The 57,671-nt window shown below is 65.2% G+C and carries 44 protein-coding genes and 2 tRNA genes (2 of these 46 only partly in view); 20 read left to right on the forward strand and 26 right to left on the reverse strand.

Annotation, left to right across the window (positions count from 1 at the left end; all coding sequences use genetic code 11):
* From F9K20_RS05500 to F9K20_RS05520, 5 genes are all read right to left on the reverse strand, one after another.
* On the reverse strand, nucleotides 1-123 hold the beginning of the coding sequence (locus F9K20_RS05500) for an HAD-IC family P-type ATPase (protein ID WP_290998301.1). It extends 2,592 nt beyond the left edge of the window; the window shows 123 of its 2,715 coding nt (coding positions 1-123); it begins with the start codon at nucleotides 121-123; its stop codon lies off the left edge, out of view.
* 51 nt (nucleotides 124-174) lie between these two features.
* Nucleotides 175-441, reverse strand: a complete 267-nt coding sequence (locus F9K20_RS05505; RefSeq protein WP_290998303.1) for a hypothetical protein — start codon at nucleotides 439-441, stop codon at nucleotides 175-177.
* 188 nt (nucleotides 442-629) lie between these two features.
* Nucleotides 630-3,362: a bifunctional acetate--CoA ligase family protein/GNAT family N-acetyltransferase gene (locus F9K20_RS05510; protein WP_290998305.1), complete on the reverse strand. Its 2,733-nt coding sequence runs from the start codon at nucleotides 3,360-3,362 to the stop codon at nucleotides 630-632.
* Between the two features lie 95 nt (nucleotides 3,363-3,457).
* Nucleotides 3,458-3,742, reverse strand: coding sequence for a PepSY domain-containing protein (locus F9K20_RS05515; RefSeq protein WP_290998308.1), 285 nt, complete (start codon nucleotides 3,740-3,742; stop codon nucleotides 3,458-3,460).
* Between the two features lie 69 nt (nucleotides 3,743-3,811).
* Nucleotides 3,812-4,267, reverse strand: a complete 456-nt coding sequence (locus F9K20_RS05520) for a hypothetical protein (RefSeq protein ID WP_290998310.1) — start codon at nucleotides 4,265-4,267, stop codon at nucleotides 3,812-3,814.
* A gap of 291 nt (nucleotides 4,268-4,558) precedes the next feature.
* Between F9K20_RS05520 and F9K20_RS05525 the strand changes: the two genes are divergently transcribed.
* Nucleotides 4,559-5,833, forward strand: coding sequence for an efflux RND transporter periplasmic adaptor subunit (locus tag F9K20_RS05525; RefSeq protein WP_290998313.1), 1,275 nt, complete (start codon nucleotides 4,559-4,561; stop codon nucleotides 5,831-5,833).
* Nucleotides 5,834-5,869: 36 nt separating this feature from the next.
* On the forward strand, nucleotides 5,870-9,082 hold the full coding sequence (locus tag F9K20_RS05530) for a CusA/CzcA family heavy metal efflux RND transporter (RefSeq protein WP_290998315.1): 3,213 nt from the start codon (nucleotides 5,870-5,872) through the stop codon (nucleotides 9,080-9,082).
* Nucleotides 9,083-9,120: 38 nt separating this feature from the next.
* Here the strand turns inward: F9K20_RS05530 and F9K20_RS05535 are convergent, their stop codons facing one another.
* The 7 genes from F9K20_RS05535 to F9K20_RS05565 form a co-directional block, all read right to left on the reverse strand.
* On the reverse strand, nucleotides 9,121-10,464 hold the full coding sequence (locus F9K20_RS05535) for an aspartate aminotransferase family protein (protein ID WP_290998318.1): 1,344 nt from the start codon (nucleotides 10,462-10,464) through the stop codon (nucleotides 9,121-9,123).
* Between the two features lie 93 nt (nucleotides 10,465-10,557).
* On the reverse strand, nucleotides 10,558-11,853 hold the full coding sequence (locus F9K20_RS05540) for an O-antigen polymerase (protein WP_290998321.1): 1,296 nt from the start codon (nucleotides 11,851-11,853) through the stop codon (nucleotides 10,558-10,560).
* A 25-nt stretch (nucleotides 11,854-11,878) separates the two neighbouring features.
* Entirely contained in the window at nucleotides 11,879-13,144 is a 1,266-nt protein-coding gene (locus F9K20_RS05545; protein ID WP_290998324.1) for a hypothetical protein, read from the reverse strand.
* 76 nt (nucleotides 13,145-13,220) lie between these two features.
* Nucleotides 13,221-14,471, reverse strand: coding sequence for a right-handed parallel beta-helix repeat-containing protein (locus F9K20_RS05550; RefSeq protein WP_290998326.1), 1,251 nt, complete (start codon nucleotides 14,469-14,471; stop codon nucleotides 13,221-13,223).
* A 41-nt stretch (nucleotides 14,472-14,512) separates the two neighbouring features.
* The gene (locus F9K20_RS05555) at nucleotides 14,513-15,604 is read right to left on the reverse strand and encodes a hypothetical protein (protein ID WP_290998329.1); all 1,092 of its coding nucleotides are present in this window, start codon (nucleotides 15,602-15,604) and stop codon (nucleotides 14,513-14,515) included.
* Nucleotides 15,605-15,681: 77 nt separating this feature from the next.
* Entirely contained in the window at nucleotides 15,682-16,695 is a 1,014-nt protein-coding gene (locus F9K20_RS05560) for a glycosyltransferase family 1 protein (RefSeq protein ID WP_290998331.1), read from the reverse strand.
* A gap of 143 nt (nucleotides 16,696-16,838) precedes the next feature.
* Nucleotides 16,839-18,209 (reverse strand): GumC family protein, encoded by a 1,371-nt coding sequence (locus F9K20_RS05565; RefSeq protein WP_290998335.1) that lies wholly within the window; start codon nucleotides 18,207-18,209, stop codon nucleotides 16,839-16,841.
* A 348-nt stretch (nucleotides 18,210-18,557) separates the two neighbouring features.
* Between F9K20_RS05565 and F9K20_RS05570 the strand changes: the two genes are divergently transcribed.
* Nucleotides 18,558-19,748 carry a glycosyltransferase gene (locus tag F9K20_RS05570; RefSeq protein ID WP_290998337.1) on the forward strand — a complete coding sequence of 397 codons (1,191 nt, stop codon included), beginning with the start codon at nucleotides 18,558-18,560 and terminating at the stop codon, nucleotides 19,746-19,748.
* Here F9K20_RS05570 and rffA read toward each other — a convergent pair.
* On the reverse strand, nucleotides 19,732-20,880 hold the full coding sequence (gene rffA / locus F9K20_RS05575) for a dTDP-4-amino-4,6-dideoxygalactose transaminase (RefSeq protein WP_290998340.1): 1,149 nt from the start codon (nucleotides 20,878-20,880) through the stop codon (nucleotides 19,732-19,734). The genes F9K20_RS05570 and rffA overlap by 17 nt on opposite strands.
* A gap of 174 nt (nucleotides 20,881-21,054) precedes the next feature.
* On the opposite strand from rffA, the gene F9K20_RS05580 reads away from it, so the two are divergent.
* From F9K20_RS05580 to F9K20_RS05590, 3 genes are all read left to right on the forward strand, one after another.
* Nucleotides 21,055-22,113 carry an NAD(P)-dependent oxidoreductase gene (locus tag F9K20_RS05580; protein WP_290998343.1) on the forward strand — a complete coding sequence of 353 codons (1,059 nt, stop codon included), beginning with the start codon at nucleotides 21,055-21,057 and terminating at the stop codon, nucleotides 22,111-22,113.
* Nucleotides 22,095-22,982, forward strand: a complete 888-nt coding sequence (locus F9K20_RS05585) for a sugar nucleotidyltransferase (RefSeq protein WP_290998346.1) — start codon at nucleotides 22,095-22,097, stop codon at nucleotides 22,980-22,982. The genes F9K20_RS05580 and F9K20_RS05585 overlap by 19 nt, the downstream gene beginning before the upstream one ends.
* 164 nt (nucleotides 22,983-23,146) lie before the next feature.
* A complete protein-coding gene (locus F9K20_RS05590) occupies nucleotides 23,147-23,836 on the forward strand; it encodes a ParA family protein (RefSeq protein WP_290998349.1) in 690 nt (229 codons plus the stop codon).
* A gap of 114 nt (nucleotides 23,837-23,950) precedes the next feature.
* On the opposite strand, the gene F9K20_RS05595 is transcribed toward F9K20_RS05590, so the two are convergent.
* A complete protein-coding gene (locus F9K20_RS05595; protein WP_290998353.1) occupies nucleotides 23,951-26,647 on the reverse strand; it encodes a TonB-dependent receptor in 2,697 nt (898 codons plus the stop codon).
* Nucleotides 26,648-26,913: 266 nt separating this feature from the next.
* Nucleotides 26,914-28,311, reverse strand: a complete 1,398-nt coding sequence (locus tag F9K20_RS05600) for a histidine kinase (RefSeq protein WP_290998356.1) — start codon at nucleotides 28,309-28,311, stop codon at nucleotides 26,914-26,916.
* Between the two features lie 124 nt (nucleotides 28,312-28,435).
* Between F9K20_RS05600 and F9K20_RS05605 the strand changes: the two genes are divergently transcribed.
* Both F9K20_RS05605 and F9K20_RS05610 read left to right on the forward strand, forming a co-directional pair.
* The gene (locus F9K20_RS05605) at nucleotides 28,436-29,047 is read left to right on the forward strand and encodes a response regulator transcription factor (RefSeq protein WP_290998359.1); all 612 of its coding nucleotides are present in this window, start codon (nucleotides 28,436-28,438) and stop codon (nucleotides 29,045-29,047) included.
* Between the two features lie 145 nt (nucleotides 29,048-29,192).
* A complete protein-coding gene (locus F9K20_RS05610; protein ID WP_290998362.1) occupies nucleotides 29,193-29,525 on the forward strand; it encodes a hypothetical protein in 333 nt (110 codons plus the stop codon).
* A 24-nt stretch (nucleotides 29,526-29,549) separates the two neighbouring features.
* Here F9K20_RS05610 and F9K20_RS05615 read toward each other — a convergent pair whose 3' ends face one another.
* Nucleotides 29,550-31,010, reverse strand: a complete 1,461-nt coding sequence (locus tag F9K20_RS05615; protein WP_290998364.1) for an undecaprenyl-phosphate glucose phosphotransferase — start codon at nucleotides 31,008-31,010, stop codon at nucleotides 29,550-29,552.
* A 36-nt stretch (nucleotides 31,011-31,046) separates the two neighbouring features.
* On the opposite strand from F9K20_RS05615, the gene F9K20_RS05620 reads away from it, so the two are divergent.
* The 3 genes from F9K20_RS05620 to eutC all read left to right on the forward strand — a co-directional run bounded on the left by F9K20_RS05620 (nucleotide 31,047) and on the right by eutC (nucleotide 33,618).
* Nucleotides 31,047-31,388: a hypothetical protein gene (locus F9K20_RS05620; protein ID WP_290998366.1), complete on the forward strand. Its 342-nt coding sequence runs from the start codon at nucleotides 31,047-31,049 to the stop codon at nucleotides 31,386-31,388.
* A 77-nt stretch (nucleotides 31,389-31,465) separates the two neighbouring features.
* Entirely contained in the window at nucleotides 31,466-32,848 is a 1,383-nt protein-coding gene (locus F9K20_RS05625) for an ethanolamine ammonia-lyase subunit EutB (RefSeq protein WP_290998368.1), read from the forward strand.
* Nucleotides 32,845-33,618: an ethanolamine ammonia-lyase subunit EutC gene (gene eutC, locus F9K20_RS05630; protein ID WP_290998370.1), complete on the forward strand. Its 774-nt coding sequence runs from the start codon at nucleotides 32,845-32,847 to the stop codon at nucleotides 33,616-33,618. The genes F9K20_RS05625 and eutC overlap by 4 nt, the downstream gene beginning before the upstream one ends.
* A 13-nt stretch (nucleotides 33,619-33,631) precedes the next feature.
* Here eutC and F9K20_RS05635 read toward each other — a convergent pair whose 3' ends face one another.
* From F9K20_RS05635 to F9K20_RS05645, 3 genes are read right to left on the reverse strand one after another with little or no spacing between them, the layout of a single operon-like run.
* The gene (locus F9K20_RS05635) at nucleotides 33,632-34,006 is read right to left on the reverse strand and encodes a response regulator (RefSeq protein WP_290998372.1); all 375 of its coding nucleotides are present in this window, start codon (nucleotides 34,004-34,006) and stop codon (nucleotides 33,632-33,634) included.
* Nucleotides 34,003-35,448 (reverse strand): HWE histidine kinase domain-containing protein, encoded by a 1,446-nt coding sequence (locus tag F9K20_RS05640; protein ID WP_290998374.1) that lies wholly within the window; start codon nucleotides 35,446-35,448, stop codon nucleotides 34,003-34,005. The genes F9K20_RS05635 and F9K20_RS05640 overlap by 4 nt, the downstream gene beginning before the upstream one ends.
* A gap of 10 nt (nucleotides 35,449-35,458) precedes the next feature.
* Nucleotides 35,459-41,635, reverse strand: coding sequence for a HAMP domain-containing protein (locus tag F9K20_RS05645; protein ID WP_290998479.1), 6,177 nt, complete (start codon nucleotides 41,633-41,635; stop codon nucleotides 35,459-35,461).
* A gap of 515 nt (nucleotides 41,636-42,150) precedes the next feature.
* Here F9K20_RS05645 and F9K20_RS05650 point away from each other — a divergent pair.
* Both F9K20_RS05650 and F9K20_RS05655 read left to right on the forward strand, forming a co-directional pair.
* Nucleotides 42,151-43,230: a hypothetical protein gene (locus F9K20_RS05650; RefSeq protein WP_290998376.1), complete on the forward strand. Its 1,080-nt coding sequence runs from the start codon at nucleotides 42,151-42,153 to the stop codon at nucleotides 43,228-43,230.
* Complete coding sequence (locus tag F9K20_RS05655) at nucleotides 43,230-46,424, forward strand: efflux RND transporter permease subunit (RefSeq protein ID WP_290998378.1); 3,195 nt, start codon at nucleotides 43,230-43,232, stop codon at nucleotides 46,422-46,424. Before F9K20_RS05650 ends, F9K20_RS05655 begins: the two co-directional genes overlap by 1 nt.
* A 6-nt stretch (nucleotides 46,425-46,430) precedes the next feature.
* Here F9K20_RS05655 and F9K20_RS05660 read toward each other — a convergent pair whose 3' ends face one another.
* Together F9K20_RS05660 and F9K20_RS05665 are read right to left on the reverse strand one after the other, a co-directional pair.
* Nucleotides 46,431-47,849, reverse strand: a complete 1,419-nt coding sequence (locus tag F9K20_RS05660; protein ID WP_290998381.1) for a TAXI family TRAP transporter solute-binding subunit — start codon at nucleotides 47,847-47,849, stop codon at nucleotides 46,431-46,433.
* Nucleotides 47,850-48,030: 181 nt separating this feature from the next.
* A tRNA-Tyr gene (locus F9K20_RS05665) sits at nucleotides 48,031-48,115 on the reverse strand.
* Between the two features lie 104 nt (nucleotides 48,116-48,219).
* Between F9K20_RS05665 and rlmB the strand changes: the two genes are divergently transcribed.
* Entirely contained in the window at nucleotides 48,220-49,086 is an 867-nt protein-coding gene (gene rlmB / locus F9K20_RS05670) for a 23S rRNA (guanosine(2251)-2'-O)-methyltransferase RlmB (RefSeq protein ID WP_290998384.1), read from the forward strand.
* Between the two features lie 73 nt (nucleotides 49,087-49,159).
* Here rlmB and F9K20_RS05675 read toward each other — a convergent pair whose 3' ends face one another.
* Together F9K20_RS05675 and F9K20_RS05680 are read right to left on the reverse strand one after the other, a co-directional pair.
* Nucleotides 49,160-49,480 carry a hypothetical protein gene (locus tag F9K20_RS05675; RefSeq protein ID WP_290998387.1) on the reverse strand — a complete coding sequence of 107 codons (321 nt, stop codon included), beginning with the start codon at nucleotides 49,478-49,480 and terminating at the stop codon, nucleotides 49,160-49,162.
* A gap of 152 nt (nucleotides 49,481-49,632) precedes the next feature.
* On the reverse strand, nucleotides 49,633-49,992 hold the full coding sequence (locus F9K20_RS05680) for a hypothetical protein (RefSeq protein ID WP_290998390.1): 360 nt from the start codon (nucleotides 49,990-49,992) through the stop codon (nucleotides 49,633-49,635).
* Nucleotides 49,993-50,151: 159 nt separating this feature from the next.
* Between F9K20_RS05680 and F9K20_RS05685 the strand changes: the two genes are divergently transcribed.
* Nucleotides 50,152-50,227: transfer RNA gene (locus F9K20_RS05685), tRNA-Thr, on the forward strand.
* Nucleotides 50,228-50,306: 79 nt separating this feature from the next.
* Here F9K20_RS05685 and F9K20_RS05690 read toward each other — a convergent pair.
* From F9K20_RS05690 to F9K20_RS05700, 3 genes are all read right to left on the reverse strand, one after another.
* Nucleotides 50,307-51,044: a hypothetical protein gene (locus F9K20_RS05690; protein WP_290998393.1), complete on the reverse strand. Its 738-nt coding sequence runs from the start codon at nucleotides 51,042-51,044 to the stop codon at nucleotides 50,307-50,309.
* A gap of 71 nt (nucleotides 51,045-51,115) precedes the next feature.
* On the reverse strand, nucleotides 51,116-52,075 hold the full coding sequence (gene xerC / locus F9K20_RS05695) for a tyrosine recombinase XerC (RefSeq protein WP_290998396.1): 960 nt from the start codon (nucleotides 52,073-52,075) through the stop codon (nucleotides 51,116-51,118).
* A gap of 5 nt (nucleotides 52,076-52,080) precedes the next feature.
* Nucleotides 52,081-52,317 carry a plasmid partition protein ParG gene (locus tag F9K20_RS05700; protein WP_290998398.1) on the reverse strand — a complete coding sequence of 79 codons (237 nt, stop codon included), beginning with the start codon at nucleotides 52,315-52,317 and terminating at the stop codon, nucleotides 52,081-52,083.
* A 200-nt stretch (nucleotides 52,318-52,517) separates the two neighbouring features.
* Here F9K20_RS05700 and F9K20_RS05705 point away from each other — a divergent pair, with 200 nt between their 5' ends.
* The 5 genes from F9K20_RS05705 to F9K20_RS05725 all read left to right on the forward strand — a co-directional run.
* Entirely contained in the window at nucleotides 52,518-53,159 is a 642-nt protein-coding gene (locus F9K20_RS05705) for a ParA family protein (RefSeq protein ID WP_290998401.1), read from the forward strand.
* Nucleotides 53,156-53,467, forward strand: coding sequence for a hypothetical protein (locus tag F9K20_RS05710; RefSeq protein WP_290998404.1), 312 nt, complete (start codon nucleotides 53,156-53,158; stop codon nucleotides 53,465-53,467). Before F9K20_RS05705 ends, F9K20_RS05710 begins: the two co-directional genes overlap by 4 nt.
* Nucleotides 53,464-54,705: a hypothetical protein gene (locus F9K20_RS05715; RefSeq protein WP_290998407.1), complete on the forward strand. Its 1,242-nt coding sequence runs from the start codon at nucleotides 53,464-53,466 to the stop codon at nucleotides 54,703-54,705. Before F9K20_RS05710 ends, F9K20_RS05715 begins: the two co-directional genes overlap by 4 nt.
* A 296-nt stretch (nucleotides 54,706-55,001) precedes the next feature.
* A complete protein-coding gene (locus tag F9K20_RS05720) occupies nucleotides 55,002-55,676 on the forward strand; it encodes a phage tail assembly protein (protein ID WP_290998410.1) in 675 nt (224 codons plus the stop codon).
* A gap of 115 nt (nucleotides 55,677-55,791) precedes the next feature.
* Nucleotides 55,792-57,671, forward strand: the 5' portion of a protein-coding gene (locus F9K20_RS05725) for a phage tail tape measure protein (RefSeq protein ID WP_290998413.1). Its footprint extends 388 nt past the window's final position; the window shows 1,880 of its 2,268 coding nt (coding positions 1-1,880); its start codon is at nucleotides 55,792-55,794; its stop codon lies beyond the right edge, outside the window.

The following is a 57,671-nucleotide window of genomic DNA, read 5'->3' on the forward strand; positions in this document are numbered from 1 at the left end:
CTTGGCCGCGGGCAGCGCGTTCGGTCCGTATTTGTCGATAAGGGCGGAGGCTTGCGCGCTCGTCAGCCCTGCCGGCTGGGCGCCGACGACGGAAATCGCTTCAGCGGGCGCAGCGCTATCCATAACAGCCGCTAGCTCGCGCACTATAACGGTTGGCTCGGAGCATGGCTGCCTTCAGTGGAAATGTTCCGGGTGCGACTCCAGGAAATGCCGCAGCGCAGCAAACAGCTCACAGGCGTGCTTGCGATCGCCGCGCTGCAAGGCGGCACGGATGTCCTCGACAATCATGCGGTGGATCTTGTCGGGGCCGCGCCGTTGCTTGAGGAGGTACTCGGCGAGCGCCGCCGCGGCGATCTCCGGCACGTGCTCGTGCTCGGCGATTGCCAATACCTCCGCCTCCGTAAGTCCGCAGAGCGCAATGCAATCTTCCAATGTGATCATGGCTTTACTCCTGCTTGAGCATGCCGGTTTGACCAATCGAAGCATAGGGCGGCAGGGTCGGCATTGAGCGGGCGCAAAGGGTGGCGCGCATTCAACCGCGAGTTTGCCACCGCCTGGGGGGCGGAATCCATCGCTTCCGGAGGAGGCCGATCGGATCCTTACCGGTACATAAGCATCGTGCGCGAAGCCTAGCTCGCCGGCACCAACGCGAGACTGACCCGGAACAAGCGGGCATGCGGATCGAGGACCGCGGTAAATCCTAGCTCACTGCACAATTTCAGCATTGTCGTGTTGGCGGCTAAAACGTCACCGAAGAGCTCGCTGAGGCCCTCGGCGCGTGCGTAGGCGACCAGATGCTGCATCAACGCGTATCCCAGTCCCTTCCCTTTCAGGTCCGAGCGCACGATGACGGCGAACTCGGCGCGCCGGTAGTCGGGATCGGCGATCAGCCGCGCCACCCCCAGCAACTCGTCGCGAGCGGCGGCAACGAACGCCATCTCGCGAGCGTAGTCGATTTGCGTCATGCGGGCGAAGAAGCGGAACGTCCGCTCGGGCGCCGCCGTGAAGAAGCGCATGCGCAGATCGTCGGGCGAAATCTTGGCGAAGAACCTTTCATACTGCGGCTCATCGTCGGGGCGGATCGGGCGCAGCGTGAAGCTGCCCACATCCGCGAGCGCCGCAGTCCGCTCCCATTCCACAGGATAGGGACGCACGGTGAGCGGCTTGCGCGGTGTCACAGCAGGATCGGCAATGCCCACGCGCGCGTCGAGCGCCACGACCCCGTGCTCGTCGGCGAGAAGCGGGTTGATGTCGAGCTCGCGGATCTCGGCGTGCCGCGCAACGAGATAGCTGAGGCGTACCAGAGCGAGCGCGATGGCCTCCAGGTTCGCCGCCGGTCGGTCGCGATATCCCTTGAGAAGACGGTAGACGCGCGTCTCGCGCATCATCTGGTAGGCGAGCTTGAGGTCGAGCGGCGGCAGGGCGTGCGCGGTGTCGGCGGTCACCTCGACGGACGTGCCGCCGGCGCCGAACATCATCAGCGGCCCGACGGTCGCATCCTCGCTGGCGCCGACGATCAGCTCGTGCGCGTTCGCGCGCTCGACCATCGCCTGGACGGTAAAGCCGCGGATGACGGCAGACGGGCGCAACTGGCGCACGTTGCCCAGCATCTCCTCGGCCGCCACCCGCGCCTCCCGCGCCGAGGTGATGGCGAGGCGCACGCCTCCCACGTCCGACTTGTGCGTGATGTCGTCGGAGACGATCTTGATCACGCACGCGCGATGATCCCTGAGAATTTCGCTGGCGCGCAACTCGACCTCGGCAGGATTGGCGGCCGTCAGCGTCCGCACGCATGGAATGCCGTAGCTCGTCAGCAGATTCTTCGCTTCGGCCTCCGACAGCATGCTGCGCCCGGCCGCCAGCGCTTCTCTGAGGATGGCCTCGGCTGCCAGCGCATCGAACAGCATGGCTCCGGGTGCCGACGGGGGAACCTGCATCAGCTCGTCTTGCGCGCGCCGGTAGCGCACGAGCTGCATAAACCCTTCGACCGCCGCCTCCGGCGTCTCGAAGGTCGGAATATCGCTTTCACCGAACATGCGGCGGCTGCTTGTCGCCGCAGCATCGCCAAGCCAGCTCGTCAGTATCACCTTGCGCGGGCGATCGCCCTCGTGGGCCGCAGCCTCGCTGACGACGATCCTTGCCGCAGCCTCGCTGGAGGCGAGTGCCGTCGGACAGTTCATGACCAGCAGCGCATTGGTGGCATTGTCGGCGAGCAGCGCCTGCATGGCGGCGCCATAACGCTCCGGGCCCGCGTCGCCGATGATGTCGACGGGGTTGCCCCCTGACCACGTGGCCGGAAGCACCTCTTGCAGGCGCGCGATGGTGGATGCAGGCAGCTCAGTGAGACGGCCGCCGAGGTCGGCCAACGCGTCCGTCGCCAGCACGCCGGCGCCACCGCCGTTGGTCAGAATGGTCAGGCGCTCGCCCGAGAGGGCTGGCGCCGCTGACAGGATTTCCGCTGCATCGAACAGCTGGCGCAATTCGTTGACGCGCAATACGCCGGCCCGTCGGAAGGCGGCATTGTACGCCGCGTCGGAGCCCGCCAGAGCACCGGTGTGCGACTTCGCCGCCTTAGCCGCGGTCGCACTGCGCCCCGCCTTCAAGATGATCACCGGCTTGGCGCGCGAGGCGCGCCTGGCGGCCGAAACGAACTTCGCCGCCGCAGTCATCTGCTCCATGTAGATGAGGATGGCGCGGCTGGTGGTATCGCCGGCGAGGTAGTCGAGGAAGTCGCCAAAGTCGACGTCGGCCATGTCGCCCAAGGAAATGACCTGCGACAGCCCGATCCCGCGCGTCGCCGTCCAATCGATGATGGCCGTGACCAGCGCTCCCGACTGCGAAATGAACGCAAGGTCGCCGGCCACCGGCATCCGGTGCGCGAAGCTCGCGTTGAGGCCGATGTGCGGAAGAAGCAGGCCAAGGCAGTTCGGGCCCTGGATGCGCAAGCAGCACGGCCGCGCGGCATCCAGCATGGCCTGGCGCAGCGGGCCGCTGATGCCGGCGGTGATGACGACGGCGGCGCGCGTCCCGCGCACGACCGCTTGCCCGATGACCGCCGGCACGGTCGCCGGCGGCGTCGCCACCACAACGAGATCGGGCGCTTCGGGCAAAGCATCGAGGGAAGCAAAGCAGGGCACGCCGTCGATCGATGCGTGGCGTGGGTTGACGAGCCAAACCGGACCCGCAAAGCCGCCATGCAGCAAATTATGCGCGATGATCGAGCCGACGGTGCGCGGCTCGGGGCTCGCCCCGACCAGAGCGACCGAGCGCGGAGCGAGCAGCTTTTCGAGGTTCCTGACGGTCACGGGGCCCTGCGTGAAGGAAGGCTGCAAACACGGCTTGTAGAGGCCGCAGTTTCCCATGCGGTTAACTCGGCCCGCGGCCGCTGGCATTGAGGTGGCTCAAGCGCCGCGGACAAGACACAGCGGCCCGTGACAAGAAAGACTCTGCGTCGACCTCACTCGTCGTGCGTTTGGACGAGCTGCAGATCGACCGGGTTGTAGAACAACTCGTGCGGGTTGCCGTCCTTGTCCTTGACGTGGACCTCGTAGCACGATCCCTCGACCTCGGACGTGGTCACGGTGTACCCCGCGGCCGTAGCGGCCGCCTCCGCTTCGGCCTGTGGCTGCCACTTGTCCTTCGGCTCCTTGGTGCAATCCTCGAAGCCATGCGCCAGTGCGGGGGCTGCTACGACCAGTGCCGCGAGCGTCAATATCGTGGTCTTTAACGCTTCAGTCGTCATTTGGAATCCTCGCAAACAAGGTTTTCGAAACAGTGCGCTACCGACATCGCGGCGGTGGCAACGCGCAAACTATACTTTCTGCCGCAAGATTATAGCATCTGGTTTCGGGTGCGGCGCCTTGCCCTTGACGAATGTCAGATAGGCAGGTTTGGTGTGCATGTGAGCAGGATCGTCAAGAAGGTCATGATTGCGGCGCTGTTTGCCGTGGCAATGCTCGGCGGCGGCGAGCTGCCGATCCTGCACGCGCCGCAATTTGCCGAAGCGCATGCCTTTGTTCACACGCATATGCATGATCCGTCGGCACCCGGCCATCACGCTCATCCGCACGACATTGCGGCGGATGACCCGGCCCACGATCACGACGACAACATACCGGCCAGCGATCCCGGCTGTACGCATGTACATGCCCACTGTTTTGCCCCCACGGCAATCCTCGTGAACGGCACGCTGCTGCCGATCGCTGCCGATCACGGGCAGTTGCACATCGAGCGCAACAGCGCCCTCCCCTATGGGCAGCTGGCGCATCCTCCGCTTCGACCTCCGCGCCTTACGGCATGATCCGGGGCACGCCGCGCAAGTCGGCGTGCTTCCGATGGTCAGCGCAATGATGCCTTCGGATGATGCGCCTCGCGCGCATGGTCCGAATGGCCGTCAACCACCGGAAGAGACCGGAAGTCCATCGCGCTGATCACGACGCTTACTCAAGCTTCGGGATGCCTACATGACGCGCGTTCTGAATATTGGATTTCGCTCGCTCCTCACCGCGACCTCCGAACCTGCCGGCCCCATGAGACCCTCGTCGAAATGAGCACCACAATGCGCCAGTTTCTCACACTCGTTCTCACAGCTCTGCTGTTTGCCGGCGTTGGCATGGCAATCAGATCGGGAAGTGAAGACCACGATCGCGGATCGCACGAACACGCTGCTCAAGAGCATGCAGATGCCGCGGCGCCAGCTGAATTCGAGCGCGGCCCGCATCGAGGCCGCATGCTCCGCGACGGCGACTTCGCCCTTGAAATTACGATCTTCGAGGAAGGCGTTCCGCCTGAGTTTCATGTCTATCCGTTTCTCGCGGAAAAGCCGCTTCAGCCGTCTGATGTCAAACTTGACATTGAACTGGGTCGTCTCGGCAACCGTGTTGATAAGATCACGTTCGCGACACAGGAAGATTACCTGAAGAGCGATCAAGTCGTCGTCGAACCCCATTCGTTTGACGTTCGCGTGCGCGCAGAGCGCAACGGCAAAACGTCTGAATGGAGCTACCATTCGTACGAAGGGCGCACGCAGATTTCGGCGAAAGCGGCGGAGGCAGCCGGCATCAAAGTCGAGAAGGCCGAGCCGGCGCTGATCAAGGACATTATCGAGGTGACCGGAGTCATCTCGCTGAACGAGGACCGCAATGCCCGGGTTGGCGGCCGCTTCCCGGGTGTCGTCAAGTCGCTCACAAGGACGGTCGGGCAAAGCGTACGTGCCGGCGAAGTTTTGGCGACGATCGACCGCAACATCGCCCTCCAAGACTATTCCATCGTTTCTCCTATCGACGGTGTCGTTGTCACGCGCCCGGCCAGCATCGGAGGCACAACAACGGCCGACACGGTGTTGTTCGAAATCGCCGACCTTTCGACGGTGTGGGCCGAACTGCACGTCTTCGGGCGCGACCGCGAGCGCGTCCAAGTTGGACAATCCGTGGTCGTCGAGAGTCACGACAAGATGACGCGGGCGGAAGGCACCGTCTCCTACGTGACGCCCGTCGCGGAAGCCGCGAGCCAAGCCGTCGTCATCCGCGTGGTGCTGGATAACAAGGATAGGAAATGGTTCCCCGGGACTTTTGTACGCGGCTTTCTGACAGTCTCCGAACGCAAGGTCCCGCTAGCGGTGAAAGCGTCCGGACTGCAGCGCTTCCGCGACTTCACCGTCGTCTTCGCGCAGGTTGGTGACACTTACGAGGTCCGGATGCTGGATCTCGGCGCCTCGGACGGCATGTGGACGGAGGTGCTGGGCGGCATCGAGCCCGGCCAAGCTTACGTGGCCGAAAACAGCTTTCTCATCAAGGCCGACATCGAGAAATCCGGGGCGAGTCATGACCACTAATAACTGCCGTCCGTCGTCGGCCCGGAGAAACAACTCATGATCGAGCATCTCGTACGGTTTTCCATCCATCGCGCTTGGCTGGTCATGCTGGCGGTTCTGGGTCTGGCAGCGCTTGGCGTCTACAATTTTCAACGGCTGCCCATCGACGCTGTCCCCGACATCACCAACGTGCAGGTGCAGATCAACACCGAAGCGCCGGGGTATTCGCCGCTGGAGGCCGAGCAGCGGATCACATTTCCGATCGAAACCGCGATCGCGGGGCTGCCTAGCCTTTCATACACGCGATCCCTGTCGCGCTATGGGCTGTCGCAGGTAACCGTCGTCTTCGAGGATGGAACCGACATCTACTTCGCGCGCCAGCTCGTCAACGAGCGCCTGCAGCAGGCTCGCGGCCAAATTCCCGAGGGCCTCGACCCCATTATGGGCCCGATCGCCACCGGGCTCGGCGAAATCTTCATGTACACGATCGAGCCTGAGAATGTCCGGCAGGGACCGAATGGAAAGTCCTGGACGGCAACAGATTTGCGCACGATCCAGGACTGGGTCGTCCGCCCGCAGTTGCGCACCGTGCCCGGCGTCACCGAGGTCAACACCGTCGGCGGCTACGTCAAGCAATTCCACATCACGCCGCTGCCGGGAAAGCTGACGAGCTACAATCTGGGCCTTGGCGACATTGCGCGTGCTCTGACCGCGAACAACTCGAATGTCGGCGCCGGCTATGTAGAGCGGCGTGGCGAGCAATATCTGATCCGCGTGCCCGGCCAGGTCTCAGGACTCGAGGACATCCGGGCAATCGTCGTAGCCATGCGCGACGGGCTCCCCATTCGCGTGCGGGACGTTGCGGACGTCCTGCTGGGATCGGAGCTGCGCACCGGTGCGGCCACCGAGAACGGCCGCGAGGTCGTGCTCGGCACGGTCTTCATGCTGGTGGGGGAGAACAGCCGCAGCGTCTCACAGCGCGTCGCGGCGAAGCTGGAGAAGGTTGCCGACAGCTTGCCGGAGGGCGTCACCGTCAAGACCGTCTATGATCGGACTACCCTCGTCGACCGCACGATCAACACGGTCAGGACGAATCTGCTCGAAGGCGCCTTGCTGGTCATCGTCGTCCTGTTTGCGCTGCTGGGCAACTTCAGGGCTGCCATCCTGACCGCCGCCATCATTCCCCTGTCGATGCTTCTGACCATTACCGGCATGGTGCAGAACCGTGTCTCCGGAAACCTCATGAGCCTCGGCGCGCTCGACTTCGGACTGATCGTCGACGGCGCAGTCATCATCGTCGAGAATTGCCTGCGCCGCTTTGCACAAGTGCAGCGTTCGCTCGGCAGGCTCCTCACGCGCAAGGAGCGCCTCGATCTCACCGCCGAAGCAACGGTCGAGGTCATGAGACCAGCGCTGTTCGGCGCCTTCATCATCACCGTCGTCTATTTTCCGATCTTCGCGCTCACCGGCGTCGAGGGCAAAATGTTCCATCCCATGGCGCTAACCGTGGTCATGGCGTTGCTCGCGGCGATGCTGCTGTCCGTGACTTTCGTGCCGGCGGCGGTTGCTCTATTCATCACGGGAAAAGTCGTCGAGCGCGAAAGCCCGATCGTTCGCGGCGCCAAGTGGATCTATCAGCCGCTTTTGAAATTCGCGATCAACTGGCGCTACCTGGTGGCTGCCGCCGCCGCGGCTTTCGTCATTTATTGCGGCGCCTTGGCGACCCGCCTCGGCAGCGAGTTCATTCCGAACCTGGACGAAGGCGATATCGCACTGCATGCTTTGCGCATACCGGGTACGTCGCTGACGCAGGCTCTCGCGATGCAGACCGACCTGGAAAACGTCGTCAAAGGCTTTCCGGAGGTCGACCGAGTATTTGCCAAGCTCGGCACCGCTGAGGTTGCCACCGACCCAATGCCGCCAAGCGTCGCCGACAACTTCGTAATCATGAAGGATCGGACCCAGTGGCCAGATCCGAAGAAGCCGAAGTCCCAGCTCGTCGCCGAGATGGAGGCGGCCGTCCGCCAGGTTCCGGGCAACAACTACGAGTTCACGCAACCGATCCAGATGCGCTTCAACGAGCTGATCTCCGGGGTTCGCAGCGACCTCGCCGTCAAGGTGTATGGTGACGACCTGGAGCAGCTCATCGCCGCCGGTAAGCGCATCGAGGCCGTGCTCAACCAGGTACCGGGAGCCGCCGACGTGAAGATGGAGCAGGCGACGGGGCTCCCCTTGCTCACGATCACGCCCGACCGAAGCGCGATATCCCGGTACGGCCTCAACGTGGCGGAGCTGCAGTCGACAGTCGAGGCGGCCCTCGGTGGCAAAGTCGTCGGCCAGGTGTTCGAGGGCGACCGCCGTTTCGATATCGTGCTCCGCCTACCCGAGGACGTGCGAACCGATCTGGATCGCCTCGGGCGTTTGCCGATCCCCTTACCAGAGTCCAAGCAAGAGTTGAGCGCCCCAGGTCTGGCCCGTTCGGTCGCGATGCACGCGCCAGGCTATGTGCCATTGAGGGAGTTGGCGAAGTTCGAGGTTGCCCCCGGGCCCAACCAGATCAGCCGCGAGAACGGCAAGCGCCGCGTCGTGGTGACGGCCAACGTCCGCAGTCGAGATCTCGGCTCCTTCGTCGAGGAGGTGAGGACGCGGGTTCGCGGCGAGGTCGAACTGCCGGCAGGGTATTGGGTCGACTATGGCGGCACATTCGAGCAATTGTTGTCTGCGACCGCCCGCCTGCAGATCGTCGTCCCGCTCGCCCTGGGACTCATCTTTGTTCTGCTCTTTACAGCCTTTGGCTCGATAAGGGAGGCCCTCGTCGTCTTCAGCGGCGTGCCGCTGGCGTTGACGGGCGGCGTGCTGGCGCTTTGGCTGCGCGACATGCCGCTCTCGATCTCCGCGGCGGTGGGCTTCATCGCTCTATCGGGTGTGGCCGTTCTGAACGGCATCGTTATGCTGTCCTTCATCTCGCGGCTGCGCGAAGAAGGGGCCGAGTTGGAGCCTGCTATTGTCGAGGGCGCGATGACGAGGCTGCGTCCCGTGCTGATGACGGCGCTTGTCGCGGGCCTGGGGTTCGTGCCCATGGCGCTCAGCGTTGGAGCCGGCGCGGAGGTTCAGCGGCCGCTCGCCACGGTCGTAATCGGCGGCATTATTTCGTCGACCATATTGACGCTCATCGTTCTACCCGCGCTATATCGTCTTGCTCAAAGCCGCATGTCGTCGGTCGCTGATCGCGCCGAGGACCCTCCGCAGCAGCCGGCCACCGCTAAATAGAGAGGACCAGCGGATGGTGACCAATCGTTCGGCAAGCCCTAGTCCGCCACGGACTTGAGCACACCGCTAAGGACGTCGATCAACTCGTCGATCTCGCGCTCCGCGATGATCAGCGGTGGCGCCAGCGCGATCACGTCGCCTGTGGCGCGCACCAGTATCCCGCGCCTGAAGGCTTCGACGAAGCGCGCATGCGCGCGCTTGCCGGGATTGTCGGGGACGGGGTCGAGCTCGACGGCGCCGATCAGCCCGATGTTGCGCACGTCGATGACGTGCGGCAGGCCCGCGAGGGAGTGGACTGCATCCTGCCAATAGGGTGCCAGCTCGGCAGCGCGGGTGAGCAGGCCCTCCGCCTGCAGCGTATCGAGCGTGGCGATGGCCGCCGCGCAGGCCAGCGGATGCCCCGAGTAGGTGTAGCCGTGCGAGAGCTCGATCGCCGACTCCGGTCCGCTCATGAACGCATCGTAGATCTTCGAGCGCACGAACACGGCGCCCATCGGCACTGCCCCGTTGGTGATGCCCTTGGCGGTGGTGATGATGTCGGGCTCGATAGCAAAATACTCGGCGGCGAAGGGCGCTCCGAGCCGCCCGAAGGCGGTGATCACCTCGTCGAAGATGAGGAGGATGTCATGGCGGGCGCAGATCGCCGCGAGGCGCTGCAAATAGCCCCGGGGCGGAATGAGAACCCCGGCCGAGCAGGCGACCGGCTCGACGATGACGGCGGCAATGGTCGAGGCATCGTGCAGCGCGACCAGACGTTCCAGGTCGTCGGCCAGCTCGGCGCCGTATTCGGGCTCGCCGCGGCTGTACGCATTTCGTGTTAAGTCATGCGTATGCCGCAGGTGATCGACGCCGGCGACCAGCGCACCGAACATCTTGCGGTTGGCCGCGATGCCGCCGACCGCCGTCCCGCCGAGATTGCTGCCGTGGTAGCCGCGTTCGCGCCCGATCAGCCGCGTCTTCGCCCCGTTGCCCTTTGCCCGGTGATAGGCGAGCGCGATCTTGAGCGCCGTGTCGACGGCCTCCGACCCGGAGTTGGTGAAGAACACGTGATCGAAACCGGGCGGCGCGATGTTGACCAGCCGCGAGGCGCACTCGAACGCCTTCGTATGCCCCATCTGAAAGGTGCCGGCGAAGTCGAGCTCGCCCGCCTGCCGGCGGATGGCCTCGACGATCCTCGGCCGACAGTGGCCGGCGGTGACGCACCACAGGCCCGATGTTCCGTCGAGCACGCGGCGCCCGTCGTCGGTGAAGAAGTGGGTGCCTTCGGCGCGCGCGAACAGGCGCGGCGCCTGCTTGAAGCTGCGGTTGGCCGTGAAGGGCATCCACAAGGCGGAGAGGTCGTTGGTCTTCGCCGCTGCCCAAGCCACGCGAGTGTTTGTCATGGTGAGTGCTTCTTTCAGTGCTGCCTGCACGCCTAGGAGCGACGCCGATGGGGCCTTGCCGATTGATGCGCGGCTGCTAGCGATCCAATGTCGCTATGGCAGTGCCAGCCGTGCGGTTGCCGTGTGGCGGCGCATCTTAGCCCGCTTGCCCCAGCCTACATAGGCGATGCCCAGGCCAATCACGGCGGCAATGCTTCGCCCATCGTACAGGTAGCCGATCCGCAGGATTTCGAAGAACGAGTAGAAGACGATGGGATAGATGTACTGCAGCAGCCCCCGCGATTGCTCGAATGCACGATACGCCAGTCCGGCGAACAAGCCATAGGCTGCCAAGAACAGCACGCCGCCAAAGACGCCCCAGTCGTGATAGACGATCAGGATCCCGGTCGGATTGTTGAATTCATCCGTGGCGTACTCCTTGAGGAACGTTTCGAATGCAGCGCCACTGTCGGCGCCGACCAGATCGGCCAAGGCAGGGCCGATAAGCGGAAAGCGGTACAGCCACAGCAGGCTCCATTCGCCGGTGAATGTTGGCCACGCACTGTGGTCGAGGAACCCACAGAAGTTGTTGACCGACGTGATGTAGTAGAGGCCGAAGCGCTCCAGCGCGAATTCGAGCAGGCTGTCGTACTCGTACTGGTAATGGTTGATCCACGAGCGGTTGTATTCGAACAGGGTGAAGAATACGGGGCTGGCACCGAGGATCAGCAAGGGCAGCGTCTGGCGGAAGATGCGCAGCGGCCTCGCGCCGGTCAGCTGCGCGCCCTTGCAGAGGATAACCAGCAGCGGAATTGCAACCTCGACAAGGGCGATGCGCTCGGAGTTGACCAGGGCGCGGAAGATCGCGGCCCCCATGATGATCGCCAAGAACACGTCGAAGCGCCTCGGCAGACGTTCGCCATTTACGAATTTTCTAATCGCGTAAATGCACACGTAAGCCACGCCGAATTGCGTGAGCGTGGTGATGCCCGGCAGTCTTGTCGACAGCTCCCGCACGTCGTAGACGGCGCCGCTCTCAGCCGTGATGGCACCCAACAGCACCTCGGGCGCCGACGCCAGCATCGGCCCGAACCAAATCGCATAGGCCGTCAAGCACGCGATAAACAGGAAATCCAGCGCGCCGTTGCCGAAGCTGACACTAGGTGCACCCGAGTTGCCTCGCGCGCCCACCAAGGCAAATACGGTCAGGATTAGGAGCCCGCCGAGAAACAGGGCGGCATAGTAGGCATTGAAGAACACCGGCGCCGAATAGTTGGCGCGATTGTGATTGATCACATCGGCGGTGTAGAGGCACACCACGATCGCGATCGGTAGGACGACGATGGCAAGAAGACGGGCTGGGTGGACCCACCACGGCGAAGCCCGTTGTACCACCGCGCCGCCTGCCACGCCTTCGACGGCTGCTTGGCTGGAACTAGCTAGCGACATGCGCGACGGCCCCCTGCTTCTCACTGCTGGCAAGCCGTACGGCCGTTCCGCAGGCGACGATTCCCCTCAAGACGATCGACTGCGCGAGGATTGACAGCGCGATCGCCTCTGCTCCGAGGCTTCCCACTGCGATCAGGGAGATCAAGAGCTGCACGACAAGGCTGGCGCTCGAGGCGAGCGTCCACCACCTCTCGCCGTTCAGCGCCACGAGCGCCGAGCCGGCCGGCGCTCCTATCGAAGTCACGACGGCCGCCCCGAGCAGGATCACGAACGACGCGGTATCCAAGGGCTGGGCAACGCCGGGCAGCCGCTGCAGGATGAGCAGCCCGACCAAAATTGCCGCGATGTATAGCGAGCCGATGCCGCCCGAGAGATAGGTGAAGCGCGCCAGCAACGCCCGGAACTTGTCCCAGGCATGCTCCCGCGCGTGACGGACGAGGTCCGGCATGAAGTGCATATTGAGGGCGTGGATGACCACGTAGGGGACGGCGGCTATCTTGCGCGCCAGCTCGAAGCTGGGAATTGCGGTCGCAAGTCCGAAGCTGTTGAGAAACACAATCGGGATGTGCTCGGTCGTCGACAACACCGCGCCGCTGGCCAGAAAGTGCCGAACGGCGTTGAAGTCGTCCCGCCAATCGACGCGCCCCAGGGCCAGCGGGCCGACGAGGACGCGCCATCCTGTCGCCCCCCCCACGAGCAGCATCGAAGCTGCACCACAGCCGCCATAAGCTACGATTTGACTGAGCGCCACGTTCCAGAAGTCATCGACCAAGCCTGTGGCATGCACGCAGACGATCAGCGTTGCATGCAACAACGGTGGAAGCACGTAGAACAGAAGAACAGCCGCGTTCTGATGACCCGTGGCCACCAGGCTGCCCTCCTGCATCCGCGCTAGGGCGGACACTGCCACCATGACTGCTACGAGGGCCGCATCGGTCCATGACCATATGGAGACGGTGGCGCCCACGGCGAGCACTGCCGCGCATGCAAGTACGTATGCATGCACCATGCTGGTCCCGCGCGGATTCGCGACCTCGCCGTCGTTATGCAAGAGGGCGCGCAGGTACCCCTGACTGATGAACTGGGTGATGGGGCCGATGAGCATTAGAGCCAACGCATAGTTGGCCATCGCGTGGCCATACTCGGCGCGATCCAGCCAGACGAGGGCGATCAGCGGTGGAAGCGTCCCCGCGGCCCCGCCCAGGATGCGGAGCGCTATCGTCGCCAGCATGTCGCGGTCAGGCAGCTGCATTGTGCGGTCTCAGTGGCTGTCCGAGGCGTGGATCAGTATGCATTGCGGGGGGCTACGCCTCTACGCGACATGACGATCATGGTGACCGGCAGTCCGGCGGGTTCGTTTGTGGCGCATCGACCTCGTTGCCGGAGCAGCTGGCGATTGGGCGCGCGCATGTGGCATCGACGACGGCTATCCCTACGCCGCCCATCCTATGCACGCTGTTGTCGGCGATGGTTACGTCGCACACGCCGCCGAGCAGCCGGATTCCGTCCGTCCGGCCGTCAACGACGGTGTTGCCGCCGATCAGCACCTGCCGCACCTGCAATTCGGGAACCGGCGCGACGTGCGCATTTACGTCGATCGCGGCTTGCCCCGTCTGATGGTCGTCGGGCCAATCGAAGCGCTTGGCGATCTCCGACACGGAATTATCGAGGATCAGCACCCGCTCGACACCATAGGTGTCGTAAGAGTCTTCGCGGGTGATGATGATACCGGCCGCACGCCCGGTGCCGGCTACCTTGTTGCGCCGAACGACGACGTCGGCGGACCCGACAACGCTGATGCCGCGCGCCCACGAGACCCCTGATACGAGGTTGTCCTCGATCAGAATGCGGCTGCAGCGGGGCCCGTCGCGGTAGGAAACGACGGCGATGCCATCATCGCCCGTGGCATCGGTGGCATTGCGGGCGATATAGCCCATCGTGGCGCCGTGCGTGCTGTGGATGCCGTCGGAAAGCGTCGCTGAAACCTGATTGCCGACGATGGCGTAGCTGCGGGCGCCGAAGATCATGATGGCGGCCGAGGTCGAGCCGCGGATACGATTATCGATGACCTTCGTCCCCCGACCCTGCACGACGACCCGTGACTGCTCGAGCATGGTACCGCGTCGAACCGTTTGTGCCGTTAGCTCGAGTCCGCGCAGCTCGCTGCCCTCGCCATCGAGCGAGATGCACATGTCGTCGGGGTTGCTGGCGTGCAGCCGCGCGCCGCGACCGAGAAGGCGCACGTGACGGTGGCTAAGGCGCAGACAACGCATTTGCACGAATACGCCGCCGTCGAGCACGAGCGTTCCCCCACCCGACAGGGAGTCGAGCAGGGCCTGCAGCGCTGGCGTATCGTCTGTGACGCCGTCACCGATGACGCCCTGCGCTCGCGCATCGATAACGGGAAGCTGGCCCCAGATGTGAGCATCCGCCTCCGCCAGCGCATCGAATTGGTCCACGTCGCGCGCCAGTTGGATGGCCCAGGCGGGCCAGGTCACGGTCGGCGCCATGGAAGCCCACGAGGCGCCGGCAACCGAGCTGCCGATGAGCATGAGCCCCAGCAGTCTGGGGGCTCTCATCCTGGCCCCACGCTGCACGCCGCTCGTGGGCGGACCTCGCATCAGACCCTCGTGTCGGGATAGGCCTTCGGAGCAAGCAGCCGCGCGGTAACCTCGGCCCACGACAGCGCCGGCTGGCCGGAGAAGTGTCCGCTGGCCAGTGCGCGTCGTATCGCCTCTGCGATCGATGCGGGGTCGCCGGGCACATAACCGAAGCGGCCCGGGTAGCTGCCGACCGCCGCCTCGGGGCAAACGGCTGGGACGCCGAGAATCCCCATGTAGGCCAACTTCTGCGACGACTCCGCAAAATAGGGATCGAGGCCGCGGGGGTCGTAGGGCGCTATTCCGAACTCGGCGTGACGGAAGAAGTTCAGCACGCTTTCGAAGGGTACCTCTGGATAGACGCGGACGTTGGTCCGCTGCAGGCCGACAGCCTTTGCCCCGCACCCCAGCAGGTGAAACGTAATGTGCGGGAACGCTTCGGCGGCGACGGCAAAGAAGCTTGGATCGAACAGGGTCGAGCCGGCGGTAACCGCGTTCACGCCGCCCTCGTACGGCGACGGAGCGGCCGCGAGGCCGCCCGGCTCGACACCGTAGGGCAGGCAATAACCCGGGACGTGAGCCGAGAACTTTGCGGCGAGACGCCGCGACGGTGAGAAGACCCAGTCGTAGCGGCCGATCGTTCGGTCCAGCTCCACCCGCAGCGCCGGCGAGCACCCGATGGCATCGAGATCATCGGATGCAAAGTAGGCAATCCGTGCCGTCGGATTGGCGCGCTTGATGGACTCGAAGAAGATGATCGGCAGACCCGACTCGATGAGGATATAGCGGCTGTTCGCTGCCCACTCGCACAAGAGTGCAGGCGCGCGCCGCGCGTAGGATGCGAACAGCGACGCTGCAAGCCCATCGAAAACGCGCGCCCGCAGGTTGATTGGATGCCCCGCAGTTCTCCACAAATAGCAGTCGACGCCGTCGATGTTTTCGACCTGGTTGCTGCGCGCCCACAAGGGCACGCGCGCATCCATGTTCAAACGCGACAGGTAGCTGAAGCCGACCGAGAAGAACCGCACTTTGCCGTGGGAGCGAAGCTGATCGGCATAATGATGCAGGTTCACCTTGCGCAGGGTGCGATAGTCGTGCCGTGTCACGATCAAGAATGGACCGCGCTGCCAATCTCGGTCCGTCAACTCAGCTGGGGCGGCGCCCGCAGCCCGGGGCTCAGGGCACGCGCTCATCGACCAGCCGCCACGTCAGAGAGCAGAGGAAGGAGCTTGAGGGCGCTGGTGCGCCACGCATAAGTGGCAGCGCGCGCCCGCCCGAGCTCGATGAGCTTCTGGCGCCAGTCGGCGTCGCAGCACAGCCGCTCGACGGCGGCGACCCACGCTTCGGTGTTGTGGGGGTCGCACAGAACGGCCGCCTCACCCAGCACCTCCGGCATCGCCGGCGCGTTCGAGGCCACCACGGCGCACCCCAAGTGCATGGCTTCGACCGCTGGCAAGCCGAACCCCTCGTGCAGCGACGGAAAGAGAAAACACTGTGCGCCGCGAAACAGGAGTGCGAGGTCGTCATCCGAGACGCGTCCTACGTGGATGACGTTCGCAGATAGGTTGTCCTCCGCCTGACCGAAGATGCGGCTATTGCTGCCACCCGCGATGATCACGCCAATCCCCATCGGCGCCAGCCTGTCGGCCAAGGTGTAGATCAGGCCCATGTTCTTGTTGGGCGACCTGCTTCCGAGCGCGAACACGTAGCGCGCCGGGAGCTTTGCCGCATCGAGCCGGGATTGCTCGGGCGACCACTGCGACGCGTGGTCGGCGCCGTTGTAAGTGATCGCATCGCTTGGCCGGTCGGCAGCGCCGCATGCGACGAGCTCATCGCTCGAGCACTGGGAGACAGTCACCCAGCGCTGGCTGAGTCGAATCGACAAGGGTTGCAGCACCCGATAGGCGATCCGAAACACGCGCGAATAGTTGTGCGGCACGAGCCAGATGTGCGCATCGTGCACGCACGTCACATTCCGAGCTCCAAGAATCGGCGCAAGGCTGCAGAGGTTGAGCACCACGTTGCCCCGGGCGAAGAGGGGCAACTCGATCTGCTCCCAGGCGTAGCCAGAGGCGCGACCCACTTCGACCGTCTGTATCTCAGTGAGGGGAAAGCCGACCGTCGTTCCCTTCGGCACGGCCAGGCAAGCGCGCAGCCCCTCGGCCAGCGGGTGACGCTCAGCAATCAGCGCATCAATCGCCATGACGATCTCCCGCGCAAAGCGCTCGACACCGGTGACCGGACGCCCAGCAAAGCGCCCGTTGATCACCAGGCGTCGCTCACTATTGAAAGCAGATTTCATCGCCCCCGCGCGCGCCGCAGGCTCGGTGACGGTCTGGAGCACGGTCAGTTCCTTCCACGCGCCGGTGGGGCTGACAGCAATACGTAACCGATCCCCAGTATCAAGCCTGCGAATGCCGCCATCAAGAGAAGGCTGCCACGCGGGCTCGAAGGCCGGTTCGGCGGCACGGCGGCAGAGATGATACGCGTGCTGGAGGTGTCGACACCGCCTTGGGCACCGATCTCCTTGGCGCGTGTCAGGAAGGCTCGATATATCTCACGATTGGATTCGGCCACTCTTTCGAGCTCGCGTAGGCGGACCATCGCCCCATTCGACCGGATCGTTACGTTCTTCAACGCTTCGAGATCCGTCTGCAAAGTCTTCTCGCTCGCCAGCGCGCGATTGTACTCGGTGCGGGTGGCGTCGGCGATCCGCCGCAACTCCTCGGCGATCAGGCGGCGGTAGCCGTTGCGCTGCTCGCGGAGAACTTGGGTATCGGGGTGGCGCGGGCCCAGGAGCGCGTCCGCCGACGCTTGCCGGCGAACGACTTGCGCGTACTGGGCGCGTAGGCTTGCAATCGTCGGAGACTGCACAGCCTCTAGGCTCGCATCGGAATCGATGCCTCTCGCCAGCAACTTGTCGATCTCCTCGACGCGGGCGCGCAGCAGGACCACGTTTGCGTGCTCGGCGCTGAGGCGGCTATTGAGCTCCTCGAGCTGCTGGTCGCTCATCAGTCGCGCGGCGGACCCTATCAGGTTGTTTTCCGCCTTGAAGCGTTCAACCGCATCCTCCGATTTGCGTACGCGGTCCGCGAGCTCGTTGAGGTGCGACGTCATCGCCTGCTCGACGCGTTCGGCGGCGTTCTGGCGCGCGCTCACCTCACGCTCAATGTACAGATTGGCCATAGCGTCCACGATACGCGCCGCCTTGATCGGATCCTCGCTCAGGACCGACATCACGATGACGTAGCTGCGGCTGGCGCGATGGACATCGATGGCACGCTGCAGAGTGCGCATGGCCCGGGTCTGCCTGTCCTCCTCCCGCGCCGGAGAGATCGAGCGCCGAACCCGATCCAGCAGGTTCGGCGGGCGCACGAATTCGGGATCCGCGTCGAGGCGCAGGCGATCGACGACCATCCGCAGCACGGCCTCCGATTGCGCGATCCGCGACTGACTTTCGACCAGCGACGTCGCCACCTCGCTCGTTTCCAGGCGCGGGGTCACATCATTCTGCACCACCTGCAAGCCGCGCGGGTCGAGGAAGATCTCCGTGCTTGCCCGATAGCGCGCGGGCACGACCGCGAGATAGGCGACCGCGGCCGCCACGAGACACGCCGTGATCACCAGGATCACAACCGCGCGTGCGCGCAGTTGCGCCGCGTAGCCTCTAAGCTCGCTGCTCCAAAACGACTCTAGATGCGCTGTTTCCGCGGACATCTCACACATTTCCCCCTCGCAGCGGGTGCATCGTGGATCGCCGTCATCGCCGACCTCGCCGGGGATCAGGGCTCGGGCCCTTAGCTGATGCCGGTTGCGTCCAGGGACTGGCTAGGAGCGCTGCGACTGTCCCAAAACAATATGGCGCGCCGCACGGGGCACGCACCTTTACTGTCGGTTAGCGTTAACCCGCCGCACGGGTGCTCCGCCTCGACTCACAGCTCGATAAAACTCATTCTTCACTCTGAGGCGAGGCCGCGACATCGGCGTCCTCCTGCCTGAGCGAAAGTATGCGATGAACGTCGCCTCGCAGGGCTACCAAAAAGCGTCTCGCATACGGTCAATATCGTGAAAATTCTCCACGTCAGCGAAAGCCTGATCGGCGGCCCTGCTTCCTACCTGCAGGAAATATTGCCGTTTCAGACTCGTGAATTTTCCGCCGAGAATGTCGCCCTTCTCGCACCCACCCCGCACCTCGAGCAGCTAGCCGGACAGTTCAACGGCGTCGTCGAGCCCTACAACCGCAGCGGCCGCAACCTCGCCTCCCTGTGGCGCCTGGCCGTGGCCTTGCGCCGAACTCTGCTGCGCGAGCGCCCTGATATCGTGCACTTCCACAGCAGCTTTGCCGGCGCCATCGGCCGCCTCACCCTGCTTACGGTGCGGCCGCGGCCAAGGACGCTCTATTGCGCCCATTGCTGGTCATTCGACCGCACACGCCGGACACCCGCCGTCCGGCTGTGGCAGGTCGTCGAGCGATGGCTTTCGCGCTTCACCGACCGCATCATCAACTTGTCGCCGCACGAGCAGGACCTGTTGCGCGGCGCCGGCTTCCCTATGCAGCGCGTCGCCCTGGTCGTCTCCGGCATCGCCGACATAGACCCTAGCCGGCGCCCCCCGCCTGCAACTCGGCCGAGCGGCGCGCCGCTGCGCATCCTTTTCCTCGGGCGCTTCGACGAGCAGAAGGGCGCCGACCTGCTCGTCGATGATCTGGCCTCCGTCGATCCCGCCCGCGCGACCGTCGATCTGGGCGGCGGGCGAGTGCTCGACGGGCCTGAGCTGACGATCCCTGCTGGCGTGACCATGCTCGGCTGGGTACAGCGCGCCGAGCTCCCCGAGCTCCTGACGCAATACGATGCCGTCGTCATGCCATCGCGGTGGGAGGGATTGTCGATCTGGGCGCTCGAGACCCTGCGCTCCGGTCGACCGCTCATCGGCAGCAATCGCGGCGTCTTCCCGTACATCATCGAGGACGGGGTGAACGGCATCATTATCGACATCGACCGGCCCGGATTCCTCAATCGCGCTATCGCGGTGTTGGAGAAATCCGATCTCCCCGCCATGGGGGCAGCCGCCCGCCGCACCTATGAGCAGACGTTCCACAGCGACCACATGAATGAGGCGCTTGTTGCCGTCTATCGCGAGCTGGCTGGCGGTCGGCCACAAGGGACGGACGCCGTGCAGGGTGCCGCTAGTGCGGCATACCCACCTGCAGTACGCGATGTGGCTTCGAGGAGCGAGGCCGCTAAGCGCCGACTTTAGCGCGCAGCGCTTCTAGCAGCGCCTCGACGGCCAATTCGGCGGCTGTGCCCATCCCGTACCACAGCGGCAGCCGCACCAGTCGGTCGGGAAGCGTATCGGTGTTCGTCATGGCGCCATGCGTGCGCGTCAGCTTCTTCCCCGCCGGTGAGGAGTGCAGCGGAATATAGTGGAACGTCGCGGAAACGTTTCGCGCCTTCATGTCGGCGATGACGTCGTTGCGCAGCTGCTGGCTCGGCAGCAGCACGTAATAGATGTGGGCATTGTGAGTACACTCCACCGGCACGATGGGACGCCGCAGCAGCCCTGCCTTTTCCGCCTCGGCGAGCGCGGAATGATAGAAGCTCCACGTGGCCATGCGGTCGGCAATGATGGCCTCCGCCTGCTCCAGTTGCGCCTGCAGGAAGGCGGCGGTGATCTCGCTCGGAAGCAGCGAGGAGCCCTTGTCCACCCACGTGTACTTGTCGACCTGGCCGAGCATGAAGGCGGTGCGGTTGGTCCCCTTCTCGGCGATCACCCGCGCCTTCAGGTATGGCACCTTGGGTGACAGCGCGATGGCGCCACCCTCGCCGCTGACGATGTTTTTGGTCTCGTGGAAGCTGAAGCAGCCCATATCGGCGAGAGCACCGGCGGGGCGCCCCTTGTAGGTGGAGAGGATCGCCTGCGCGGCATCCTCGACGACCACCAGGCCGTGGTGGCGGGCAATGGCGTTGATGGCATCCATGTCGGCACACACGCCAGCATAATGAACGACGAAAATCGCCTTCGTGCGGGGCGTTATCGCGTCCTCGACAAGCGCCTCATCGATATTGAGCGTGTCGGGACGCATATCCACGAACACGGGCGTTCCGCCCTGCATTACGACGGCATTTGCCGTCGACACGAACGTGAACGAGGGCATGATCACCTCGTCGCCGGGGCCGATGTCGCACAGCATCGCCGCCAGCTCGAGGGCTTTCGTGCATGACGTCGTCAGAAGCGCGTTGGGCACCGACAGTCGCTCGCAGATCCAATTCTGGCACCAGCGCGAATGCACACCGTCGGCGGCGAGATGCCGCGACTGAAGGGCCTCGGTGATCAACTCGATCTCGCGGCCGACGATCGGGGCGCGGTTGAATGGGACTGCAGGGTGCACGCTATCCTCGTGGTGATGATGTTTGCGCGACCACCGCGGCAGCATGCTTCGTGCCGCCGATTTTTCGGTCCGCGCGAGGGTTAAGTATAGTGAGAGATTGACCCTCCGCACCGGCACTCTGCGCGCATAGTTTATGCGTCATCCGGTTGGGACAAGAACGTGAGCAGGCGGGGAATGAAGAACAAGACAATCTTGGTCACTGGTGCCGGCGGCTATATCGGCTCGGTCCTCGTTCCGCGTCTGCTCGAAGCCGGCTCGAACGTCATTGCCGTCGACCGATTCTTCTTTGGCGGGCAGCGTCTGCCGGCCCACCCCAATCTAACGAGGCTGCGCACCGACGTGCGCACGCTCGAGCCCTCCGTCTTCGAAGGTCTCGACGCCGTCGTCGACTTGGCCGCTCTCTCCAACGATCCTCTCGGCGATGCATTCACCGACGAGACGTGGGAGATCAACCATCAGTCGCGTGCCCGCAATGCTCGCTTCGCCAAGTCCGCCGGCGTTCCCCGCTATGTCATCCCCTCGTCCTGCTCGATCTACGGCTTCTTCCCGCCCTCGCAGATCCTCGACGAGGACTGCACGCCCAACCCGCTCACCGTCTATGCCAAGGCCAACCTAGCCGCCGAGCAGGACATCCGGCCGCTGGCGTCGAGCGATTTCGTGGTCGGCGTCATCCGCTTTGCGACGCTGTTCGGCGTCAGCCCGCGCATGCGCTTCGATCTCGCCATCAACGGCATGACCGAGACGGCCTGGCGTACCGGCAAGCTCGCCCTGATGCGCGACGGCACCCAGTGGCGCCCGATGATCCACGTTCGCGATGCCGCCCGCGCCATCGAATTCATGCTCGATGCCGATGCCGATGCCATCAACGGCCGGGTCTTCAACGCCGGCTCCAACGAGCTGAACGTGCAGATCCGCGCGCTAGCCGATCGCGTTGCGGCGCTGGTGCCGCGCGATGTCGAAATCGACTGGTATGGCGACCCCGATACGCGCTCCTATCGCGTCGCCTTCGACCGCATCGCCGCGCTCGGCTACACGACCACCGTCAGCATTGAAGAGGGCGTCAAGGAGATCGTGGCCGCGCTGGAGGCAAAGACGCTTACGCGCAGCCTCGACACGCTGACCCTCGATTGGTATCGCGCCCTCGAAGAGTGGCGCAGCCGTATCGAGCAGGTCGTCATCGAGGGAAGGATCATCAAGCGCGTTGGAGTGCTTCCGTGCGCGGCATTATTCTAGCCGGTGGACGCGGCACGCGGCTGCTACCGGCGACGGGCGTCATCTCCAAGCAGCTGCTGCCCGTCTACGACACGCCCATGATCTTCCATCCCATGGCGCTGCTGATGAGCGCTGGCGTGCGGGAAATTTTGCTGATCTCCACGCCCGATAACCTCGGCGCCTTCAGTGCCCTGTTCGAGGATGGGTCTCAGCTCGGCATCTCGGTCTCCTATGCCGCACAAGCCGAGCCGCGCGGCATTGCCGAGGCGCTGATCATCGCCGACGACTTCGCCGCGGGCGGTCCTGTCACGTTGGCTCTGGGCGACAACATCTTCCTGGGTGGCGCGACGGCGCAGCTGCTGCGCAATGCATTTCATCGGCCGGTGGGAGCGACGCTGTTCGCCACGCCGGTTGCCAACCCGCAAGCATTTGGGATCGTAGCCTTGAACAGCGCCGGAGAAGCGCTGAGCATCGAAGAGAAGCCGCGCAACCCGAAATCGAGCTACGCCGTGACCGGGCTCTATGTCTACGACGGCACCGCCGCGGCGATTGCCGCCTCGATCAAGCCCTCGGCGCGCGGCGAGCTCGAGATCACCGACGTCAACAATGCCTATCTGGCCGGCTCGAAGGTGTTCGTCGAAACGCTGCCGCAGAGCGAAACCTGGTTCGATACCGGCACGCCGGATTCGCTCCTCGAAGCCAGCCTTAAGGTTCGCAAGCTCGAGACCGAGACGGGACGCAAGATCGCCTGCCTTGAAAGCATCGCTCTCGGCGCGGGGTGGATTACCCCTGATGCCGTGCGCGCGGCGGCCCAGCGCTGGTCGGGCAGCGCCTATGGCCGCGCGCTCGAGCGCGAGGCGACCGTCGCGCACGCTCTGGAGCGGTCGTAAGCGCCCCATCGCGCCGCGGCCGACTCTCGGCTTCCAGCCCTACGCCAGGCAATCGTCGGTGGCAGCGCGATCCCCGCCCATCAGCCCGGAAACCGCCGCTTTTTAACCATATGCACGCACTGCGAGCGGGAAAAAGCTGGCACATTCTCCTCAACCGGCAGGCCATGACCGTCGTAGTCGCGTTTGTAAGTCGCAAAGGGGGCGTAGGGAAATCCACCTTCGCCCGTGCCCTCGCCACGGTGGCCGCGCGGCGTGGGCTGAGCACGACGCTGGCCGACCTCGATTACGATCAGCGCACATCGAGCCAATGGCAGCGCCTGCGCGAAAAGAACAAGGTGTTTCCGCCCCTCACGGTCGAAGCCTATCCCAACATCGACGCCGCCATCGCCTGCGAGCCCGGCGTCGATCTGCTCATCGTTGATGCGCCGGGCAACGCCCCGCGCGCGACGATGGAGATCGCCAGCGTGGCCCATCTCGTCGTGCAGCCGTCCGGGTCCTGCTTCGACGACCTGCAGCCGGCCGTCGAGTTGTTCTACCAATTGAAGGCGGCGGGCATCCCCAAGTCGCGGCTCTACATTGCGCTGTCGCGCATGCTGATGCCCGACGAGGAGGAGGCCGCCCGCGCCTACATCGAGGTGACCGATTTCAACCTGTTGCCCGGGGTGGTGATCGAGCGCGCCCACTATCGCGAAGCGCACAATTGCGGTCTGGCGTTCATCGAGAGCCCTGGCGAGGACCTCAACGGATCGGGCGGCATCGTGCTCGGCGCGCTGCTGACCAAGATCATGCGCAAGCACAGGTCGTTGCGGCCGCCGCCGCGCAATGCGCTGCCCGCGCCGCTCGCCTCCAGCTGAGACCTCTCAAGCACAATCGCTACCAGCGGCCCTTGCGCCCGCGGCAAAAAAGGACCGCCCCCACCCTGGGGGTGTGGGGGCAGTTTGCAGCGTGCTCACACACGCGGTGACGGATCAGAACTTGTACTTGAAGCCGGTCCAGATCGTGCGCGCCATGCCGGGCTTCATGCCGTCCTCGCGGTCGGTGATGTAGAACTCGTTGAGGAGGTTGTCGCCGGCGACGAACACGCTGGCACCCGAATTCCCGAGCTCCAGGTTGAAGCGCGCCGACAAGAGCCACACCGACGGCACCTCGCCATCCTCGCCGGCCTCCTCGATCTCGCATTCATAGGCTACGCCTGGCTGCGGGGGGTCGGTGTCCCCACAATCAGCTTCATAGATGCCGTAGCCGGTATTGCCCTCGTCGGTGAAGAATGAGCCGCGATAGGTCCAGGTCGCGCTGGCGTTCCAGCGCCAGCCGGTCGTGCCCTCGACACCCACCGTCAACGCCGCGACGTGGAACGGCACCTCCGGCAGATGCTTGCCGTTGAAGCTGCCGATCACGTTGCCGTTGTCGTCGAGCTGAGGCGCATCGGTGAAGATGCCGCGCGCATAGGTGTAGTTGCCCTCGGTGAAGAAGTTCAGCGGTCCACCGGTGAATGGCTGCGAGTTCAGGCGTCCGTATAGCTCGACACCTTTAATCTCCACCTCATTGGCGCGTCCGTACGAGCGGTCGCCCGCATCGGAGAACGAGGAGCCGAACTGGTAGTCCTGGATGATTTGATAGAAGCCGGCGACCTCATACTGCAGACCTTTGATGGCGGCGCTGCGGAAGCCGAGGTTGAAGTTGTCGCCGATCTCATCCGGGGCGGCGAAGTCATCGTTGCGCAGCACGGCCGTCGACATGCCGCGGTGATAGCCGCCGTACAGCGTCGACCGATAAAAGCCGGTGTAGGCGAAGGCGATGCCGGGCAATGCGTTGAAGCTCGAGTAGCTCTCCTTCGGCCGGGCGGGATCGAAGTTGATGTCTTCGATCGCCAGGCAGTCGTCGCCGGCGGTATTCCACGGGTCCGGGCAGTCGGCGGAATCTTCCTCCTCTGCCTCGCTCTCCTCCTCGGCGATGACGCGGTTCGTCCGGCTGATGTTGTACCACTCGAAGCGGATGCCCGGCAGCACATTGAAGTTTTGCGCGACATCGATGTTCGTCTGCAGGAAGGCAGAGACGGTGTTGGCCTTCAGCGAACGATCGAACAGCGTCGCGCCCGACTCGTCGCCCTCCTCCAGGATCTCATTATCCAGCCCGAGGAAGTTCCGGTTGGTCATGTCCTGGTACTCGTAGCGGATGCCCGCCTGGATATCCTGATTCAATCCGAACAGCTTTTGATTGGCCCATTCGGCCCGCACTTCGCCGCCGAGGTGGCGGAACGTACGCAGGCGGCCGAACATGGTGTCCTCACCGAAGTACCATCCTTCCTGGTCGCCACCGCCGCCGAGAAGCGGCACGGCAGCATCGCCGCCCGGGCTGCCGTCGGGATCCGACTCCGTGGTGATAAGCTGATAGCGGTCGCGGGTGTGCTGGCCGGCATAGACGCGGGTGGTCACCGTCGTGTCGTCGTCAAGATAGGCATTGTGGACGATCTGGCCGCGCCAGACGTCGCCGACGTAGGTGTTGAGGTGCGAGGCGGGTGCGTAGCACGACTTGCAGTTCCCCACCTCGTGAAACGCTCGTTCCGCGGCGCCTTGGTTCAGCTCGGCGAAGAGTTCCTCTGCCTCGTCCTCGCTGCTGGCGGGGAAGTTGTCGTCCTCGTACTCCTGCAGGAAGTTCTGCTCGTCATAGTTGTCGCGCTGGCGGGCATAGACGACGGATACGGTCAGATCTTGATCGACGCCCTTCCAGCCGATGGCGCCGTAGAAGTCGTTGAACGTCAGGCGTTCCGTATCCCAGGCGCCTTGCACGTCGGCACCGGTGTAGGACAGCACGAGACCGACGTTCTCGGCGTGCTGGCGCGTATGCACGTGCCAGCGGTAGGACTCTTCGACCGAGTCATTCTTGCAGTTGCCCTCGAAACAGCCGCCGCGCAGTTGCGTCCAGCCCATGGCGGCGCTGACCACCGTCTCGTCGGGTCCGAATGGCGACAGGTTGCGCGCGTTGATGACGCCGAAGTTGTTGTTCGGCCCGTGCGTGATGATGGTGCCGCGGATGACCTCGACGCTCTCCAAGCGATCGATCGGCGCCCAGTAGTGTACGGACGGGTCGAGCCACAGCGCCAGGTTGGCGGTGTGGCCGTCCTCCATGACCAGCAGCTTGCGTGAGCGCCGGGGCGGCGCGCCACGCAGGCCGATGCCGCCATGGTGGCCGTTGCCGTCGTCGTTGACGACGATGACGCCCGGCACCCGCGTCAGCGCCTCGTTGAGGTTGCGCGGCTCACGCTCGGTGATCTCCTGCTTCGTGATGTGCGTTGCAGAGCTCGAGAAGCCTTGCAGGTTCGTCGGAATGAGCTGCGTCGGGTTGACGGGCGTGATCGCGCCCTCGTAGGCGTGCGCGGCGGCGCCCGCGCTGCCGGCGGCGCCGTAGACGGAATTGGGGTTCTGCGGCGCCGGCGTGGCGACGGCGGCGGGCGGCGGCTGCGGGGTAGGAGAGACCTGCTTCTTCTTGGCCGCGGATTTCTTCTTGGCGGCGGGGGCGGGGGTAGCCTGCTTCTGGATGACCTCGACCGGCGGCAGCTGCTCGGAGGCCGGTGCCGGCGTCGGCGCATCCTGGGCCGCGACCGCGGTGGGCAAAACGGCAAGAACGCCTACGGCCAGCGCAGGCAACACGCAATACGAACGCATTACTTTTCTACTCCCCCCGACCGCCAGCGCCTTGACGGCGTCGTCGGCTACTCACGCTACGCGGGAGCAAAAAGTGCAGGATCCGCTAGCAAAAGTGCCTTGCCTTTTGCTCCCAGTTCCAATTCGTAATGGCGGGAATGCGAAGCCGGAATTTCATAGATTGAGAAAACAGCTTCCAAACTTGCGCAGCCGCTCGGAGCACTCTGAGGTTGCGCTGTGCTGTTCTCGCAACATATGGACAACTGCCTCTGGGCCCCTGCCTCCGCTCAGCCCGGGCGTGTCTCGACTAAGGCGCCTCCAGAGGGCGCGGCGCCGGCAAAGGAAACGGGCACCCAGGCATCGAGCGTCAATCCTCCGCCCGCACGGTTGGTCATGCGCATCTCCCCGCCCGTTGCCCACACGCGCTCGCTCATGCCGGCGATGCCGTAGCTCGCCTTGACGCCTTCGGGTAATCCGCGGCCGTTGTCCGCAATAGCGACGTGAATTACCGGGCGCGTCTTGTCCTTGACCTCCGGCACATCGTCTGCGGGCGCCGGCTCGACGGCGATATCGACGACCGTTGCCTCCGCATGGCGGAGCGCATTCGTCAGCCCCTCCTGAACCAGCCGGTAGAGCGTCAGGTTGCTCGTCTCGTCGCAGGCCGGCAGATCTGCGGCAACGGCGAGGTTGATCCTCACATGCGGATGGCTTTCGCGCAGCAGCGCCAAGAGCGAGGTCAGCTTCGCCTTGAGGCCATATTCCTCGAGACCCATAGGCCGCAGCTTCTGCAGCACGCCACGGTTCATGCGCTGGATCGTCTCCATGCGCTCGACCAACGTATCGCAGGTCCGCAGCAGCTTCTCCCGGTCGCTTCCGCCCCGCTGCAGCTCGGATTTGAGGGCAGCGATCGCCGCTCGGATGGCAAAGAGGTAGGGCCCCAGCTCATCGTGCAGCTCGCGCGCGAGATCCTTGCGCTCCTCGTCCTGAACGCGAATGATGCGTTGGGCGAGACGCCTGTTCTCTGAGATCGTACTCTCGAGCGTCGTCGCCAGCCGATTGAGCTTGCGGCAAATGTCGGAAATCTCCGGCGGACCGCTTTCGGGCACGGCCACGTCATATCGCCCGGCTTCGAGGACCATGAGCGCATCGCCTATGCGCTTGATGGGTTTCAGAAGGTAGGCGATCGTTACACTCATCAGCAGTACGGCAGTAACCGCCAGCGCGGCACCGCCGAGAGAAAAGCTCACAATCGAGCTCCAGATTTCCGCCGCCTCGTCGGCGAGACGCGGCGCTATCACCAGCGTGCCGAAGTCCTGCCCATTTACCCTCACCGGCACCTGCGCCGTGGACGACGGGCGCCCCAGCCTGGCAAGCCATGACGGCGCCGCTGCCGATATCCCGTCCTCCGGCACGACATCCGAGCCGGGATCGTTGACGCGGTAGATCTGGACGTGCCGGAGGTCCTTGAGCCCGTCGAGCAGCACTGCGAGACGCGCGCCGGGGTCGGTCGTGCCCTGCAGACTTTCAATGGTCGTCTCGACGAACTCGGTGGCGAGCCGCATGATGCTGTCGTTTTCAGCGCGGATGCGCGGCCCGGCACTCAGGACCATGGCCAACATCAACAGCACCAGTCCCAGCGTGAACACGGCGATGATCAGGGCATTGAGCCGGAACCGGATGGACATGCGGGCAACCCTTCGGCGAACGCTTGACTAGGGCGGCCAATTCTATTCCCGAGTTTGACCGCCCATCTTCCCGTAGTTATTTGTTACGTTATACAATGGCCTGGCTGAAGCCGAAGCGATCCGCGTGAAAGTCCTTATCGTCGACGACCACCCTATCGTGTTGTCCGGTTGCCGGGCGCTGCTCGCCGAGGCTGCCGACATGACCATGCTCGAGGCCCGCGACGCGGCCACCGCGCAAGAAGTCTATGCCGCTCATAAGCCTGACGTGGCAGTCATCGATATCAACCTGCCGGACATCTCCGGCTTTGAGCTGGCCCGCAGACTGCAAGTGCGCGACCCGCGGGCCCGGATCATCATGTTCAGCATGAACGACGACCCCATGTTCGCCGCTCAGGCGATAGAGGGCGGCGCCAAAGGGTACGTCAGCAAGAGCGATGACCCGCAAGCGTTTTTGAATGCCATACGCGAGGTTTACGCCGGCGGCCACTCCCTCCCCCTGGCGATGGCGCAGAAGATAGCGTTCCTGCGCAATGCCGGCGAATCGGTGGTCCTCACATCGCGCGAGAGGGAGGTTTTGCGATTGCTCGCCAAGGGCAAGAGCATGTCGGAGATCGCCGCCCTCATCAACGTCTCCTACAAGACGGTGGCGACGACCTGTGCCTCGCTCCGCGCCAAGTTCAATGCGCGCACCCCGATGCAGCTCATCCGCATCGCCGTCGAGCAGAAGATCGTCTGACCCCTAGCCACTCGACCTAGCGCCCGGGGTGCGGCATGGCCGTTTCGCGTGCCCGCCGACGCTGTTAAGTTTAATAGTCCTTTAATGTTATGATTGGTTTTGGGATGCATTAGCTCCATTTTGAAACAGCTAAGAGTCGCGTGGCGTGACAGACAATCTCGATGTGCTGGGCGAGAGCCGCTCGGAGCTGTGGGAGGCGCGGCCGGTTGCGGAAGCTCGCGATGCCGCGCACGAACTCCCGAATGGTGGCTTCGTGCGCTATGACCTTACCGCTCTCGCGCGCGTGCGCGACTACCAAGCCGACATCGAGCGCGCCTCGGCGCTGCTGTGCAAGGCGCAGCCGGACCTGATCGCCGGCGAGGTCATCGCCATCAAAGAGACAGAACCGCCGCGCTCCAGCTGGCCGTTCATCCTCGCACTCGCGGCTTCGCTCCTGTTCTGGTTCGCAATCGGCTGGGCCATCGTCAACGTCATCTGACGAACAGCGATGGCTGCGGCACCGTCAACGCGCATTGCGATAGGCTGAAGGCGAAACCACGGTCCACAAGAGGATCCAGAGATCGCGCGCTAAGGACCAATTCTCGATGTAGAACAGGTCGTGCTCCACGCGCCTTTGCATCTTGTCCCGCGTATCGGTCTCGCCGCGAACTCCATGCACCTGCGCCCATCCCGTGATCCCGGGCTTGACGTTGTGGCGGCGCGCGTAGCGGGCGATGATGTGCTCGTACTCGCGATCGTGCGAAAGCGCATGTGGTCGCGGACCGACGAGCGACATCTCGCCCTTCAGCACGTTGAACAACTGCGGCAGCTCGTCGAGGTTCGAAGCGCGCAGCCAGCGGCCGACGCGCGTTACGCGCGGATCCCCGCGTCTGGCCTGGTGAATGACGGGGCCGTCATCCAACGTCACCATGGTGCGAAACTTGATGATGCGGAACGGCTTCTGATTGAAGCCATAGCGCCGCTGCAGGAAGAACACCGGTCCCGGGCTGTCGAGTTTGATGAGCAGCGCGATGCACAGAAGCAGAGGCGCCAGCAGCACCAGCCCTATGGTCGACATGACGACATCGAACGCGCGCTTCTGCAGCAGCTCGAAGCGCGATAATGGCAGCCGCACCAGCTGCAGGCTGGCGATCGGCCCCAAGCGTGCCAGCTGAGCGTTGCTGTACTTGCGCAGCGCGTAACCGGGACCGAGGTGAATCTCGGCCGGTAGGGTCAACAGCTGCTCGATGCAGCCATCGATGGCCGACTCGTCGGACCATGGTGTAACGATGAACACCGCGTCCGGCTCGAGCTGTCGGATGCTGGGCATAACCGAGCCTAGCTCGCGATGCAGCGCTCTCTGGCGCTCGCGCATGGAACCCGACTGCGCCGCCGCGCTCAAGAAGCGGCAGCCCACGATCTCGACACCGCCAAGCCGCGGCTCGTGCTTGGCGATGAAACGCTCGATCTCGCCGGCATTGCCGATCAGGAACACGCGCTTGGTGGCGATCAGCCGCGCCACCGTCGAGCGGCGCACGATCCGCACGGCGACATAGCGGAGGAAGAGAAGCGTCAGCAGCCCGGAGGTGTAATAGATGACGATCCAGCCGCGCGAGTATACTTCCGTGACCTTGCCGACGAAGCCGATGATGAGCAGGCAGATGAACGTCAGGTTCCACAGCTGCGCGGTGCGTCGCGCGTGCGGCGCCAGACTGAGGAAGTTGCCGAGCTGATACTCCCCGCGCGACAGATTGGCGATGACCACCACGGTAGCGATGACGCCACCGACACGCAGGAACGAGAGCACGTCGCCGCTCTCGCCATAGGCAACCTGGTGATAGGCAACCCCGCTGAGCACCGACAGGGCCACGATGGCCAGCGCATCGCCGACGACGATCGCAATCGAGATTGCTTCGCCGATGAGCCGCTTGCGGCTGCGGAGACTGCGGTCGGCGCCCGAGCGTGAGATGAGAGTGTGGCTCATGAGCGCGAACAGTTCCCGATGCCTCCAGCTGGCCGATTGGCCAACTCGCTGCCCAGCCGCCAAGCTTGCCAGGTCTGTGCCATGCGCTCCGTCCTTGCGGCGGCGATGCGAAGCGCGACCACGCGTCGTCACGAACTAACCTTTCGCGCCCGTGGCTTGGAACTCGATGCCGGCCGTAAGGTTAATCGGCGCATTGCCCAATCGACCGGCATCGATGCTTATGCGCGCTGGCCTCGCACGCCGTTCGCGATGCCGACGGCGGTTGAGCAAAGCCCGCATCCGGTCATTGGGCTCTCGCGCCTGCAGCGACTCATGGCGCTCGCACGCACCGCCGCGCGCCATTGCCCCTTGGAATTCGGGCACTCGGCGCTGGCGTGACCCCGCGCGAACGAATTGTGCACGCGGCGCCGCACGGGTTATGCTTCGCTGCTTCAACCGCAGGCGGAGGGGCCCCGTTGTATCGCACGGCGTGGCGGCAGGCCGTGTATCGGTTCGCCGACCTCAAGCAATTGATGGCCAAGGCGACGCCGCCACGCGCGGGCGACGTACTGGCGGGGGTCGCGGCCACCAGTGCCGAGGAGAACGTGGCTGCCAAGATGGCGCTCGCCGACGTTCCCTTGCAGCGCTTCCTTTCCGAGCTGGTCGTGCCCTACGAGAGCGACGACGTCAGCCGCCTCATCGTAGACGGTCATGACGCGGCAGCGTTCGCGCCCGTCTCGCACATGACGGTGGGGGAGTTTCGCGACTGGCTGCTGTCCGAGACGGCAACGGCCGAAATGCTGGGGCGCATCGCGCCGGGCATCACGCCGGAGATGGCAGCGGCGACCGCGAAGATCATGCGGAATCAGGACCTCATCCTCGCCGCGCGCAAGGTCGAGGTCATCAGCCGCTTGCGCAACACCCTCGGTCTCAAGGGACGCATGGCCGTGCGCCTGCAGCCCAACCATCCGACGGACGACAGGCGCGGCATTGCTGCCTCCATTGTCGACGGCCTCATGCTCGGCTGCGGCGACGCGGTGATCGGCATCAACCCGGCGAGCGACAACGTGGCGACCATCCTCGATCTCATCGCCATGCTCGACGACATCATCCGCCGCTTCGAAATCCCGACGCAGAGCTGCGTCCTCACCCACGTGACGACGTCGATCGAAGCTATCGCGCGCGGGGCACCCGTCGATCTCGTCTTCCAGTCGATTGGCGGCACGCAGGCGGTCAACGCCTCGTTCGGGGTCACGCTGGCGATGCTTAAGGAGGGCCGTGAGGCGGCCCTGTCCCTGAAGCGCGGCACTGTCGGCGACAACGTCATGTACTTCGAGACCGGCCAGGGCTCGGCCTTGTCGGCGGATGCGCACCATGGGGTCGACCAGCAGACGCTCGAGGCGCGCGCCTACGCGGTGGCACGCGCATTCAAGCCGCTGCTCGTCAACTCGGTCGTCGGCTTCATCGGCCCGGAATATCTCTATAACGGCAAGGAGATCATCCGCGCCGGCCTCGAGGATCATTTCTGCGGCAAGCTCCTGGGGCTGCCAATGGGCTGTGACGTCTGCTACACGAACCACGCCGAGGCCGACCAGGACGACATGGACGCGTTGCTGATGCTGCTCGGCGCCGCCGGGGTCACCTTCGTCATGGGCGTCCCCGGGGCCGACGACATCATGCTCAATTATCAATCCACCTCGTTCCATGACGCACTCTATGTGCGCGAGGCGCTCGGGCTGCGGCGCGCGCCCGAGTTCGAGGCGTGGCTGGCCCGCGTCGGCCTCGCCGACGAGCAGGGCAAGTTGCTCGCCGAGCCGCCACAGACGCTGCTCGATCACGTCAAGGGTCTCGCCGCATGAGCAGCGATGCTCCTTGGTCGTCCTTGCGGCGCTTCACCGATGCGCGCATCGGTCTTGGCCGCGCCGGCGCAGCGTTGCCGATCAAAGAGGTGTTGAGCTTCGCCATGGCGCACGCCCAGGCGCGCGATGCGGTCACGACGCCCATCGACTGGGCGCCGATCGAACGCGCGCTGGCGGACCTGGGCCTCGCCACACGCCGCGTCGACAGTGCGGCAGCGGACCGTGACACGTACCTGCGGCGCCCCGACCTCGGGCGCCGTTTGAGCGCCGCCTCTCGCCAACGCCTAGCCGGCATTGCAGGCGGCGCGCCCGATCTGCTTATCCTCATTGCCGACGGGCTGTCCTCGACCGGCGTCGCCGCCAACGCCGTGGAGGTGGTCGCTGCGCTGCTGCCGCTCGCACGCCGGAGCGGCTGGAGCCTGGCGCCGCTCGTGCTCGCCAGCCAGGGGCGTGTGGCGCTCGGCGACGACGCGGGCGAGGTTCTCGGCGCCCGCGCCGTGCTGGTGCTGATCGGCGAGCGCCCGGGACTTTCCTCCCCCGACAGTCTCGGTGCCTATCTCACCTTGGCGCCGCGCACCGGGCGCAAGGATGGGGAGCGCAATTGCGTATCGAACATCCGCAGCGGCGGCCTCGCCGCCAGCGCGGCGGCGTACAAGATCCATTGGCTGCTGCGCGAGGCCTTCCGCCGCGGCCTCACCGGCGTCGCCCTCAAGGACGAGAGCAATTTTGAGCTGGAAGGCTCCCAGCACCGCGAGCTGCCGCCGCGCTGAAGGCGCGAACGGCTCAGGCCGTGGTCCTCAGGGCGGCGACCACCGTCGCCAGGATGGTCGGCGCACAATAGGGCTTGTCAACGCGCAGCTGATCGCGGTCCGCATTGCGCAACCCCATCTCGCCGTAGCCGGTAGCGAATATGAACGGCGTGCCTACGCTCTTGAGACAGTCGGCGATGGCCGCCGACGTCCGCCCCGACCCGAGGTTGACGTCGAGCACGGCGACGTCGATCGAGCTCTCGGCGATCAGCTTGGCCGCCTGGTCGGAATCGTGTGCCGGACCTATGACGGTGCAGCCGGCCTCCTCGAGGATGTCGACCAGCGCCATCGCGATAAGTGGCTCGTCCTCCAGGACCAGCACACGCTTGCCTAGCAGCTCTTCGGTCATGCTCTTCTCTCGAGTGGAAGCGCCAGCTCGCATTTGAAGCCCGTGCTCGGGTACTCGCACGAATAGGCCGCTCCGGACTGCGCCGCCAGCGAGGTCAGCAGGCGCGATCCAAAGCCCTTGTGTCGGGGTGCCTTCACCGGCGGGCCGCCCTCCTCACGCCATGCCAGGCGCAGCTTCGTCGTCGAGCGCGACGGCTCGACGTGCCAGGACAGCTGGATGCGGCCCTGATTGTTGGCGAAGGCACCGTACTTCACGGCATTCGTCACCAGCTCGTGCAGCGCCAACGTCACCGACAGGGCATCGCGCGAGGACAGCAGCGTGTCCTGCCCGGAAAGCTCGATACGCTGAGTGGCCTGCAGGCTGCGATGGGGAGCGAAGGTGCTGTCGAGGATGTCGCGCAATTTGGCCCCCTCCCAACTGCTGCGCGTGAGCAGATTGTGACACGTGGCGAGCGCCTGAATGCGGGACAGGAAACGATCCTTGTCCGCGCCCTGCGCCCCGTTGAGGCTTTGCAGTGCGATCGCCTGCACCGTCGTCAGCATGTTCTTGACGCGGTGGTTCAGCTCCTGGATGAGCAGCGCCTGCGCCTCCTCCGCCCTCTTGCGCTCGGTGATGTCGAGCGTGAGTCCGGCGAGGCAATGCGGTTGCCCGTTTCCGCCGGGGACGAAGCGCCCTTGATCGCGTACCCAGCGGATCGCGCCGTCGCGGCGCTTAATGCGGAACTCCGCCTCGTAGTCGCCCTGCGCCTCGACGGCCCTGCTCCACGCCGCGGCGACGGCGTCCCTGTCGTCGGGGTGAATCTCCCCCAGTCGCTCGTCCATCGACGCCGTGGAGTCGATGGACGGCAATCCCATGATGGCGTTGAAATTTGCGTCGCGCTGACTGAGCTCCGTCGTCAGATCGCGGCGCCAGGTGCCCATCCTCGCGGCGCTGAGTGCCAGCCGCAGCCGCTCCTCGCTCTCGCGCAACCTTGCCGTCGACCTTTCCAGCTCGGCCGTGCGCTCTGCGACCCGCCGCTCCAGATCTGCAGCTAGCTCCTCGAGCTGCCGGTTCTTGCGGTAGAGCTCGGTGAATATCCGCACCTTGGCGCGCAGAATCTCCGGAATGACCGGTACCGGCACATAATCGACAGCGCCGGTCTTATAGCCTCGGATGCGATCGAGATCGGTGACCTGAATGGCCGAGATGAAGATGATTGCGGTCTTCTCGTAGCGTGGATGCCCGCGGATCATCTCGGCAAGCTGGAAGCCGTCGAGATCGGGCATGCAGACGTCGACGAGCACGACGGCGACGTCGGTCTTCAGCAGCGCGCTCAATGCTTCGTTGGCCGAGTTGGCCTTGATCAGGTTCTCGCCCAGCTCGGCGAGAATCACCTCGTAGCTCAGCAGCTTTGCCGGCTGATCGTCGACGAGCAGAATATTGACCGGTTGACGAGCATTCATCGCCATCACCCTAGCGATGCAGCCACATGCGCAGCGCGGCGAGCAGCTGCTCCGTATTCACCGGCTTAGCGAGGTAATCGGATGCCCCCGCCTGCAAGCACTTTTCGCGATCGCCTTTCATCGCCTTGGCGGTCAATGCGATGATCGGCAGCCGACGCCACTTCGCCTGCGCACGGATGACTTGCATCGTCTGATAGCCGTCCATCTCCGGCATCATGATGTCCATGAGAACGATGGCCACATCCGGTGTACCTTCGAGACTGTCGATTGCCTCCTTGCCGGTCGCCGCGGTCAGCACTTGCATGCCGCGGCGCTCGAGAACGCTGCTCAAGGCAAATATGTTGCGCGCATCGTCGTCGACGAGCAGCACGGTCTGGCCCACCAGATCGTCGTCGGAGGCGTGCAAGCGTTCCAGCATCCGCTGCTTTTCCTGCGGGAGATCGCCAACGATGCGGTGCAGGAACAGTGCCGTCTCGTCGAGCAGGCGCTCGAGCGATTCAACGCCTTTCACGACGATGCTGCGCGCCATCGTGTGCAGGCGAGCCTCCTCCTCGGCCGAGAGCTCGCGCCCCGTGAAGACGACGACGGGGATCTGCGCCAGCGCCTCGTCCTTGCTCAGCTCCTCCAAGACGTCGAAACCCGACATGTCGGGCAGCTTGAGATCGAGCACAACGCAATCGCAGGTGTTGGCGCGCAGGAACTCCAGCGCCTCCTCGCCCCGCGCGGCGGTTGCGACGTCGATGTCGTCGTGGTGCAGGAGCTCGCGGATGCCGATCCGCTCGGCCTCGTTGTCCTCCACGACCAGCAATTGCTTGCGGCGGGGAACCGTGAACTCCCTGATGCGCGTCAGCGCAACGCGCAGGCCGTCGACGGTGGTCGGCTTGCTGAGGAACGAGAAGGCGCCCTGCGCGAGACCGTGCTGGCGATCCTCGTCCAGGGTGATCATCTGCACCGGGATATGTCGCGTCAGCGGGTTCTGCTTCAACTGGCTCAGCACGCTCCAGCCGAGCATATCCGGCAGGAAGACATCGAGCGAGATGGCGTTGGGGTTGAACTCGGTTGCCAGGGCCAGCGCCTCGGCGCCGCGCTGCGCGATCAGCACCTTGAAGCCATTATCATGGGCGAGGTCCATGAGGATGCGCGCATAGTGCGGGTCGTCCTCGACGACGAGCAGCAGCGATTCACCCGGATTGAGGTTGTCACGGTCGTCGGCGATGGATTCGACCGAGCGCTCGGGCGCGCGCACCTGCTGCGCATCGGCAAACGATATCGGCTTTGCCCCCGGCTCCGCCTCGCCAGCCGTCACCGGCGGGCCGATGTAGCTCTGCGGCAGGAATAGCGTGAAGGTGGAGCCCATGCCGGGGGTCGAGCGCAGCTGGATCTCGCCACCGAGCAGCGTTGCCAGCTCACGGCTGATGGCGAGACCGAGCCCCGTACCGCCGTACTTGCGGCTGGTGCTCGCATCGGCCTGCTGGAAAGCCTCGAAGATGATCTTCTGCTTCTCGGGCAGGATGCCGATGCCAGTGTCGGACACCTCGAAGGCGATGACGCTCGAGGCGTTGCTGAGGACCGGATGATCCGGGTTCCACCCGGCGGCCGCAGCTGACGCCGTGAGCCGCACGCCGCCGTGCTCGGTGAATTTGAAGGCGTTGGACAACAGGTTCTTCAGCACCTGCTGCAGACGTTTGGAGTCGGTGACGATGCTGCGGCCGAGGCTTGGATCGAGCTCCAGCTCGAACGACAGGTTGCGGCCCTCGGCCTCGTGCCGGAACGGGCGGGCCACGGTATCGAGCAGGTTCGACAGGTAGAGCTCCTCGGCATCGACCGAGACGGTGCCGGATTCGATCTTCGACAGATCGAGGATGTCGCTGATGAGGTTCAGCAAGTCGCTGCCGGCGCCGTGGATGGTGCGGGCGAACTCCACCTGCTTCTCCGACAGGTTGCCGTCGGCGTTCTCGCTGAGCTGTTGGCCGAGGATGAGGATCGAGTTGAGCGGCGTGCGCAGCTCGTGGCTCATGTTGGCGAGGAATTCCGACTTGTACTTGGAAGTGAGCGCCAGCTCGGTCGCCTTTTCCTCCAGCGCGCGCCGTGCGTGCTCGATCTCCTGGTTCTTCGCTTCCACCTCGACGTTGCGCTCGGCGAGCTGCTGCGCCTTCTGCTCGAGCTGCTCGTTGGTCTTCTGCAGCTCCTTCTGTTGCGCCTGCAGCTCGCCTGCCAGCTCCTGGCTCTGCTTCAGCAGGCCTTCGGTCTGCATCGTCGCCTCGATGCTGTTCAACACGATGCCGATGCTGGCGGTGAGCTGCTCCAGGAAGCTCAAATGCGCCTGGTCGAACTCGTGCAGCGAGGCGACGGCAATGACCGCCTTCAACTGATCCTCGAAGGCGACGGGCAGCACAACCACGCTGCGCGGCAGCGCCTCGACCAGCGAGGCGCCGACGCGCACGGCGTTGTCCGGAATATCGGTGATCAGAATGCGCCGCTTCTCGACCGCGCATTGGCCGATGAAGCCATCGCCCAGCTCGATCTCCTTGGGATAGCCGCGCTCGGGGTGATCGGCGTACTTGCCGAGCAGTTTCAGATACGAGTTTTCCTCCGTCACCATCTGATAGATGACGCCCTGGTGGCCGCGCACCAGCGGCACCAGCTCCGATAGGAGCATGCTGCCCACGGTCGTCAGGTCGCGCTGGCCCTGCAGCATGCCGGTGAAGCGCGCCAGGTTCGTCTTCAGCCAGTCCTGATCGGTATTGCGCTCCGTCGTCAGGCGGAGGTTGTCGATCATGGTGTTGATGTAGTCTTTCAGCTCGGCCACCTCGCCGCGCGCATCGACCTGGATCGACCGCGTCAGGTCGCCCTTGGTCACCGCCGTCGTCACCTCGGCGATGGCGCGCACCTGGTTGGTGAGGTTGTCGGCCAGGAGGTTGACGTTGCCGGTGAGGTCCTTCCACGTGCCGGCGGCGCCCGGAACGTTGGCCTGGCCGCCGAGCCGGCCCTCGACGCCCACCTCGCGCGCCACCGTCGTCACCTGATCGGCGAAGATGGCGAGCGTGTCGGTCATGTCGTTGATCGTCTCGGCCAGCGCCGCCACCTCGCCCTTCGACTTGACGGTCAGCTTCTGCTTCAGGTCGCCCTCGGCGACGGCGGTGACGACCTTGACGATGCCGCGCACCTGCTCGGTGAGGTTGGCGGCCATGACGTTGACGGTGTCGGTCAGGTCCTTCCACGTGCCGGCGACGCCCGGCACCTGCGCCTGTCCGCCGAGCTTGCCTTCCGTGCCCACCTCGCGGGCGACGCGCGTCACCTCGGAGGCGAAGGCATTGAGCTGGTCGACCATGGTGTTGATGGTGTTCTTCAGCTCGAGGATCTCGCCCTTCACGTCGACGGTGATCTTGCGCGAGAGGTCGCCGCGCGCTACCGCCGTCGTCACCTCGGCGATGTTGCGCACCTGGCCAGTGAGGTTGCCGGCCATGGAGTTGACCGAGTCCGTCAGGTCCTTCCACGTGCCGGCGGCGCCCGGCACCACGGCCTGGCCGCCGAGGCGCCCCTCGGTGCCGACTTCGCGCGCGACGCGCGTCACCTCGGCCGCGAACGAGCGCAGCTGCTCGGTGGTGGTGTTCAGCGTCTCCTTCAGCAGCAGCAGCTCGCCGCGCACGTCGACGGTGATCTTCTTCGACAGGTCGCCGCTGGCGATGGCCGTTGCCACCTCGGAAATGTTGCGCACCTGCGCGGTCAGGTTGGAGGCCATGAAGTTGACGTTGTCCGTCAGATCCTTCCACGTCCCGGCAGCGCCCGGCACCTGCGCCTGACCGCCGAGCTTGCCCTCGGTGCCAACCTCGCGCGCCACGCGCGTCACTTCGGACGCAAACGCATTGAGCTGGTCGACCATGGTGTTGATGGTGGCCTTGAGCTCGAGGATCTCGCCCTTCACGTCGACGGTGATGCGCTTCGACAAATCGCCGCGAGCAACGGCCGTCGTCACGTCGGCGATGTTGCGCACCTGGGTCGTCAGGTTGCCGGCCAAGAGGTTGACGTTGTCGGTGAGGTCCTTCCACGTGCCGGCAACGCCCGGGACGTTGGCCTGGCCGCCGAGACGCCCTTCCGTGCCGACCTCGCGCGCCACGCGCGTCACCTCGCCGGCGAAGCGGTTGAGCTGGTCGACCATGGTGTTCAGCGTTTCCTTCAGCTGCAGGATCTCGCCGCGCACGTCGACCGTGATCTTGCGCGACAGGTCGCCGTTGGCGATGGCCGTCGCCACCTCGGCGATGTTGCGCACCTGGTCGGTGAGGTTGCCGGCCATTGAGTTGACCGAGTCGGTCAAATCCTTCCACGTGCCGGCGACGCCCGGCACCTGCGCCTGGCCGCCCAGCTTGCCTTCGGTGCCGACCTCGCGGGCCACGCGCGTCACCTCGGCCGCAAACGCGTTGAGCTGATCGACCATGGTGTTGATGGTCTCTTTCAGCTGCAGGATCTCGCCCGAGACGTTGACCGACACCTTCTTCGACAAGTCACCGAGCGCCACGGCGGTCGCCACCTCGGCGATGTTGCGCACCTGGCCCGTCAGGTTCGAGGCCATGGAGTTGACCGAGTCGGTCAAATCCTTCCACGTGCCGGCGACGCCGCGCACCACGGCCTGGCCGCCGAGCTTGCCTTCGGTGCCGACCTCGCGGGCGACGCGCGTCACCTCGCCGGCAAACGCATTGAGCTGGTCGACCATGGTGTTGATGGTCTCCTTCAGCTCCAGCACCTCGCCGCGCACGTCGACGGCGATCTTCTTCGACAGGTCGCCGTTGGCGATGGCGGTCGACACCTCGGCGATGTTGCGCACCTGGGTGGTCAGGTTGGAGGCCATCGAGTTGACCGAGTCGGTCAAATCCTTCCACGTGCCGGCGACGCCGCGCACCTGCGCCTGGCCGCCGAGACGGCCCTCGGTGCCGACCTCGCGGGCGACGCGCGTCACCTCCGAGGCGAAAGCGTTGAGCTGATCGACCATGGTGTTGATGGTCTCTTTCAGCTGCAGGATCTCGCCCGAGACGTTGACGGTGATCTTCTTCGACAGGTCGCCGCCGGCGATGGCGGTCGACACCTCGGCGATGTTGCGCACCTGCGCCGTCAGGTTGGACGCCATCGAGTTGACGTTGTCGGTAAGGTCCTTCCACGTGCCGGCGACGCCCGGCACCTGCGCCTGGCCGCCCAGCTTGCCTTCCGTGCCCACCTCGCGGGCGACGCGCGTCACCTCGCCGGCAAAGCCGTTGAGCTGATCGACCATGGTGTTGATGGTGTTCTTTAGCTCTAAGATCTCGCCCTTCACGTCGACGGTGATCTTGCGCGAGAGGTCGCCGCGGGCGACGGCCGTCGTCACCTCGGCGATGTTGCGCACCTGCGTGGTGAGATTGGCGGCGAGCAGGTTGACGTTGTCGGTGAGGTCCTTCCACGTGCCGGCGACGCCCGGCACCACGGCCTGGCCGCCAAGGCGCCCTTCGGTGCCCACCTCGCGCGCCACGCGCGTCACCTCGGCGGCGAACGAGCGCAGCTGGTCGACCATGGTGTTGATGGCTTCCTTGAGCTGCAGAATCTCGCCGCGCACGTCGACGGTGATCTTCTTCGACAGGTCGCCCATGGCGACGGCGATGGTCACCTCGGCGATGTTGCGCACCTGGGCGGTGAGGTTGGAGGCCATCGAGTTGACGCTCTCGGTCAAGTCCTTCCAGACGCCGGTCACCTCGGAAACCTGCGCCTGACCGCCGAGCTTGCCGTCGGTACCGACCTCGCGGGCGACGCGCGTCACTTCCGAGGTGAATACCGACAGCTGCTTGATCATGGTGTTGACGATGGTGGCGGAGCGCAGGAACTCGCCTTCCAACGGTCGCCCGTCGACGTCGAGGCGCATGGTCTGCAGCAGGTCGCCCTGGGCAACGGCGCGGATGGTGCGGGTGACCTCGGTGGTCGGCCACAAGAGATCGTCGATCAACTGGTTGATCGACGTCTCCATGCCCCCCCAGGCTCCGGCGGCCGGCCCGATGCGGACGCGCTGCTTGGTCTTGCCTTCGCGCCCGACGACCTGCCCGACGTGGTCGAGCTGCTTGGCCATGCGCTCATTGGAAGCGACAATGTCGTTAAAAGTGTCGGCTACCTTGCCCCACAGGCCATCCCAGTCGGTAGGGAGGCGGACCGAAAAGTCGCCGGCGCGCATGGCACCGAGGATGCCGAGCAGGTCGCGTAGCTCGGTCCCCTCGGCCGCACCATTAGTCTGAAGGGAATCAGCCGCTTCCGGGTACGTCTCCTCGCGTACGGAACCGAGCAACTCATTTTCCATAGAGCCCCTCCCAGAGCGTCGGCGCGGCAGGGCTGGGCGACGAAGCGCCTGCTCACCCGGCACCAAAACGAGCGCCGGCGCGATGCGTTCCATCGGTTAAGAAAAATGCTTGTCGACGGCCCAGCGGCATCCGCTCGGGCACATCTGCGGCCCGCGTTGGTCGGACCAGCTAACGGTGCCGGGGCAACGCCCGAGGAGGAGGCGCTGGCGCCCGCTGATGGTCGTCAGCTACATCTCAACCTCGAGCCCCCAACCTACGCAACAGCCGCTGCGCCGCAGCCGCCGCGCAGGCGACAAGCCCTTGCGTCGGCGTGGATATCCGTCCTTAGATACGGCGCCTGAACAAGAACACACGAGGCCGCCATCGATGGCGGCTCCGACCAGAGCGTGGCATGAAGTCAGTACGCAAGGGCCGCAGTCTGCTGCTGGTCCTCGGAAGCGCCGTCTTGCTGGGAGGCTTGGCGGCGCTGGTGATCAGCGGCTTCGTCGAGGGACGCGAGGACGCGGCCCTGGAGGCGGAGCGTGAGGAGCCGATCAAACCGCCGCTGCGGGTAACGCTGCCGGAGCGCGGCGAGCCGGTCATCACCCTTGATGACGAGGCGCAGCATGCCATCGGCTTGCAGATGGCCGCGTTGCAGCCCGGGAAATATCAGGACCAGATCCGCGCCTACGGAACCGTCCTCGACCTCGCCACCCTCACCACCCTCAACACCAACTACGTCGCCGCCGTCTCGCAGCTCAACACGGCACGCGCCCGGCTTGCCGCCTCGCAGCCCGCCTTCCAGCGTGCCCAAGCGCTCTATGCCAAGAACATCGGCAATCTCGTGCAGGTGCAGACGACGGAGGCAGCGCTCATCGCCGACCGCGCCGCGGTCGAGGCAGCCGAGTCTCAGGTTCGCACGCTGCGCGCCACCGGCCTGCAGGAGTGGGGCCCGGTGATCGGCAATTCAATGGTCACCGGCGGGGGTCTCATTACGCGCCTGATCGAGCGCACGGAATTTCTTCTGCAAATCACCCTGCCGCCCGGCGTGCACATCGAGCAAGTCCCGCCCGAAGCCGCCGTCGAGGTCGGCGACAGCTTCCGCCGGGCCTCGTTGCGCTACATCTCGCCGGCAACGCGCGCCGATCCGCGCATCCAGGGCCTGAGCTATTTCTACGCCGCGGGCGCCAATAGCGGTGTGCTGCCGGGCATGAATGTGCGGGCCTTCCTGGCCAACGGCGCGCCGGTCGACGGCATCGTCATTCCCTCCTCGGCGGTGGTGTGGTGGGCGGGGCGCGCCTGGGTCTATCGCCGCCTCGGCGCAGATACATTCAGCCGCCTCGCCATCCCCACCGATATGCCGGCCGAGAAGGACGGCGGATTCGTGGTCCCGGCCACGATCCTCGACGGCGCGCAGGTCGTCACGGCGGGCGCACAGATGCTGCTCTCGGAAGAGTTCCGGTCGCAGATCCAGGTCGGCGGGGACGACTGATGCCGGCACCCAGAGCCGCTCCCGAGCACCACCGGGGCCTGCAGGCCGCCGTCATCCGTTTCGCCGTCCGCTTTCGCGGCGTCGTCGTCGCCCTCGCCTTCCTGCTGTTCGGCTACGGCGCCATCTCGCTCACGCAGGCGAAATACGACGTCTTCCCCGAGTTTGCCCCGCCGCAGGTCAGCATCCAGGCGGAGGCGCCGGGCCTCACCGCCGAGCAGGTCGAGGTGCTCGTCGCGCAGCCGATAGAGAATGCGGTCAACGGCGTGCCGGGCGTCGAGTCGTTGCGCTCGGTTTCGATCCAGGGCCTCTCCGTCATCACCATCATCTTCCAGGCCCACAGCGACATCTATCGCGACCGTCAGGTCGTCTCCGAGCGCCTTGCCGAGGCGGCCCAGGAGCTGCCGCAGAACATCCCGCCGCCCACCATCACCCCACTGACGTCGTCTTCGAGCACCGTGCTGGTGATCGGTCTCACCTCCAAGACTCGCTCGCTGATGGACGTGCGCGCGCTCGCCGACTGGACGCTGCGCCAGCGGCTGCTGGCGGTTCCGGGTGTGGCCAAGGTGGCGGTATTCGGCAGCGAGATACGCTCGCTGCAGGTGCAGATCCGCCCCGATCAGCTGCTGCGCTTCAATCTGTCCATCAATGATGTCCTGGAGGCCGCCCGCAAGTCGACGGCGATTACCGGTGCCGGTTTCATCGAGACCGCCAACCAGCGCATCGTTTTTCAGTCGGAAGGTCAGTCGATCGATCCGGCCGAGCTCGCGCGCACTGTCGTCACCAGCGTCAACGGCTCCAGCGTTCTTTTGAAGGATGTCGCTGACGTTCTCAACGCCCCCGAGCCGCCCATCGGCGGCGCCAACATCATGGGCGAGCCGGGCGTGGTTCTGCTGGTATCGGGACAGCTCGGCGCCAACACCATCGACGTAACGGACGGCGTCGAGAAGGTGCTCGCCACCTTGCGGCCGTCGATCGAGAAGGAAGGCGTCGAGATGCGCGCCGACCTTTTTCGCCCTGCGGACTTCATCGCCATTTCCACCCGCAACGTCCAGTACTCGCTGGTGCTCGGCGGCATCCTCGTCATCGTGGTGCTGTTCCTCTTCCTCTATGACCTGCGCACGGCGACCATCTCGTCCGTGGCCATCCCGCTGTCGCTGCTGGCCGCCGTCGTTGTCCTTAATGCGCTCGGGGCAACGCTCAACGCCATGACCCTGGGGGGTCTCGCCATCGCCATCGGCGAGGTGGTGGACGACGCCGTGATCGACGTCGAGAACATCTCCCGTCGCCTGCGCGAGAACCGGCGCAGCGCCAACCCGCTGCCCATCGGGCAGGTCATCGTCAACGCTTCGCTCGAGGTGCGCGGCTCCGTCGTCTACGCCACCTTCGCCGTCATCCTCGTCTTTCTTCCCGTCGTGATGCTACCCGGCCTCGCCGGGCGCTTCTTCGCGCCGCTCGGCCTCGCCTACGTCCTCGCCATCCTCGCTTCCCTCGCGGTGGCCATGATCGTGACGCCGGCGCTGTGCATGCTGCTGTTTCCCAAGAACCCCAAGCAGGCCGGCGCAGAGGTGAGCGATCCGCCCGTCACCCGCTGGCTGCGCGGGCACTACGAGACGATGCTGCGCAAGATCGTCGCCCACCCGCGTATCACGCTTACCGCGGCGCTGATGATCACGCTGGCAGGCTGCGCGGCCGTACCGTTTTTTGGCGCCGGCTTCCTGCCCGAGCTCAAGGAGGGACACTTCACGCTGCACATGGCGGCAGTTCCCGGGACGTCGATCGCCGAATCCCAGCGCATCGGTGCCCTCGTCACGGACGCGCTCGTGAAGCTGCCCTTCGTGCGCGTTGTCTCGCAGCGCATCGGACGCGCCGAGCAGGCCGACGACACCTGGGGCACGCACTACAGTGAGTTCGAGGTCGACCTGCAGCGGGGATTGACCGGCGCCCAGTCGGAGGAGGCGCAAATCGAGATGCGCAAGGTGCTGGCGGGCTTCCCGGGGGTCAATTTTGCCTTGAAGCCGTTTCTCACCGAGCGGGTCGAGGAATCCCTCTCCGGCTACACCGCGTCGGTGATCGTCAACATCTACGGCAACGACCTCAACGTGCTCGACGAGACGGCGCAACAGGTCGCCCAGGAGTTGAACGCCATCGACGGGGCCACCGAGGTGCAGCTGCAGTCGCCGCCCGGGCTGCCGCAGCTCACCATCCGCCCGCGTAAGGCCGACCTCGAACGCTGGGGTCTCGACACCGTCGAGGTGCTCAACGTGCTGCGCACGGCCTACCAGGGCGACATCGTCGGCCAGACCTACGAGGGCAGCCGCGTTTTCAACGTCATCGCCATCCTCGACAAGGCGACGCGCGAGAATGTCGCCAACGTCGCCGACCTGCCGATCCGCACCCGCAACGGCAATTTCGTGCTCTTGAAGCAGATCGCCGACGTGTTCCAGATCGCCGGACGCTACCAGGTCGACCACCTGGGCGGACAGCGCCTGCAGGCGGTGACCGCCAACGTCATCGGCCGCGATGTCGCATCCTTCGTCGCCGAGGCCGAGGAGACGCTGAACCGCAAGCTGCAGCTCCCCGCCGGTGTGCATTTTGAGTTTGCCGGCTCCGCGCAGGCACAGGCGCAGGCGCAGCGCGATCTGATCATGAACTCGGCCGTCGCCGGGCTCGGCATCCTCATCCTGCTGATCGTCGTCACGGGGAGCACGCGCAACGTGCTGCTCGTGCTCGCCAACATGCCGTTCGCCATGGTCGGCGGCGTGCTCGCCGTGTTTGCCACCGGCGGCGTGCTCACCATCGGGTCGATGGTCGGTTTCGTCACGCTGTTCGGCATCACGCTCAGAAACTCGATCATGATGATCTCGCATTACGAGCACATGGTCAGTGAGGAAGGCGCAAGGTGGGGCCCCGAGACCGCCGTTGCCGGCGCCGGCGACCGTCTGGCACCGATCCTCATGACGTCGATCGTGACGGCGCTCGGCCTGTTGCCGCTGGCCATCGGCATGAACGAGCCGGGGCGCGAGATCGAGGGACCGATGGCGCTCGTCATCGTCGGCGGGCTAGCCAGCTCGATGGCGCTCAACCTGTTGATGCTGCCGACGCTCTCGCTGCAGTTCGGCAAGTTCGGCGGCAACGATGCCGAGCTCGCGCCGCCGACCGCATCGGCGACGCCCGACCGCCTCGCGGCCGAATAGGAACGCCTACTCCGCCGCCATGCGCACCGCGTGCGGCTTCTGGAACAGGCGCTGGCGCACCAAGTCGATGTGCAGCCGCAGATGGTAGAACTGATCGGAGAAATTGAGCGGGTAGCGGATGCGCCGCACGCCGGCATCGATGCGCTCGATCTCCGCCTGATAGGCCGCTAGCTCGCCTTGCACCGTCGGGTGGTCGAGGTTTTTCTCCAGAGCCTTCAGCTGCCGGTACCAGTAGAGCAGCCGCCGGCGCACGCTCCAGGAATAGACGCTCGGCAGCACGCGCAAAAGCGGCAGCAGAATGACCAGCGAGGGGATCAGCAGGAGCACCGTCTGCGCGCCGTGATCGGCGATGAACGCCGTCACCGAGTAGGGAAAGCCTGCCTCCCTTACCGCCGGGGCGATCGAGCGCAGCGCCACCGGGAGCTCGCCGGTCTTGTAGAGAAGCCGCGTCTCCTCCGAGACCCGGTACTCCGGATCAGAAATATGCGGGAACGTGCCGGGCCGGTGGAACAGCACCGGATCACCGGCCTTATCGAACGCCGAGCGCGGATTGTTCAGCACCGCATGCGATAAGAGGTTGATCAGCGACGGCTCGAGGCCTGCACGCACCACCAGCGCCGTGCTCGTTGCTAAGAGCGTGATGTCGTCCGGCGGCGTCAGCGGCTCGAACTCCACCGCGCCGCGGTTGAGCATCACCTTCGTCAGGGAGGGAAACCGATTGGCGTAGGCATCCGCCTCGAGCGCGAAGTTCAGCAGCCGGATGCCCTGCACGTGCAGCAGGCTCTGAATGGTGTCGGAGTCCGCCGGCTGGATGAGGAATGCCGCCTCCGCCTCGCCGGCGAGCAATTGTCTACCGTCAGGAGCAAGCTCCTCCCGGACCATGAGTGGGTTGTCCTTCGAGAATTCCACCCCATTCGCCCTGAGAAGTTGCGCGGCGATGCGGCGCGTACCGCTTTCGCGCGTGCCGGTGAGGACGCGCTTGCCCTTGAGATCACGCAGGCTCTGGCCGGCGAAATCGGAGCGCACGAAGACCCAGATCGGCTCGTAGAACAGCCGCCCGACCGAGCGCAGCTTGCCGAGCTCTTTGCTGTGCCACTCCTGCGCTTTGGAGCGCGCCAGGCGCCCCTGCATGCTACCGACGAGCCCGCCCTTGATGAAGGCGGCGTCGAACTCCGGCGGCTCGGCGACGAGGCCCTTCAGCGTCTTGAAGCCCTCGACGGCGGGGCGCATCACGAGCTCGACGCCGTAAGGCTCCAGCGCCTTCTGGTAGGCGAGCCCGAGCTCCTGGTAGTGGCTGAGGCCGCCGGTCGCGAGCACGATCTTGCCTTCGGAGCCCTTCTGCCCCGAGAGGGCGTAGTAGCCAGCCGACAGGGCGCCGATGACGACAAGGGCGATGAACGTGAGAGCCTTGGGCAGGTTCGACATGACCCCCTCGCGCAGATATCCCGAGCCGGATTTCTACCAGCTTAGACGCCCAATGAGCTCATTGTTCGGTGGCAACTCGGTGGCGACGGGGCAATTGCGCAACACCTGGCGCGCCCTCCGCGCCCAGAAGCGGGGGCGACGGCGCCTGCGCCGGATAGGACGTAGGGAGAAAAATTGTGGATGGTGGAGGGGGCTGGATTCGAACCAGCGTAGGCGAAGCCAACGGATTTACAGTCCGTCCCCTTTAGCCACTCGGGCACCCCTCCTCACACCAGATTTCATTCTAAGGCGCGGGGGCCTTAAATGAAATCGCCCCGCGCAAGGGGCGGCAGGGCGGACGCTTTATCCGCACCGGCCCCTTGGATGTCAAATGGAAAAGCGGCAGGATGCGCGCCCCTGCTCCGAGCCCCATCCCATGCACCCCAAATCTCCCCGCCGCCCGCGCGGCCAGCGCCCGCCGCACCGCCGCGACCACGCACACGTTCACGCTGCGCATACCACGCGTGCCTTCGATGAGGGCCGCGTGCAGCTTTACGGGGTTCACGCGGTGGAGGCGGCGCTGCGCAACGAGGCGCGCAAGGTCCTGCGCCTGTTGATGACTGAAAACGCCGAGCACCGTCTCGCCGAGGCGGTGGCCGGCCGCCAGGCGGCCCCCGAGCGCGTCAGCCCGCGCGATCTCGACCGCCTGCTCGGGCCGGACACCGTGCACCAGGGCGTCTTGCTGGAGACCGAGCCGCTCGAAGAGCCGGACATCGCCGAGCTCGCCGCGCGTGCCGATGCCGGCCCGCTGGTCGTCCTCGACCAGGTGACCGATCCGCACAACGTCGGGGCCATCCTGCGCTCCGCCGCCGTGTTCGGCGCCCAGGGTCTCGTCATGACGCGCCGGCACAGCCCGCCGCTCGACGGCGCGCTGGCAAAGTCCGCCTCCGGCGCGCTCGAGCTCGTCCCCGTCGCGCTGGTACAGAACCTCGCCCGCGCCATCGCCGAGTTGAAGCAGCACCACTGCGTGACGCTCGGTCTCGACGGGGGCGCCGAGCATCGCATCGAGGACGAGCCGCTCACCGGTCGCATCGCGCTCGTCCTCGGCGCCGAGGGCAAGGGTCTGCGCGAGCTGACGCGGCAAAGCTGCGAGCGCCTGGTGCGCATCGCCACCACGGGGCCGATCGGCAGCCTCAACGTGTCGAACGCGGCGGCGATCAGCCTGCATCACGCCGCCTGGAAGCGCACCCAGCGCTGAGCGCTGCGCGCAAAGCATGAAGGCGGCCGGTGAGCCGCCGGCCGCCTTCGAAACACGAACACCCGATCTGCCGTCAGTCGCAGATCAGCGGGCGATGACACACGTAATCGCCACCGCGGCACACGTAGTCGCCGTAGCGGTTTTCGAAGCAACGCCGGTTCTCCCAATGGCAGCGGCGCGGGCCGCGGTAGCATTCCGGCTCGTAGTCGTCGTAGTAGTAGCCGCGTCCGCGCGCGCTCGCGGCGGCGCCCAGAATACCCAAGCCGATGATGCCGGCGGCAACGCCCGCGGCGATGCCGCGGCCGCGTCCGGCCTCTGCCTCCTGCACGGTCGCGCTGGCCAGTCCCAGGGCCAGCACAAGCGCCATCAGCGGATGCAGGATCTTCCTGATCATGCAACGTCTCCCATCTCTGCCGCTGTCGGGCGGCTCACGCATCGCGAGAGGGGAACGCGGCAAATCGATTGCCCGTTCCTCTCCCTGATGCAAAGCCTCGCCACATGAACGTGGCCTGAACGCGGACCAAATCAGGGCGGCATTGCGGCCACTTACTTCAAGTACGCCTCACCGCAACACCCGGGCGCGGGAGCCGCAACCGGATAGGCGGTGACGACCGGCGCATAGGCACGGCGCGGCGCCCAGAAGCGGCGCGCGTATTGACCATACGGCCGGTAGTAGCGGCCATAGTAGCCGTACGGCATGTAGGGGTAGGCGCCCGGATAGGGAGCGAGCGTCGCCCAGTAATAGACGTTCGAATAGCGCGGATAGTAGATGAAGTGGCTGACGGGCGCGGGCCCGCAGAAGCCCCCCCGCGGCGCCCGGCACCATTCGGCTTCGGCGGGGGCGGAGGCAGCGAAGCCGACCGTGACGGCGACGCTGATGACGGCGAACAAAGTGCGAAGACGCATGCGCAAACCCTCACTGGCAAGACTGACGCAACTTCCTTCACCTTGTCAGGATATGGATAATGAAGACCTAACCGCCGCCCCGCGGCGGTGCAGGCAAGGCGCGGTGGCGCTTCTGGCGGTCGATGGGCGACCGCGATATAAGGCTCGCCCCAGCGCCAAGCCGGCTTAGCTCAGTTGGTAGAGCACCTGATTTGTAATCAGGGGGTCACAGGTTCAAGTCCTGTAGCCGGCACCAATGATTTCAGTTACTTGGGCGCATTCTTCACCTCTGCCGCCGGGCGTCATTGGCATTCCATTGGCACAAAATCCAGGTGCTAGGACGAGGCGCGGCGAGCCAATTCGAAGCGTGCGCGATTTGCGTTCCTCCGTCCTAGTGTGAGCGCCGCGATCGCGTCCTCAAGAGCGTCGATGAAACCCGCCAGCTCCCGCATTCTCATCTCGCGACGCGCGGTTTGCGCTGAGTCTTCTGTCTCGGCCCTCGCGCGCACCAAGCCGCCATGCTCGTCGTAGGCGGCCAGGCAGTCGGCCTCGAGGCGCGCGAGGAGCTCAGCCGCGCCGGCGGCCGCATCATGATCGCGCGGCGCATTCCCCTGCGAGGTGGTGCGCTCAGTGATCACTCCGGGGCATGACTCGAAGAAGCCGCGCAGGCCGAGGTCATCGCTGCCGCTCTTGTCGAGGAGGTAATCGCGCAACGCTGCGGCCGCGCGGCCGAGCTCGCCGGGCACTGCACGCGCCTCCAACGTCGACGCATCTGCCAGCTGGGCGGGTAGGCGAGGATTGCGGTGGTCGCGGGTAAGCGGCGGGTCGAGGTAGTCGTGCTCAGTCACCGCAGCGCGGTCGGCATGCACTGTGGCAATGATCGCGGCCTCAAGGCTGGTCGTCGGGCGGAAGTGCATCAGCACGGTCTCCATGGCCCGGATCCGCTCTAGGAGATCATCGCCTGATGCCTCGATGTGGCTACTCTCCGCAAAATCATCGCCGATGCTTTCCATCGTCCGGTCGTACGCGTCGAGCTCGAACCACAGTCGCCGCAGTTGGGCGGCGATCAACATAATCATACTCATGTTCACTCCACTCGAATGCCACTTCAGAAGCCGGCCTCACGCGAGCCGGCGCCGTCACGTCAGAACACGTTGCCCAACAGCCGCACGCCTTGCCCAGCCAGGTCGTTGAGATTGTCGATATAGCGCGTCGTCGTGCTCGGGTTTGCATGCCCAGCGAAGGCCTGCGCCATAGCCACGTTGCCGTTGCTGCGTTGGATGAGCTCGGTAATGGCACCGTGGCGCAGACCGTGTGGCCGGACGCGCACCCCGATCTTGCGGCCGCGTGCCTCAAGCATCCGATAGATTGAGTCGCCCGACATCGCAGCGCCGCGCTTCCGGTTGGTGGCGACCACGAAGAGCGCCTCGATGTCAGGCGCGGCCATTGTCGGCCGCACGGAGAGCCAGGCGCCCAGCGCGTTGACCGTCGATTGGCTGATCGCGAGCCACTCGGCCTCGTCAGAGCCCTTGCGACGGACGCGGATCCGCGCGGCGGCGAGATCGACGTCGGCGACAACGAGCCCCGCGACTTCGGCCCGCCGCAGCCCGCGCTGGGCCATCAGCAGCACGATGGCGCGGTCGCGCCGGTCGACAGGGCCGCGGCCGGCGTCGATCGCCTCAAGGAGCCGTGACGTCTTGGCGAGACCTGGGCCCTTGGTGTCGCGGTAAGCGCGCACCTTCAGAGATTTCACGGGGAGATCACCGGGGCCGACCTCCGCCTTCGCCGCTTCCTTCAGTGCCGCGTTGATGGCCGAGATGGCACGGTTGATGGTCGCCGGCGCGCGCCCCTGCCCCTTGAGGTGTGTTTGATATCGCTCGAGCGTGTGAAGGGCGAGCGCGCGCGGCATGGACAAGAGCTGCGCGAGCCCAGCGCCGAGACTTGCCTCGCCGAGCCAAGTCGCGAAGCGATGGAGGTCGCCGGCATACGCCGCGCCGGTATTCGGACGCGCATGCTTGAGCCAGAACGCAATGCGCTCATGCACGGACGGCACGGCAACCGTCGTACTCGTCGACGCGGCCTGCAATGTGATCAGCGCCGCCATGGGTATCACTCCTTGTTGCGCTTCATGCGCTTCAGGACTGGCCCCGCATAGTCGGTGATGAAGGCCACGATCGCGTCCTGCATGCTCGTGCCGTTCTCGATGGTGGCGACCTTGAATGCGGTGCGAACCTCTTCATCAAGATGCACGAGAATCGACACTTTGCCCTCTCGGCTTGGCGCTTTGTAACCCGGCTTCGGGCCCATATCGTCGTACTCCACGCCGCTCAATTGCTCCACGGACATGGTTCTAGGCCTCCCTAGCTAGCTCGTCTAGTTGACTGTCTATGCTTAGTAGGCTAGCATACTAAGCATGTCAAGGATTACCTGACAGGGTGCCGTGACGCATCAGCGCCACGCCTAGGCACCGTTCAGATGCCTAAGCAGTGGCGGTTGACTAGGCGGCCCGGATGAGTCGGGGCCATAAGGCCGAGAGGAGAGCCGCGATGATCGTCATCGGGATGTTGAACTCGAAGGGTGGTGTCGGCAAAACGACTCTGACGGCCGCGTGCGCCGTGCAAGCGGCAACGACCAATGCAGTTTGCGTCGTCGACCTCGACAGCCAGGGCAGCTACTCCGACTGGTACGCCAGGCGCGGTTCGCCGGACAACCCGGCGCTGCTCACGGGTGAGGACCGGGCCAGCGAGGCTGTCGAGGCGGTGGGGCTAACGAGCCCTTACGAGTACGTTTTCCTCGACGGCCCGCCTGGCTCGCTGATCGTCACCGAGGATGCGGTGCGTTCTTCGACGCTTGTCGTCATCCCCGTTCGGGCGAGCGGGCTCGACCTGATGGCATCGCAGGACTGTATCTCGCTCTGCCAAGAGGCCGGCACGCCATGCCTCGTGGTCATCAACGGGAAGACGCAGCACGACGGCAAACTCGTCGAGCAGGCGCGCCAAGTGCTTGCGGCATGGAAGGTGCCGGTTGCCGAGACCGTGATCGCGCACCGGGTCCAGTACGTCAACGCCATCGCCACCGGCAAGACCGGCCCAGAGAAGGACCGCAAGGCCGCCGAGGAAATCGAGGCGCTGTGGCGTGAGATCAAGGCTGCGGCGCGCAAGGCCGCAAAGGCGAGGGCCAGCGCATGAGCGAGGAGGTCGACAACTGGGTCGCCATGTTCACCGCCCAGCCGGCCGCGCGCAACGAGGCCAGGAAGCTGCGCGAGAAGGCAGAGCGGCGATCGCAGCTCACCGAGGCCCAGCGCCTGCGGAAGGTCGCGGTGCGTACCGCGCAAATCGGCTTTAGGTGCTCTCCGTCGTTCTTCGCCGACGTGCACGGCATCAAGAGCCATCTCGCGGAGCAGCGCGGCTGTGCCGTGAGTGTCGCCGACGTGCTCGAGGAAGCGCTCGATATGCTGAAGCGCCGGCATGACTACAAGGGAAAGCCAATCGCATGAACCGCATTGCGCAGGCACTTGCCGCTGCCGTGGGCGTCGGGATCCTCGGCTGCGTCACGAACTCGGCGATCTTCAACACCGGCGGTTATTCAACGACCACCGCGCCGATGTTGATCGCGCTCTCGTGCGGCCTGGCGATCGGCGCAGCTGTGACCGGCATCGCCTGGCGCCATCGGCGGCGCACATTGGCGATCCTGCTTGTCATCGCGCTGGGCGCCGGCGAGGCCTATGCGCTGCTAATGACCGCCGAACGGACACTAACAAACCGCGAGGGCCAGCAGGCACCCCTTCGCGATGCGATGGAGAAGCGCGCCAAGGCCAGCGCTGCGGTAGTGGAGGCCCAGCGCAGCCTCGATGCCATCGGCGATACACCGCGTCTCGCGGCCGCCAAGGGGGCCAAAGCTACGGCCGATCGCGCCGCGATCGAGAAGGCGGCCGAGGATGGTTGCCGGCAACACTGCCGCGCCCTGCTCGAACAGCAGGTGAATACGGCCGCGGCCGAGGTCGAGGCGGCACGGCGCGAGGTTGCCGACGACCGGAAGGCAGCCGAGCAGCGCCTAGGAGCCGCCAGCGCTGCACTCGCTGGGATCCCGATACCCGCCTCGCCGACGCCGCTTGCGGACCGCCTCAGTGTCGAGGCTTGGTGGATCGATCTTCTCGCGGCTGGGCTTGCCTCGATCGCAGCGAACGGCCTGGCGGCGAGCCTCATCGCCTTCGCGACGCACCGTAGCACGCCCCCAGCGCCGACGACCACGACGACGACCGCGAAGGCGCAGATCCCATTGATCGCCAGCATCCCGCCGCCGCCGAGCGAGCCCGACCTTGCGCCGCCACCGCGCCAAGCCGCCGACGAGGCCGACCTGTTCGCGCGCACCATGTTCCGACCGGCCCCAAAGGGCCGCGTGCGCGTGCGTGACATCCGCACCGCTTATCACAACTGGTGCGCAGATCTTGATCGCGCTCCGCTGCCTGACGCGGAGATCGGAACGGCCCTGATGGTGCTGTTCACGCGCGTTGGACTGGCCTGCGAAACTTCGCGCGGTGATGCTGAGATCGTGGGCATGGCGTGGACGGCGAACCGGCCTACCGGTGATGTCGTCACGCCGGCGACGGGCTTCATCGACAGCACGCCAGCGCGGTGCGTTGTCGATGGCACTGCGGGTAGCAGGCTCAACGCAGCGCTGGGCCACAGACGCCGCCGGCTAGGCCCAATGGTGACGGTCGGCAAGACGGGCTAGGCGAGTTCGCGCACCTAGCGCAGGGGGTTGTCGAAACAGAGGGGAAATAGCGTCACTCGCGTCATAGCGTCATTGGGCGGTCCCTGAGTAGCACCAACGCATCGGGGAAATAGCGTCACTCGCGTCACTCGCCTCACCGGCTCGCCGCCGCTCTCGGAATAGGTTTTCTTGCATCGCTGCGACTCAGCATGATGGCCAAGGTGATTCGCTGCATGCGGCGATGACATCTCAGGCGCGCAGCCTTGGCCCACGAGCGCCCAGCACCCGCGCCGTTCATCAGAACAACGGAGGCAGTCATGGCGACGAAGACGACCACACCGGTTCCGGTGGTGACGGGCAACACAGCGGGGCTCAGCAAGACGTTCTCGCTCGCTGTACCCATTCACGACGACGCCGGAAAAACATGGACGCAGATCACACTCATCGAACCCGAGCTTCGGCACCGCGTCCTTGTCCAGAGGGCAAAATCAGCGAACCTCGCCGAGCAAACGGCGCGTATGCTTTCTGTCCTCTCTGACGTTCCCGAGACCGCGATCCGACGCATGAAGCAGCGCGATGCCCGCGCGTGCAACCGGTGGATTGAAGAGATCGTGCGGAGTGGCATCGAGGCCGACGTGCTTGCGGAAGCATCCGGCGACGTCGACAACCCGTTCTCGGACCCAAGAACGTTCGATCTCATGGCCCCGGTGGCTACGGACGCGCAGGTGCTCACCACCATCATGGTCAGGGAGCCCGACATCGAGACTGGCATTGCGATCGAGCGCATGGACCTCGAGGGCGAGAAGACGGCGGCACTGATCGCCGCGTGCTCTGGCCTGGTCATCCCGCTCGTCATGCGGTTGCGCCTGCGCGACGTTGCTCGCCTCGAAAGATATTTCGATTTTTTCTTCGAGGATGGCGCAACAGCGCCGCCGGATCGGGCGAGCGCAAACGGGGCAACGCCGGCTGGCGCGATGTTGCCCTCGCCTTGACCAAGGCGCTCAATTCGCCGCTTGGCGAAGTTCATAGGATCACACTCTCCGAAGCCGCCGAGTGGATGGTTGCGATACGGCGTAACGCTGACAACCAGGCCGAGGACACAAAGGCATGGCGACCCTAACCTCCCGACTCGTCATCAGCTTGTCTGATCGCGTCTCAGGACCGGCGCGCGGCATCACAAGCTCCCTGCGCTCGATGCACCGAGCGGCCACTGCGATGCCGCTCGTCTATGCCGGCCGCCAGGCCAGCCGCGCTGGTCAGCACTTTTTGCGAGCTGGTGCTTCGGCACTGACGGCGGGCTATGCATTTCGGTCCGTCGTCGAGCCTACGCGCGAGTTCAACGAGGCGATTTGGGGTACGACGGCGGCCCTCATGGGCAACACCAAGGCTATCAAGCCAGCTCAGAAGCAGGCCGAGGAGATGCGGCAGACAGCCATCGACCTTTCAAAGAAGTACGGGGTCATGCCGGAGTTGTTCGCGAAGGCTGGCATGGAGGCCACGAAGATGGGCCTCAACTACAAGAAGGCGACCTCCGTCATGGAGGCATCCGGCAAGGTGTGGATTTCCGACAAAGACGTAGACCCGTCGGCGATGGCAAAATCGCTCGGGACTTATGGCATCGTCTACGGCGCGCCGGAAGACGATGATGCATACCGCGCGCAAGTAAACGCATGGGCATCGATTCTCGCGCTGGCGGGCGCGAAAACGCGCACGTCCGCCTCCGCCCTTGAGGAGGGCATGCGCAACTACATGGGCGTTCACGGTGCATTCGGCGGTCGCTTCGAGGACGCCGTCGCGATGATCGCCATGGGCAGTCAGGTCGCCTTAATGGAGAAGGAGACCGGCACCTCGCTCAAGACGCTGACTACGCGCTTTCTGCGCATGACGCCGGAAGGACGTGCAGCGATGGCTGGCGCTGGGATCGACATCAACAAGTTCATGGATTTCTCGGCGGTCAACCCCTTGCGGGCAACTGGACAGCTTGTTCAGCTATTCCCCGGCCAGCTCAAGAAGGGTGCTCGCGGCAACATCCTGAAGAGCCTCGAAAAGGCGGAGCGCGATGGCCGGCTCAAGGATCCGGCCATCATCGGCGAAGTGCTCGAGCTCCTAGAGAAGCAGGGGCTCAAGTTCGCCGGCGCCGAGGACCGCGACATCGCCCTATCCAAGATCGCTGCCGTCATGCACGGCGCCGGTGGGAAGTTCGATCCGCTCGCACTATTCGCTGAGGTCTCGAAAGCGGTAAAAGAGGGGCGCGCCGGCCCTGGCATTCTCGGCCTCATCGGCGAGCCCAGGCGTCTGCACCAGTACCTCGCCATAAACAGCGTCCTCGAGGATACGCTCGCGCTGCGCGACGAGTTGCTCAGCGACCAAGGCAAGTTTCTCGAACTCGTCGCGCTGGGCTACAGCGAAAGCGATGCCGGCCGGATCGTTGCGATGGAGGCGGCATGGCGCCGCTTCTATCTCGCCCTCTTGAGGAGCGGCGGGATGCAAGCCGCGGTCGGCAATCTCGAGTGGTTTGCCAATTGGCTCGCCGATTCGCCGAAGTGGGCGAAGAGCGCCATCGGAAGTCTGTTGGCCCTCGGCGCAGTGGCGGTGCCGCTCGGATTTGCGCTTCGCGGGCTCGGCAACATTGCCAAAGCGGGGTACGGCCTCGGGGCGGCCGGGCTGGGCCTATTTATGGGCCGCGGCGCTGGCGCTGCGTCTTCTCGCATGATCGCAGGAATGAGCGCTTTCGGATCGCGAGCATCGCGGCTCGGCCGCGCGGCGAGCTTCGCCGCCCGGGGCTTGCGCACACTCACGGTCGCCGGCCTGGCGTTCGGCGCGGCGGCAATCGTCTACGAGAACTGGCAACCGCTCGAGGACTTCCTCAATGGCTTGGGGCTGAAGGTTGGTCACGTCGCCGACGAATGGGACCGATTGAACAAGGCGGTCAGTGGCGGCGATTGGAGGGACATCGCGCAGTGGCTAGGCGGCACTGATCAGAACGG

It is taken from the genome of Hyphomicrobium sp. (assembly GCF_009026145.1).
Classification (GTDB): Bacteria; Pseudomonadota; Alphaproteobacteria; order Rhizobiales; family Hyphomicrobiaceae; genus Hyphomicrobium_A.

What these genes read in the sequence shown, in the direction of transcription:
- F9K20_RS05505 (WP_290998303.1), bottom strand. Translation starts at nt 441, where the DNA reads ATGATCACATTGGAAGATTGCATTGCGCTCTGCGGACTTACGGAGGCG.
- F9K20_RS05510 (WP_290998305.1), bottom strand. Translation starts at nt 3,362, where the DNA reads ATGGGAAACTGCGGCCTCTACAAGCCGTGTTTGCAGCCTTCCTTCACG.
- F9K20_RS05515 (WP_290998308.1), bottom strand. Translation starts at nt 3,742, where the DNA reads ATGACGACTGAAGCGTTAAAGACCACGATATTGACGCTCGCGGCACTG.
- F9K20_RS05520 (WP_290998310.1), bottom strand. Translation starts at nt 4,267, where the DNA reads ATGCGCCAGCTGCCCATAGGGGAGGGCGCTGTTGCGCTCGATGTGCAA.
- F9K20_RS05525 (WP_290998313.1), top strand. Translation starts at nt 4,559, where the DNA reads ATGCGCCAGTTTCTCACACTCGTTCTCACAGCTCTGCTGTTTGCCGGC.
- F9K20_RS05530 (WP_290998315.1), top strand. Translation starts at nt 5,870, where the DNA reads ATGATCGAGCATCTCGTACGGTTTTCCATCCATCGCGCTTGGCTGGTC.
- F9K20_RS05535 (WP_290998318.1), bottom strand. Translation starts at nt 10,464, where the DNA reads ATGACAAACACTCGCGTGGCTTGGGCAGCGGCGAAGACCAACGACCTC.
- F9K20_RS05545 (WP_290998324.1), bottom strand. Translation starts at nt 13,144, where the DNA reads ATGCAGCTGCCTGACCGCGACATGCTGGCGACGATAGCGCTCCGCATC.
- F9K20_RS05550 (WP_290998326.1), bottom strand. Translation starts at nt 14,471, where the DNA reads ATGAGAGCCCCCAGACTGCTGGGGCTCATGCTCATCGGCAGCTCGGTT.
- F9K20_RS05560 (WP_290998331.1), bottom strand. Translation starts at nt 16,695, where the DNA reads ATGGCGATTGATGCGCTGATTGCTGAGCGTCACCCGCTGGCCGAGGGG.
- F9K20_RS05565 (WP_290998335.1), bottom strand. Translation starts at nt 18,209, where the DNA reads ATGTCCGCGGAAACAGCGCATCTAGAGTCGTTTTGGAGCAGCGAGCTT.
- F9K20_RS05580 (WP_290998343.1), top strand. Translation starts at nt 21,055, where the DNA reads ATGAAGAACAAGACAATCTTGGTCACTGGTGCCGGCGGCTATATCGGC.
- F9K20_RS05590 (WP_290998349.1), top strand. Translation starts at nt 23,147, where the DNA reads ATGACCGTCGTAGTCGCGTTTGTAAGTCGCAAAGGGGGCGTAGGGAAA.
- F9K20_RS05595 (WP_290998353.1), bottom strand. Translation starts at nt 26,647, where the DNA reads ATGCGTTCGTATTGCGTGTTGCCTGCGCTGGCCGTAGGCGTTCTTGCC.
- F9K20_RS05600 (WP_290998356.1), bottom strand. Translation starts at nt 28,311, where the DNA reads ATGTCCATCCGGTTCCGGCTCAATGCCCTGATCATCGCCGTGTTCACG.
- F9K20_RS05615 (WP_290998364.1), bottom strand. Translation starts at nt 31,010, where the DNA reads ATGAGCCACACTCTCATCTCACGCTCGGGCGCCGACCGCAGTCTCCGC.
- eutC (WP_290998370.1), top strand. Translation starts at nt 32,845, where the DNA reads ATGAGCAGCGATGCTCCTTGGTCGTCCTTGCGGCGCTTCACCGATGCG.
- F9K20_RS05635 (WP_290998372.1), bottom strand. Translation starts at nt 34,006, where the DNA reads ATGACCGAAGAGCTGCTAGGCAAGCGTGTGCTGGTCCTGGAGGACGAG.
- F9K20_RS05640 (WP_290998374.1), bottom strand. Translation starts at nt 35,448, where the DNA reads ATGAATGCTCGTCAACCGGTCAATATTCTGCTCGTCGACGATCAGCCG.
- F9K20_RS05645 (WP_290998479.1), bottom strand. Translation starts at nt 41,635, where the DNA reads ATGCGCGCCGGCGACTTTTCGGTCCGCCTCCCTACCGACTGGGATGGC.
- F9K20_RS05650 (WP_290998376.1), top strand. Translation starts at nt 42,151, where the DNA reads ATGAAGTCAGTACGCAAGGGCCGCAGTCTGCTGCTGGTCCTCGGAAGC.
- F9K20_RS05655 (WP_290998378.1), top strand. Translation starts at nt 43,230, where the DNA reads ATGCCGGCACCCAGAGCCGCTCCCGAGCACCACCGGGGCCTGCAGGCC.
- F9K20_RS05660 (WP_290998381.1), bottom strand. Translation starts at nt 47,849, where the DNA reads ATGTCGAACCTGCCCAAGGCTCTCACGTTCATCGCCCTTGTCGTCATC.
- rlmB (WP_290998384.1), top strand. Translation starts at nt 48,220, where the DNA reads ATGGAAAAGCGGCAGGATGCGCGCCCCTGCTCCGAGCCCCATCCCATG.
- F9K20_RS05675 (WP_290998387.1), bottom strand. Translation starts at nt 49,480, where the DNA reads ATGATCAGGAAGATCCTGCATCCGCTGATGGCGCTTGTGCTGGCCCTG.
- F9K20_RS05680 (WP_290998390.1), bottom strand. Translation starts at nt 49,992, where the DNA reads ATGCGTCTTCGCACTTTGTTCGCCGTCATCAGCGTCGCCGTCACGGTC.
- F9K20_RS05690 (WP_290998393.1), bottom strand. Translation starts at nt 51,044, where the DNA reads ATGTTGATCGCCGCCCAACTGCGGCGACTGTGGTTCGAGCTCGACGCG.
- xerC (WP_290998396.1), bottom strand. Translation starts at nt 52,075, where the DNA reads ATGGCGGCGCTGATCACATTGCAGGCCGCGTCGACGAGTACGACGGTT.
- F9K20_RS05700 (WP_290998398.1), bottom strand. Translation starts at nt 52,317, where the DNA reads ATGTCCGTGGAGCAATTGAGCGGCGTGGAGTACGACGATATGGGCCCG.
- F9K20_RS05705 (WP_290998401.1), top strand. Translation starts at nt 52,518, where the DNA reads ATGATCGTCATCGGGATGTTGAACTCGAAGGGTGGTGTCGGCAAAACG.
- F9K20_RS05710 (WP_290998404.1), top strand. Translation starts at nt 53,156, where the DNA reads ATGAGCGAGGAGGTCGACAACTGGGTCGCCATGTTCACCGCCCAGCCG.
- F9K20_RS05715 (WP_290998407.1), top strand. Translation starts at nt 53,464, where the DNA reads ATGAACCGCATTGCGCAGGCACTTGCCGCTGCCGTGGGCGTCGGGATC.
- F9K20_RS05720 (WP_290998410.1), top strand. Translation starts at nt 55,002, where the DNA reads ATGGCGACGAAGACGACCACACCGGTTCCGGTGGTGACGGGCAACACA.